Here is a 55,001-nt window from a genome sequence, read left to right on the forward strand (position 1 = left end):
GGGGGGAACTTCGTCCGCGCTCAAGCAGTGAGGCTCCGCGAGCCGAGCGATAGCGCAAAAGGAGAGAAGGTGGCGGCGCCGCGAGGACCGTGAGGAACTGTTCAATCCTCTCGACCTGGGTAGCCAGGTGGGCTCCGTGTGCCCGGGCCCTCGAGCCCAAACAGGGACAGATCCCTTCGAGTGAATTAAGGCCGGGAGGATATGTCGTCCTCGACGTGAGCCGCAGCATGACCCGCCGGGGATCAAGATAGTCGTTCGGCCGCCTCCGCGCCAGTGGTCCGGCGAGGATGGGCGCCGACGATGGCGCGAAGGGCGCCGTCGATGTCGGGATGGCGGAAGCGGAAGCCGGTCGCCAGCGCCCTCCCGGGCACGACCCTCTGGCCGCCCAGCAGCAGTTCGTCCGCGAAATCGCCCAGCGCGAGCCGCAGCGGCAGGGCCGGCGCGGCCAGCAGGGACGGCCGGTTCAGGGCGCGGCCCAGAGCCGAGCTGAACACCCGGCTGGTGACCGGCTCTGGCGCCGTGGCGTTCATCGGGCCGGAGACGCGCGGATCGTTCACGGCGTGCAGGATCAGGCGCACGCAGTCGTCCAGCGCGATCCACGACATCCACTGGCGGCCGGAGCCCATCGGGCCGCCGAGGCCGAACTCGAACAGCGTCAGCAGGCGGGACAGCATGCCGCCGTCGGCGCCCAGCACCAGACCGATACGCAAGGTGACGACGCGGACGCCGAGCGCCTGCGTCCGCAGTGCCGCCTGCTCCCACACATGGCACAGGCGATGGCTGAAACAGGGATTGGCCGGGCCTGTCTCGTTCAGGACCTCCTCGTCGTGCAGGCCGTACCAGCCGATGGCGGAGCCGCTGACCAGCACCTGCGGCCGCACCTCCAGCCGGGCGATCAGGCGACGGACGTCGCGGGTCATCTTCAGGCGGGAGCGCAGGATCCGGCGGCGCTTGGTCAGCGTCCAGAAGCCGTCGCTGATCGGCTCCCCGGCCAAGTTCACCACCGCGTCGATGCGCGAGTCGTCTGCGATCTGGTTCAGGTCGGTGACTATGCGGATCGGCATCGGCAGGTCGGCAGTCTTCGGGTTGCGGACCAGAGCCGTCACCTCGTGGCCTGCGCCGATCAGGGCCGCGATCAGGCGACGGCCGATGAAACCCGTGGCCCCGGTGACCAGCACGCGTCGGCGGCCGGCCAATTCGCGTCCCATCAGCGCCGGATCGGACTGGACCAGCCGTTCGGAGCGCGCGCTGGCCAGCAGGTCGCGGAAGCCGAAGACCGCGACACCGGCGGCCGCCACGGACGCGAGCAGGCTCCACCAGCCATGGGAGACCGCGACCAGCCCCGCCGGCTCGCCGGACCAGACCAGCAGCGAAGGCGTCAGCAGGGCGAGGATGGCGCCATAGTTCAGGGCCAGCAGGGTGTGGGTGACGCGCTCTGTCGCCGGGAGGCGGCGGGTGCGGTCCTCCTCCACAAAGTCGGTCAGGGTGATGACTACCTCGACCGCCAGCAGAACCAGAACCGCAATGGCCACCACACCACGCGGCTCGGCCCAGCCGATCATCAGGAAGAGGCCGGCATAGATCAGGTTGCGCACGCCGTGCAGACGCAACTCCGCCTTCTGGGACGGCTTCCACGCCAGACGCTCGGTCAGTTCGTGATGAAACAGGGTGTCGAAGGCGCCCATGGCGATCTGGAGCGCCAGCAGGATCCAGAGCAGGTCGGTCATCTCAGGCCTCCGCGGCCGGGGGATCGTGGAAGACGGCGTCCTGTGCGATCAGGCGGCCGAAGGCGGGATGGTCCAGCGCCAGGGTGAAGGCGAAACGACCCTCGCCGAGGTCGCGGTGAACGATGGTCAGATCGCCGGGCCGGGCCCAGCGCGGGAAACGCAGGCGGACCGGGCCGACATCGACAAAGTAGAAGGCGCTGCGGAAGACCAGCGCCTCGTCCTCGACCGTGACGGTCAGGGCCATGCCGACACCGGCGCCGACGTGTTCCTCAAGCCCTGTCGGGCCGGCGAAGCGCTTGGCGCTGTGAATGACCTGCGGAAAGCCGTCCTTGCTGACGTACATCCGGCTCCAGACCTGCCCCTGACCGACCGCGTCCTCGGTGACCGTGACCACGGCGGCGTCGGGGCGGAAGACCAGCGGCAGGGGCGCGCCGATCAGACGGGCGGCCTGGCTGAGCAGCCAGCCGAGGTGGTTGACGCGGATGTCGACGACCTCGCCCCGGTAGACGACGGTCGCCCCGCCCTTCATCCGCTTGGAGAAACGGCGGCGGACGGCGGCCGGAAGGCTGGCCCAGTCCGCAGCGGGGAGCAGGGCCCGAAAGCGAAGGTCGGCCAGTTCGCCCTGCGGCGGAACCCGGTCTTCCCTGATCGCGGCGGCGGCCTGCATTCTCCCCTCCCCTTCCTCTATCGCCCGCCGGGTATGAGCGTCGCGATGCGCGCGCCCAGTTTCAGCAGGGCCATCAGCTTGGGCCGGGCCACCGTGGTGATCTGGCCGTACCAACGGTCGATGGTCTCGGTGAACTCCAGCATTTCCTTCAGCCGCTTCAGCGCGACCGGATGCACGTTCGGATCATTTTCCGCCTCGGCGACGCATTGGCGCAGGGTTTCGAGGGCGGGATCGATCTCCTTGGCCTTGCGACCGGCGGCGATCCGGGAGGCGACCTCCCAGACGTCGGTCTCGGCCTCGAAGTGATCGCGACGGTCGCCCCGGATCGGCACCCGACGGATCAGGTTCCAGTTCAGCAGCTCCTTCAGGGAGTTGGAGACATTGGACCGCGCCATCTCCAGCGCCGTGGCGATGTCCTCGGCCGTCATCGGGCGCTCGGCCGTCATCAGGAAGGCGTGGATCTGGGCAACTGAACGATTGACGCCCCAGAAGCCGCCCATCTCGCCCCAATGCAGGACGAAGCGTTCGACCGATCCGGGAAGTTTTGTTGTTTCTGTCATGACAGAAATATCAGACAGAACGAGACGCACGTCAAGCGGCGGCCTGTCGCAGGGCTTGTTCAGGCGTCAGAGGCCTTGAGCGATTTTTTCGAGTCGGGCGGCGACGGCGTTCAGGGCTTCCGCCACGCCGTCGGTGGACGCCGCTGCCTGTGCAGCCGGAGCCGCGGGGGCCCCATTGCCGCGACGGGCCTCGGTCAGTTCGTCGGCCAGCATCAGGCCGGCCATCAGGAACAGGCGCAGGTCGCCGACATGGCCGACGTCGCCCGCGACCTGACGGACGTGGGAGTCGAACTCGTTGGCCAGCTGACGCACGCGGTCTTCCTGACCATCAGCGCAGCCGACGGCGTAGGGGCGTCCGTTGATCTCTACGGTGACCGTCGCCATCAGCGCGTCTCCTGCTCGGAGAGGGTCTCGCGAATCGCCTCGGCGGCGCGGGACAGGGCCTCGGCGGCGTCGCGACCGGCGGCTTCCAGCTCGTGGATGCGGGCGCGGTCGGTCTCGCTGGAGGGCTGGGGCGCGAACAGATCGTCGTCGGGCACGCGGCTGGACCCCGCGGCCCGGCTCTTCAGGTCGAGCAGGCGGCGTTCGAGCAGGGCCAGCGCCCTGTCGACACGATCCTTTGCGGCCGTTGCAGCATCCATCCGGTCAGAACCTCCAGAATCCGTATAGAACCCGCGCGCGCGTCGGGGTAAAGCGGCGCGCCTCCCTTTTTCCGCACTCCGACGAAAGGTCCTCCCCGTGACCGACGCCAAAGCCGTATCCGAGAAGGCCACCCCGAAGCAGATGGCGGATGCGATCCGCGTACTGGCGATGGATGGCGTAGAAAAGGCGAAGAGCGGTCACCCGGGCATGCCGATGGGCATGGCGGACGTGGCGACCGTGCTGTTCTCGAAATTCCTGAAGTTCGACGCGAGCCGCCCCGACTGGGCCGACCGCGACCGCTTCATCCTGTCGGCCGGCCACGGCTCGATGCTGATCTACGCCCTGCTGCACCTGACCGGATACAAGGCGGCGACCAAGGAAGAGCTGTCGAACTTCCGCCAGTGGGGCTCCAAGACCGCCGGCCACCCCGAGTACGGTCATATGCCGGGCGTCGAGGTCACCACCGGTCCTCTGGGTCAGGGCCTGGCCACCTCGGTCGGCTTTGCACTCGCTGAACGCCACCTCGCGGCCAAATACGGTGACGATCTGGTGGATCACCGCACCTGGGTCGTCGCCGGCGACGGCTGCCTGATGGAAGGCGTGTCGCAGGAGGCCATCGCTCTGGCCGGCCGTCTGAAGCTGAACAAGCTGCACGTCCTGTGGGACGACAACGACATCACCATCGACGGCAAGGTCGCCCTGTCGGACGCCACCGACCAGAAAGCGCGCTTCAAGGCCGCCGGGTGGGCCGTGAAGTCGGTCGACGGCCACGACATGAAGGCCATCAAGTCGGCGCTCGCCTGGGCGACCAAGCAGGACAAGCCGACGCTGATCGCGTGCAAGACGAAGATCGGCAAGGGCGCCGCCACCATGGAAGGCAGCCACAAGACGCACGGCGCGGCGCTGGGCGCAGCCGAGATCGCGGCCACCCGTCTGGGGCTGGCCTGGGATCACGACCCGTTCGAGATGCCGGAGACCATCCTGTCGGCCTGGCGCAAGGTCGGTCGTCGCGGCGCCAAGGCCCGCAAGGCCTGGGAAGCCCGCCTGAAGGACTCTTCGCAGGCCGCCGACTTCACCCGCGCGATGAAGGGCGAGCTGCCCGAAGCCGCCTTCGCCAAGCTGGACGCCAAGATCGCCGAACTGGTCGAGACGAAGCCGGCGCAGGCCACGCGCCAGTCGTCGGGCGCGGCCCTGGACGAGCTGTTCGCCGCGGTGCCGGAGCTGGTCGGCGGTTCGGCCGACCTGACCGGCTCGAACAACACCTTCGTCAAGGACACCCCGATCCTCGACGCTCCGACCTACGAAGGTCGCTACATCAACTACGGCATCCGCGAGTTCGGCATGGCAGCGGCGATGAACGGTCTGGCCCTGCACGGCGGCGTCATCCCGTACGGCGGCACCTTCATGGTGTTCTCGGACTACAGCCGTCCGGCCATCCGCCTCGGCGCCCTGATGGGCGTGCGCGCGATCCACGTCTTGACGCACGACTCTATCGGTCTGGGCGAGGACGGCCCGACGCACCAGCCGGTCGAGCATCTCGCCGCCTTGCGCGCCATTCCCAACCTGCTGGTCTTCCGCCCGGCGGACACGGTCGAGGCGATGGAAGCGTGGAAGCTGGCCCTGCAGCACAAGGACAAGCCGTCGGCGCTGGCCCTGTCGCGCCAGAAGACGGCCGCGGTCCGCACCGCCGCCTCGTCGGAGAACCTGACGGCCAAGGGCGCCTATGAGCTGCGCGCTGCCAATGGCGAGGCCAAGGTCACCCTGTTCGCCACCGGCACCGAGGTTCCGCTGGCGCTGGAGGCCGCCGACCGCCTGCAGGCCAACAACATCCCGACCCGCGTGGTCTCGGTCCCCTGCTTCGAGCTCTTCTTCCAGCAGCCCAAGGCCTATCAGGACAACGTCATCGGCCGCGGCACCGTCCGCATCGCCGTCGAGGCCGCAATCCAGCAGGGCTGGGAGCGCTTCATCGGCGAGGACGGCGGCTTCGTCGGCATGACCGGCTTCGGCGCCTCGGCCCCGGCGGAAGTGCTGTACGAGAAGTTCGGCATCACGGTTGAGGCCGTGGTCGCGGCCGCCAAGGCGCGGCTCTGAGCCATGAGCCGCATCGGCGCCGTCAGCCTGCTGGTTCGGGACTATGACGAGGCCATTGCCTTCTATGTCGGGACGCTTGGCTTCGAGCTGACCAGCGACCTCGACATGGGCGGCGGCAAGCGCTGGGTGACGGTGACGCCCAAGGGCGGGCAGACGGCCCTGCTGTTGGCGAAGGCGACGACGCCGGAGCAGGTGGCGCGCATCGGCGATCAGGCCGGCGGCCGGGTCTGGCTGTTCCTCGAGACCGACGACTTCGCGCGGGATCATGCCGCATGGACGGCGGCGGGCGTCACCTTCCGCGAGGCGCCGCGGCACGAGCCCTATGGCGTGGTGGCGGTGTTCGAGGACCTGTACGGCAACGCATGGGATCTGATCCAGCCGGCGGGGGGCCTGTGATGCTGCGTCTGTTCTTCGCTCTGGTCGGCCTGATGGCATTCGCGGCCCCCGCTGCGGCGCAAACGCCCGAGCCGAAGCCGATCGTCATCGGCCAGTCCTTCGCCCTGCCCTCGACCATCTATGGCGGGACGCGCGAGATGAATGTCTGGCTGCCGCCGGGCTATGAGCAGTCGGGCCAGACCTATCCGGTGCTGTATCTGCTGGACGGCGGACAGGCGCAGGACTTTCACCACATCTCGGGCATCGCCCAGTTGGGCACGATCGTCGGGACGACGCGCGATGTGATCGTGGTCGGCGTGGCGTCGGTGGATCGCCGAAACGAGCTGGCCCTGCCGACTGAGAACACCGAACTGATCGCCCGCTATCCGACGCAGGGCCAGTCGGTCCGCTTCCGCCAGTTCCTCGCCGACGAAGTCCTGCCCTTCGTCGAGGCGCGCTATCGCACCAATGGCGAAACGGCCCTGATGGGCGAGTCGCTTGCCGGCCTGTTCGTGGTGGAGACCTTCCTGAAGGAGCCGCAGATGTTCGACAGTTATGTCGCCGTCAGCCCCAGCCTGTGGTGGGATGGTGGACGGCTGGCGCGACAGGCCGGCGCCCATCTGCGTGACCACTCCAACGATCCGCGCACCCTGGTCCTGACCATCGGCGACGAGGGCGGGGAGATGCAGGAGGCGATGGACGTTCTGGTCGGCAACCTGCGCGACTTCGCCATGCCGGGCGTGAGCTGGACCTACGAGCCGCGGCCGACCGAGAGCCACGCGACCATCTATCACGGCGCGGCGCTGGACGCCTTCCGCCGCCTGTACGCCCTGCCCGCCCCAGAGTGACCCCGGAGACGACGATGAAGCTCGGCACCCCGCTTTCCGACACCGCCGTGCGCGTGATGCTGCTGGGCTCGGGCGAGCTGGGCAAGGAGGTCGCGATCGAGCTGCAGCGGCTCGGCGCCGAGGTGATCGCGGTGGACCGCTATCCCAACGCCCCGGCCATGCAGGTCGCGCATCGCAGCCACGTCATCCCCATGACCGATCCGCAGGTGCTGAACGGCGTCATCATGGCCGAGGCGCCGCACATCATCGTGCCGGAGATCGAGGCCATCGCTACGGATGTGCTGGCGGGCGTCGAAGCGGCCGGCATGGCCACTGTCATTCCGACCGCGCGGGCGACCCAGCTGACCATGAACCGCGAGGGCATCCGTCGTCTGGCCGCCGAGGAGCTGGGCCTGCCGACCAGCCCCTATGCCTTCGCGACCTCGGCCGACGAACTGGCCGCGGCCGCCGGCGAGATCGGCCTGCCGGTGTTCGTGAAGCCGGTCATGTCGTCGTCGGGCAAGGGCCAGTCCTATGTCGAGCACATCGACCAGATCGCCGAGGCCTGGGCCTATGCCCAGTCGGGCGGGCGGGTCGAGACGGCGACGGTGATCGTCGAGGGCCGCATCAATTTCGACTTCGAGATCACCCTGCTGACCGTCCGCTCGCGAGAGGCCGACGGCACGGTGCGCACCGACTTCTGCGCGCCCATCGGGCACCGTCAGGTGAAGGGCGACTATGTCGAGAGCTGGCAGCCGCAGGCCATGACGGCCGCCGCGCTGGCCTCGGCGCAGGACATCGCCGGCAAGGTGACGGGCGCACTGGGCGGGCTGGGCGTGTTCGGCGTCGAGCTGTTCGTGAAGGGCGACGAGGTCTGGTTCTCGGAGGTCAGCCCGCGTCCGCATGACACCGGACTGGTGACCCTGGCCACCCAGACCATGAGCGAGTTCGCCCTGCACGCCCGCGCCATCCTGGGCCTGCCGGTCGACGCCAGCCAGCGCGAGATCGGCGCCAGCGCGGTGATCTACGGCGGCATGGACGCGCAAGGCGTGGCGTTCGAGGGCGTGGCCGAGGCGTTGCGCGTGCCGACCGCCGATCTGCGCCTGTTCGGCAAGCCCGAGGCCTTCGAGCGTCGCCGCATGGGCGTGGCTCTGGCGCGCGGCGCGGACACCGATCAGGCCCGCGCACGGGCGCGCGAGGCCGCCGGCAAGGTGCGAGTCGTCACCGGCTAGCGGCTGAGGATATCCGCCGCGGCGCGCTCCAGCGCCGGATCGCGACCGGCGCGGAGTTCTGACAGCGGCGGTTCGACGACGATGTCCGGCGTGACGCCGACGCCCTCCAGCTCGCGCCGTTCGATGGGCGTCAAGACCATGTACAGACTGAGGTTCATCTCTCCCCCGTCCGGCAGGTTGACCTGGCGTGAAGCGATGACCGAGCCCGCGCTGGTTTCCCCCACGACCTGCCCCCGATCCGTTTCCTGAAGCAGGGCGGCGAAGACCTCGGACGCGCTGCCCGAGCCGGGACCGATCATGATGCTGACCGGGCCGTCCCACACGCTGTCGGCTCGCACCGACTTCAGCCTCATGTCGATGATCCGGCCCTTCATGACCATGAAGACTTGGGGGTCGCGATAGAGGCGCGCGCTCATGTCGCCCAGCACGCCGGCGAGACCGCCGCCGTTGTCGCGCACGTCGATGATGATGCCCCGGGGCGGATCGGCGATGGCGGCATCCATCTGCTCCTGGAACCACTCATGGGTCAGGCGGTCGAACTCCTCGAAGCGCAGAACCAGAACGCCATCCTCGCGGCGGGTCGCATCGCGCCGTTCGCGGGCAGGCAGGACGACTGCGGTGATTGAAACGCGCTGTTCGACCCCGTTCTCGTCCTCGAACACATAGTCGTCCGTGCGCCCGGCCTCGAGCTGGAAGGCGATAGGGCTGGTTTCGCCGTTGATGCTGATCAGTCGCCATCCGATCTGGACGCCGGCGACGGCGGCGGGGCCGTCGGGACGAAGGCGAGACACGAAGAAACGGTCGCCACGCCGGACAGCGGCCAGACCGGTCCCGACCCCGGACTGGCCGAGGCGAACCGCCTCCGCCAACGCCCGGTTGGTGGGCGATGTCACCGAGGTGTGGCGGTCGTCCAACTGGTCGACGACGGCGGCGAGCCGGCCGTAGAAGCTCGCCTCGGTCGGCTGGGCGATCGCCTCTGCGCGCCCGGCGCGTCGGATCGCGGGCCAGTCATGACCATCGAAGTCCCGGTCATAGTAGTGCCGCTCGATCCAGCCGGTGGCGGCGTCGTAGACCTTCTCGTTCAGGGCGATGCGTTCCGCCGATCCGTCGGCGACCACGACGGGCGGCGGCAGTTCGCCTTCGCGCGCGAACGGCAGGCTCTGGCAGGCGGCGAGCGCCCAGACGAGGCCAAAGAGGAGGAGCCCCCGAACCGCCCTCACGGAGCCTGCACGCCCACGATGGCGATGTCGCGGCTTGAGCGCTCGCCCAATGCGGCGATCGCGGCGTCGAGGGCGGGGTCGCGGCCGGCACGCCGGTCCTCGCGGGTCACGGCCGCGGGCAGATCGGGCGTCACGCCATGCTTCTCCAGCCGGACGCCGCCGCTGGTGACGAAGTCGGCGCGGCTGAGCGTCAGCCGCCCGCCGTCCGGCAGTCGGCTCTCCTGCGAGATGAGGACCGCCCCCGCCGTCGGCTCGCCGACCACCACCGCCCGACCCGCCTCCTGAAGGGCCGCCGGCGTCAGTTCCGCCGCGCTGCGGCTGGAGCCGTCCACGAGGATGGCGAGGTCATTGGCCACCGGCTGTTGAAGGTCACCGCAACCACCGGCCGTGCGCATCACGATCCGGCGGCCGGAACGCGAGGTCCGGGTGGCCCAGGCCTGATCGTTGGGCAGGAAGCAGCTCAGGACGGCATCGGCTTCGAGAAGGCGCCCGCCGGGATTGCCGCGCATATCGATGACGACGTCGGTGTCCGGATCCAGCTCCGCCAGTTGATCGCCCATCCAGCGCCCGAGCCCCGGCTCGAAGCCCTCGATCCGGAACACCATGACGCCGGGCCGCAGGTTGTCGGCGACGAAGGCCGGGCGCGGCTCCATGACCACCGGCGTGATCGCCAGCGGATGGGCGGCGCCCTCCTCATCGGTGAAGGTCAGATGCAGGGTCCGTCCCTCGACCACATCCTGCTCGGGGCTCCAGCCATCGTCGCCCAGAACCAGACGCCAGCCCTCGGCGACGCCGGCCGCGGCGGCGGGCGAACCGGTGCGGACCGACTCGACGGTGTATTCGCCTCGATGCTCGGGATCGGGGCGCAAGGTCACGCCGATGGCGGCGCGGCGTTCGCGAAGCTGGTCCTGACGGCGAGCAACGGCCGGTGGGGCGACGCCCGCGTGATCGTCATTCAGCAGGCGCAGCATCTCGCCCAGGGCGCCGTACAGGGCCCGGTCATCCGGAGCGGCGAGCGCGCGGGGACGGAAGGTCCGCCGCGCCTCGTTCCAGTCCACCCCGTGAAGCTGGGGATCGTAGTACTGGCTGCGCACCTCGCCCCAGACCTGATCGAAAACCCGCTGGTTCATGCGCGCGCGATCCCGGTCAGGGCGCGCAACAGCCACCGTGACCGCGTCGTTTTTCTCGGCCGCAAACGTCGGCGTCGCGCCGGCCGCAAGGGCCAGCGCGGCTGACAGCGTCAGTCGAAGGAACAGGCGACGGAGAGGCATCGCCTTACGTTAGGACGACATCCTCGTGTCGTCCTAATCACGAAATCGCCGAACGCGGATCACTCCGCGCCTTCGCGCCGTTCGATGCGGTGGGTGAAGACCTGCACCTCGCCCTCGCCGCGCTCGCCCTCCTCGATGAAGCCCGAGCCGTCCTTGTCCGCACGGGCGAAGGCCTCGCGCAGCGGTGCAAGGAACTCGGCCTCGCTGACCTTGCCGTCCCCATCGGTGTCCAGCCGGGCATTGCCCGCGCCGCCCGCACGAAACGCCTCGATGCGGCCGCTGGCCGGCATGCCTTCGTGACGTTCGAAAGTCATTGTTCCGGGCTCGCCGCTGCGACGGATGGTGACGCGCCGCTCGCCCGGCTCACCGTCGGACAGGATGATGGTGCGGTCGCCCTCGCGCCGGAACTCGACCTCCGGCCCGCCCGGCGCGCCGGGACGACGCATCTCGAAGCGACGCGCTCCCGGCCCCCGCAGGACGGTGATGTCTTCGTCCCCGCCCATCATCCGGGGCAGTTCGTCTCCGGTCAGCCGGCCATCGCCGTTACGGTCCATCCGGGCGAACGCGTCGTTGAGCGGCGCCGTGAACTCCTCGCGGGTCACCTCGCCGTCGCCATCCGCGTCCAGACGCCCCGGTCCATCTCCGCCCATGGTCGAGAACACGAACCGGGTCTCGCGTTCAGGCGGAGGCGGCGGCGCGGGCGGGTCCTGAAGCAACACGGCGGACAGGGCGATGAGGGTCAGCATGGCGTTCTCCCGAAGTTTGCACCCTTCATGCTCGCGCTTGCCTTCCCACGTGTTTCAGCTGGCGGAGCAATTGTTGCAGCGCTGAAATGACGGCGGCGCTTCGCTCGGTCAGAATGTCGCGATGCAGCCTGACGTCTCCCGCATTCTCGTCGTCGATGACGATCCCGGCATCCGCGAGGTGCTGTGCGACTATCTGGTCCAGCACGGCTATGACGCGCGTGGCGCCGCTTCCGCCGCCGAGATGGATCGCGAGATCGCCGCCCGGGCGCCGGACCTGATCGTGCTGGATCTGATGATGCCGGGCGAGGACGGACTGTCGGTGTGCCGCCGCATGGCCGGCAAGGGGCCGCCGATCGTCATGCTCAGCGCCATGGGCGAGGACACCGACCGGATTATCGGGCTGGAGCTCGGGGCTGACGACTACCTCGCCAAGCCGTGCAATCCGAGAGAACTGCTGGCCCGTGTCCGCGCCGTCCTGCGCCGTCCCCGCGAGGAAGCCGCCAGCGAAGGTCCAGCCCTCACGTTCGCTGGCTGGAGGCTGGATTTGCTTCGGCGGGAGTTGACCCGGCCGGATGGACAGCTGGTCGCCCTGTCGGCGGGCGAGTTCGCCCTGCTGCGCGCCTTCGCCGAACGACCCGGTCGGGTCATGACCCGCGACCAGTTGCTGGAGCGCGCCCGGGGCTCCGACGCCGACGTCTTCGACCGCGCGATGGATGTGCAGATCAGCCGGTTGAGGAAGAAGCTGGATGACGGCTCGGGGCTGGAGCTGATCCAGACCCTGCGTGGCGAGGGCTACATGTTCGACGTAAAGGTCGAGCGGCAAAGGGGCGTCGGTTGAAGCGTCCGACGTCTCTCCCCGTCCTGTTCCAGGTCGCCGCCCTCGCCGCGGCGGCCGTGATCATGTCGCAGGCCGTGGCGTTCGGAGTCATCGTGCTGGCGCCGGAGCCGCGCCCGGCCGGGTTCAGCATCGATGCGGCCGCGCGCGCCCTCAAGGGCGAGCCTGCGGAGACCAATGACGGCCGGCCGCTGCGTCGGCGCATCACGGACAGGCCGCCGGTCGGGAGCGACGGCGACATACGGGACCCCATCACCCTCGCCCTGACCGGCGCACTCGCCGAGAAACTCGGCGGCACATCCAAGGTCTTCGTGTCGATCCACCGGCCCGAAGGCCGCCGCGCCGGTGGGCCTCGCCCCCCTCCGGGCCCGTCACAGGGCTTCGTCTTTTTCCGCCCAGACATTGAAACGGGGACACGACCGGATCAGGCCGCGCCCCGCGTTACCGTGATGCGCGAGGGCGTCACAGAGTTCCGCATGCAGCGGCGCGACGGCTCGGGCGCCAGTACCAACCGTTCAGTTCAGCAGTTCACCATTCGCGCCGACCGCCTGACCTTCGCGCCGTTCACGGCCTCGGTCGAACTTCCCGACGGCCGCTGGGCCGTGGTCGAGCCGCCGCGCAGCCTGCTGTCGCCGTGGCAGAAGAATATGCTGATCGCCCTGGCGATTTCAGCCCTGCTGCTGGCGCCGCTGGTATGGTGGATGGCAAGGCGGCTGACGCGCCCGATCCGGGTGTTCGCCGACGCGGCCCAGCGGCTGGGCGCAAACCCCGAGGCCGATCCGCTGGCGCCGTCCGGTCCGCGCGAGGTGCGCACGGCCATCGACGCCTTCAACGACATGCAGTCCTCTCTGCGCAATCACATGCGCCAGCGGACCCAGACCGTGGCGGCGATCGCCCACGACCTGCGCACGCCCCTGACCCGCCTGCGGTTCCGCGCCGAACAGGCGCCGGACGCAGTGCGGGATCGGATGGTCTCGGACATCGAGGAAATGGACGCCCTGATCGCTCAGGCCATGGCCTTCGTTCGGGGCGAAGCCACGCCGGAACGTCGCGAACCTCTGGATCTCGATGCTCTGGCCGCCGACTGCGCCGCCGGCTTCGTCGAGACCGACGCGCCTGTCAGCTTCGACGGAGGCGGCGAGTTGCCGGTGATGTCCGACCCGGCCGCCCTGCGCCGGGCTCTCGCCAATCTGATCGGCAACGCGATCCAGTACGGCGGCGTCGCGCGGGTGAAGGCGTTCGCCTCGGACGGAAAAGCTGTCGTCACCGTCGAGGACGACGGCCCCGGACTGCCGGACGAGGAGTTGGAAGCCGTGTTCGAGCCCTTCCACCGCGCCGAGCGATCGCGCAATCGGGAGACGGGCGGCGCAGGCCTCGGCCTGACCATCGCCCGACAGGCGGCCCGGGCGCACGGCGGCGACGTCACCCTGTCGCGTCGCTCCGAGGGCGGATTGATCGCGAGGCTTCACCTGCCGTTGGATCGCGGCTGAACGCCACAGCGTTACAGTTCATCACGGCTTGTTACAGCCACGGGGTTGAATCCCCGCGCGCCCGGTTCCATTGAAGCGCCGACAATCAACATCGCGCTTCTTGGGAGCCGCCTCATGACCATCCGCGTCGCCATCAATGGCTTTGGCCGCATCGGCCGCCTTGTCCTCCGTTCGATCGTCGAGCATGGCCGTCGCGATATCGAGGTGGTGGCGATCAACGACCTCGGTCCGGTGTCCACCAACGCCCACCTGCTGAAGTACGACTCGGTCCACGGCCGCTTCCCCGGCACGGTCGAGCACGGCGACGACTGGATCGACGTCGGCATGGGCAAGATCAAGGTGACCGCCGAGCGCGATCCGGCGAACCTCCCGCACAAGGACCTGAACGTGGACATCGCGTTCGAGTGCACCGGCATCTTCACCGCCCGTGACAAGGCCGAGGCCCACCTGAAGGCCGGCGCCAAGCGCGTCCTGATCTCGGCTCCGGGCGAGAACGCCGACAAGACCATCGTCTTCAAGGTCAACCACGAGACCCTGACCGCCGACGACATCATCGTCTCGAACGGCTCGTGCACCACCAACGCCCTGGCCCCGGTCGCCAAGGTGCTGAACGACCTGTTCGGCATCGAGCGCGGCTACATGACCACCATCCACGCCTACACCGGCGACCAGCCGACGCTGGATACGATGCACAAGGACCTGTACCGCGGCCGCGCCGCCGCCCTGTCGATGATCCCGACCTCGACCGGCGCCGCCAAGGCTCTGGGCCTGGTGCTGCCGGAACTGAAGGGCAAGCTGGACGGCTCTTCGATCCGCGTCCCGACCCCGAACGTCTCGGTCGTCGACCTGAAGGTCGTCGCCGGTCGTGAAGTGACGGCCGAAGAGATCAACGCCGCCCTGCAGGCCGCCGCGGATGGCCCGATGAAGGGCGTGCTGTTCACGACGACCGACCCGGTGGTCTCGTCGGACCTGAACCACATCGCCGCCTCGTCGACCGCCGCCCTGCCCCAGACCCAGGTCGTCGACGGCAAGCTGGCCCGCGTGCTGAGCTGGTACGACAACGAGTGGGGCTTCGCGACGCGGATGTCCGACACGGCGCTGCAGATGGCCAAGTTCCTCTGATGACGCCTCCCTCTCCCGATGGGAGAGGGCTTGAGCGCACGACGGCTCGCCGTCGTTATCGCGCGAAAGGGTGAGGGTCGTTCCAGCGAAGTCGTTCGCCAGCCGACCCTCATCCGACGGGGCTCCGCCCCGCCACCTTCTCCCATCGGGAGAAGGAAACTGGAGAGCGACCCATGACCTTCCGCACCCTCGACGACGCCACCGACCTCGCCGGCAAGACCGCTCTGGTCCGGGTGGACTTCAACGTCCCGATGGAGGGCGGCAAGGTCACGGACGACACCCGCCTGCGCGTCGCCCTGCCGACGATCACGAAGCTGCGGAACGCGGGCGCCAAGGTCGCCCTGCTGGCCCACTTCGACCGTCCGAAAGGACAGCGCGTCCCGTCGATGAGCCTGAAGCCCGTCGTCGATGATCTGGAGCAACTGGTCGGCGCGCCCGTCCGCTTCGCCGACGATTGCGTCGGCGACGAGGCCAAGGCCGTGCTGGCCGACCTCGACGCCGGCGGCGTGGTCCTGCTGGAGAACGTCCGCTTCCACGCCGGCGAGGAGAAGAACGACCCGGCATTCGCGAAGCAACTGGCGGAACTGGGCGACCTCTACGTCAACGACGCCTTCTCGGCCGCGCACCGCGCCCACGCCTCGACCGAAGGTCTGGCCCGCCTGCTGCCCGCCTATGCCGGCGAGTCCATGCGTCGCGAGCTGGAAGCGCTGGATGCGGCGCTCGGCAATCCGGTGAAGCCGGTGCTGGGCATCGTCGGCGGCGCCAAGGTCTCGACCAAGCTGGACCTGCTGCAGAACCTGGTCGGCAAGCTGGATCGCCTCGCCATCGGCGGCGGCATGGCCAACACCTTCCTGTATGCACAGGGCGTGGACATCGGCGGCTCGCTGGCCGAGCGCGACATGGCCGACACCGCCCGCGCCATCCTGGCCGAGGCCGAGGCGAAGGGCTGCGAGATTCTGCTGCCGATCGACGTGGTCGTGGCCACCGAGGTGAAGCCGGGCGCCGAGACCCGCACCGTCCTCGCTCGCGAGCCCATCGGCGATGAGGAGAAGATCCTCGACGCCGGTCCGCTGACGGCCGAGAAGCTGATCAAGGCCATGGCCCTGTCGAAGACCCTGATCTGGAACGGCCCGCTGGGCGTGTTCGAGGTGCCCCCGTTCGACGCCGCCACCGTCAAGGCAGCCAGGGCGGCCGGCGAACTGGCGAAGGCTGGCGCCCTGACGGCCGTGGCCGGCGGTGGCGACACCGTCGCCGCCATGCACCATGCCGGCGTGGTCGACGACATGACCTTCGTGTCGACCGCGGGCGGCGCCTTCCTGGAATGGATGGAAGGCAAACCGTTGCCGGGGGTCGAGGCGCTCAAGGCCTGATATCCGGAGCCAGCCGTACGCTGATGGCCAGCGAAGACGCCCAAGCCGCGGTCGCGGCCTTCATGGTGAGGCAGGCAACCGTCTTCCGCGGCCGTTAAGCCTGTAACAATGCGTGACTTTGTGGTGCGCCGACGCTAAAGTTTCGCGTAAACACACAGGGCTTGGGAGATACCTGATGGCGCGCATCACGCTGCGGCAACTGCTCGATCACGCGGCCGAGGAAGGCTACGGCCTGCCCGCGTACAACATCAACAACATGGAGCAGGGCCTGGCCATCATGGAGGCCGCGCACGAGGTCAATGCGCCGGTCATCATCCAGGCCTCGCGCGGCGCCCGCAGCTACGCGAACGACATCGTTCTGGCCAAGCTGATCGACGCCCTCGCCGAGCTCTATCCGCACATTCCGGTCTGCATGCACCAGGACCACGGCAACGGCCCGGCGACCTGCGCCACCGCCATCCAGTACGGCTTCACCTCGGTGATGATGGACGGCTCGCTGGAAGAGGACGCCAAGACCCCGGCCAGCTACGAGTACAACGTCGACGTCACCCGTCGCGTCACCCAGATGGCCCACTCGTGCGGCGTCTCGGTCGAGGGTGAGCTGGGCGTGCTGGGCTCGCTGGAGACCGGCATGGGCGAGGCCGAGGACGGCCATGGCTTCGAGGGCAAGCTGGATCACTCGGCCCTGCTGACCGATCCGGATCAGGCCGTCGATTTCGTCCGCGCCACGAAGGTCGACGCCTTGGCGATCGCCATGGGCACCAGCCACGGCGCCTACAAGTTCAGCCGCAAGCCGGACGGCGAAGTGCTGGCCATGAATGTGATCGAGGAGATCCACCGCCGCCTGCCGGACACCCATCTGGTCATGCACGGCTCCTCGTCGGTGCCGCAGGACCTGCAGGACGTCATCAACCAGTACGGCGGCCAGATGCCCCAGACCTGGGGCGTGCCGGTCGAGGAAATCCAGCGCGGGATCAAGCACGGCGTGCGCAAGATCAACATCGACACCGACAACCGGATGGCTATCACCGGCGCCATCCGCAAGGTGCTGGCCGAAAAGCCGGGCGAGTTCGACCCGCGCGCATATCTGAAGCCGGCCAAGGAAGCCATGCGCAAGCTGTGCATCGAGCGCTACCAGCAGTTCGGCTGTGAGGGTCAGGCCTCCAAGATCAAGCCGCTGTCGACCGCCCAGATGGCCAAGCGCTACGCCGCCGGCGAACTGGACCCGCACTTCGGCGGCGCCGCGGCCAACGCCGCCTGATCACAGATTGAGGCTACGGCGGCTCACCAGCCGCCGTAGATCCTTTCGAAGCGGCGACGCACGGCTCGCGCCTCGCGCTCCGCCTCGTCCAGCGCGTCCTGCGCCCGCCGCCAGTCGCGCTCCTCATTCTCACGCTCCTGCCGGATTTCCCGGATGCGGTTGCGAACAACGTCCCGCTGCTCGTCCGTCAGCCCCTCGGCACGCAACTCGCGCTGCTTGGCCTCCAGCTTGTCGTCCAGCTCCTCCAGCCGCGAGCCGTGGCTGTCGACGGTGCTGCGAGCGCTCTCGGCGGCGGATTCGGCCGCATACATCACGCGCCCGTCTTCCCATGCCGGCACGAACCGCGCCGCCAGATCGGCCGGGCAGACGCCGGCGTAGCCATTGCCCTCGCGCCCTTCGGCGAAACCGCGTTCCGGCGTGCAGTAGGTGACGACACCCTGAGACCAGCCGCTCCGATAGGATGCATCATCCGGGACCACGCCGTGCTTTGCGCACGCCTCGGCATGCTCACCCAGCCGGCTCGGAGCCGCACCAGCTGCGCCATCGGCGTAGCCCCGACCGGTCCAGTCGCCGGCCAGGCATTCTTCCTTGCTCATGCTCGCGCAGCTGCCCAGCGCACACAGCGCCCCTGCGGCCAGACCTGCGATCAGAAATGTGCGCATTGCGCCCTCCCCCGAAGACAGTCGACCGTGCCTGATATTCCGGCAACGGCCAAGGTTGTGGTTTGACGGCGTCGGCTTTCGTCATGCAAGACGAGCGGCAGTGTCGGACGAACCCCTTCATCCCGAGGACGAAGACCTCACCGTGCTCGAGGCGCGGATCGAGGTCGGAGGCGTGCGCCTGGACAAGGCGCTTGCTGGAGCCTTCCCGACCCTGTCGCGCGCCCGTCTTCAGGCCCTGCTCGCAGAGAATGCCGTCACGCGCGACGGTCAGCCTGTCTCAAGCGGTTCGGCCAAGGCCTCGCCGGGCCTCTACGCCATAGCCCTGCCTCCGGTAGCGCCCGCCGATCCTCAGCCCGAGGCGATCCCCCTGACCGTGCTCTACGAGGACGCGGACCTGATCGTCATCGACAAGCCCGCCGGAATGGCCGCCCACCCGGCTCCCGGCAGCGAGACCGGCACCCTGGTCAACGCCCTGCTGGCCCACTGCGGCGACAGCCTGTCCGGCATCGGCGGCGTGGCCCGGCCCGGCATCGTCCACCGGCTCGACAAGGACACCTCCGGCGTCATGGTCGCCGCCAAGACGGATCGCGCCCACGCCGGCTTGTCCGCCCAGTTCGCGGCCCACGACATCGAACGCACCTACATCGCCCTGACCCGCGGCGCGCCCTCGCCCGCGAAAGGCCGAATAGAGACGCAGATCGGCCGCTCGACCTCCGACCGCAAGAAAATGGCTGTGCTCAAGTCCGGCGGGCGCAACGCCATCACCGACTATGTCGTTCAGACCACCTTCGGAGAGCCCGCCCGCGCCGGCGGAGCCCCGCTGACGGCCCGCGTGGCCTGCACCCTGCACACCGGCCGCACTCACCAGATCCGCGTGCATCTCGCCTCAAAGGGCGCCCCCATCCTCGGCGATCCCGTCTACGGTTCGGGAAGCCCCGCCGCGCCCGTCCGCGCCGCCATCGCCGAAGCCGGCTTGGCGCGGCAGGCCCTCCACGCCGCCGTTCTCGGTTTCGTTCACCCGGTGACGGGTGAACAGCTCCGCTTCGAGACCTCGCCCCCGGAAGATATGCTCGCGCTGGAAGCCCTCCTCTCCGCCCTCTGACCCCGAAGGACCATCAATGACCGACGCCCTCGACCCCGAGATCCACGACAACGCCGAGGCCAAGCGGTACGAGCTCAAGGTCGGAAACGAGGTGGCCGTGGTTACCTACAACCTGTCCGAACCCAATCTGATGATCACCGAGACGCTGGTGCCCATCCCACTGGAAGGTCAGGGCCTCGCCAGCCGTCTGGCGAAGCACGTCATCGCCGACGCCCGCGCGCGCAAACTGCTGATCCTCCCGGTCTGCCCGTTCTTCTCGGCGTATTTCCAGAAACATCCCGAGCACGCCGACGTCGTGCACCCGACCTACCGGCAGATTCTCGGGCTCCAATAGTCAGTCTTGATTAAGAACTGACTATCCGCTATATACCCCTCCATTCGGTGCAGTGGCGCCGGGGCAACGGTCACGCTTTCGTGTGACGATCCGCCTCTGACAAAGACGGAAACCCGACCCTATCTCATCGGTTGAGGGGTGAGGCGATGGCGCACATTCGGTGGCCATTACCGTTGGACCCGCTCGTTGAATACGGTCGGAGGGACCAGACTGATGGCAAATAGCACGCTCGCGGTGATGTCGCCTGAACAGGGGCTTTCGCGATACCTGACTGAAATCCGCAAGTTTCCGATGCTGGCGAAGGACGAGGAGTTCATGCTCGCCAAGCGCTGGACGGAACACCAGGACCCCGAGGCCGCGCATCGTCTCGTGACCTCTCACCTGCGCCTCGTGGCCAAGATCGCCATGGGTTATCGCGGCTACGGCCTGCCGATCGGCGAGGTGATCTCCGAGGGCAATGTGGGCCTGATGCAGGCGGTCAAGAAATTCGATCCGGACAAGGGCTTCCGCCTGGCGACCTACGCCATGTGGTGGATCCGCGCGTCCATCCAGGAATACATCCTGCGCAGCTGGTCGCTCGTGAAGATGGGCACCACCGCCGCGCAGAAAAAGCTGTTCTTCAACCTGCGTAAGGCCAAGAGCCAGATCTCGGCATTTGAGGAAGGCGACCTGCACCCCGCGCACGTCGAGGCCATCGCCACCAAGCTGGGCGTGACCAACGAGGACGTCATCAGCATGAACCGTCGCCTCGGCGGCGACGCCTCGCTGAACGCCCCGCTGCGCGCCGATGGCGAGAGCGAGTGGCAGGACTGGCTGGCCGACGACAACGCGATCTCGCAGGAGACCGCGCTGGCCGAAAGCGAGGAAAAGTCGCTTCGCATGGGCCTGCTTCAGGAAGCCATGGAAGAGCTTACCGATCGCGAGAAGCACATCCTGACCGAACGTCGCCTCAAGGACGACCCGGTTACGCTTGAAGAGCTCGCCGGTCAGTACGGCGTGTCGCGCGAGCGCGTCCGCCAGATCGAGGTCCGCGCCTTCGAGAAGCTTCAGAAAGCCATGCGCGCCGCCGCCGAGGAACGGAACCTCGTCGACGCATAAAGTTTCGACCAGCTTGCGAGCCTCGCGCTCAACCAGCGAGCGACCGCGTCGCTCGCGTTAGCGCACTAGAATGACGAAGGCGGGCTTCTAGCCCGCCTTTTTCACAGGCGCCGCCGCCTGATGCATGGCCAGCAGCCCCCCGATCGGCGCCGACAGCGTCTCCTTGGTCGCCTGACCGGACGCCAGACTGACTTCCAGCGCACCGACCGCCACGGCCAGACGCGAGTCTGACGCCTTCATCGCCACAGCTTTCAGCGCCGAGGCCTGTTCGCGGATCGAGCGCACGGCCTGCATCGGGTCAGCATCGAACTGGTCCAGCGATGCCGCGAGGATCCGCATCGCCTGATCCCTGGCCTCATCGACAGCCGCCGCTCCCGTCGCCGCCTTGTCAGTGCGGCGTTTGGTGGGGCCGGAGTACTCACCTGAGTTGAAGCGCCGACGATCAGGGCCGACATAGCCGACCGCCTCGATCCAGTTGCGCGGCTTCAACGCGACGTTCTCGACCCGCTTCAGCAGATCGCCGCCGGTGAAAGGCTTACGCAGGAACTCGTGCACGCCGGCGTCCCGAGCGCCCAGAATGGTGGTCGCAGTAGCCTCGGTCGTAATCATGATGATCGGCGCGCGGCGGCACTCGAGATCCGAGCGACGCAGACGACGCGCAAGGCTCTCGCCGTCCAGCGCGGGGCCTGAACGTTCAGTGAAGATGATGCCGGGCTCCAGCGCCGCTGCGGCCTTCATCGCCATCGACTCATCGGTCGCCGTGACCACATCGCGCGCACCCAGCGCCTTGACGATGTCGTACAGCAGGCGCGCGGCGTGGGGGTTCGGATCAACGATCAGCGCCCGCGCCACCACGGGCTCGAGCTTGGTCAGCAGTCGACGATCAATGGCGAACAAGGAGGCCCCTCCGATGGAACCTCCATCCTGGCGGTTGTTAGTTAAAACCGCTTGAACGCTATGGTTTTGCTGGACTACCCGAGGAAGGGGTCGCGCATCAGGATCGTGTCGTCCCGCTGTGGGCTGGTCGACAGCAGGGCCACCGGCGCGCCGATCAGTTCCTCGATGCGGCGCACATACTTGATGGCGTTGGCGTTCAGGTCCTTGAAACTGCGCACGCCGCCGGTGCTCTCGCTCCAGCCTTCCAGCTCCTCGAACACCGGCTCGGCCGCCGCCTGTTCCTTCAGGCTGGACGGCAGATAGTCCAGCACCTCGCCGTTCACGCGATAGCCGACGCAGATCTTCAGCGTCTCCAGCCCGTCCAGAACATCCAGCTTCGTCAGGGCGATGCCGTCGATGCCGTTGATCGCCACCGACTGGCGCACCAGCACCGCGTCGAACCAGCCGCAACGGCGGGCCCGGCCCGTGTTCACGCCGACTTCCCGGCCCACGGTCGCCAGATGCTCGCCGACCTCGTCGTGCAGTTCGCAGGCGAACGGCCCCTCGCCCACGCGGGTCGTGTAGGCCTTCACGATGCCAAGCACGTAGCCGACGCCGCGCGGTCCGATACCCGAACCCGCCGCGGCCTGACCGGCGACGGTGTTGGAGCTGGTCACATAGGGATAGGTCCCGTGGTCCACGTCCAGGAACGCGCCCTGCGCGCCCTCGAACAGCACTCGCTTGCCGCTCTTCTGCATGCCGTCCAGCACGCGCCATGCCGGCTTCACATAGGGCAGGATCTTCGGCGCGATCTCCAGAAGTTGCGCCAGCAGCGCCTCCGGATCGATCGGCTCCAGCCCCAGACCGGCGCGCAGCGGGTCATGGTGCGAACGCAGGCGCTCGATCTTGACCTTCAGGTCGTCCTCGTTGGCCAGGTCGCAGACGCGGATCGCGCGCCGGCCGACCTTGTCCTCATAGGCCGGGCCGATGCCGCGGCCCGTGGTGCCGATCTTCGCGCCCGGCGCGCTGGCGGCCGCCTCGCGCGCCACGTCCAGCGCCGGGTGGATCGGCAGGATCAGGCTGGCGTTGTCGGCGACGGTAAGGATCTCGGGGCTGATGTCGACGCCCTGCGCCTTGATGCCCTCGATCTCCTTCACCAGGTGCCAAGGATCGACGACGACGCCGTTGCCGATGATCGACGGCTTGCCCTGCACCACGCCCGACGGCAGCAGCGCCAGCTTGTAGACCTGATTTCCGACGACCAGCGTATGACCGGCGTTGTGCCCGCCCTGGAAGCGGACCACCGCATCCGCGCGGTTCGACAGCCAGTCGACGATCTTGCCCTTGCCCTCGTCGCCCCACTGGGCGCCGACCACCGCGACGTTCGCCAAGGTTCACTCTCCGCTGACCGATTTTCGGAATGCGGGCGCAGCCTATAGCGGGGGAATCGCCGGGTGTCGCGCCGAAGACGGATTATTCCGCGATCGCCGTCTCGAACGCCCAATCCATCCAGGGCGTCAATGCCTCGATATCCGCGGTCTCGACCGTGCAGCCGCACCAGACGCGCAGCCCGGCCGGGGCGTTTCGGTGCCCCTCGATGTCGAACGCCGCGCCCTCGTCCTCGACCAGCGCCTTCATGCGGGTGACCAGCGCGCGGCGCGTATCGTCATTCATCGCCTCGACGCGCGGATCCACGACCTTCAGGCAGACCGAGGTCGTCGAGCGGATGTCCGGCGTCTCCGCCAGATACTCGACCCACGGCGTCCGCTGCACCCACGCATCCAGAGCGGCGGCATTGGCGTCGGTGCGGGCGATCAACGCCGCCAGCCCTCCGGCGGCCAGCGCCCACTCAACCGCGTCAATCCAGTCTTCCAGCGTCCAGACCGAGAAGGTGTTGATCATCGACCCGGTCGCCAGCGTCCGGTCGAACCCCTTGTCATCGCGCAGGCGCAGCACCTTGGGCACGCTGCGCGGCGCCGCATAGCGATCCAAACGCTCCACCGCTCGTGGCGACAGCGCCGCGACGCCCAGCCCGGCCTCACCGCCCAGCGCCTTCTGGAAGCTGAACGTCACCACATCCAGCTTCGGCCACGGCAGAGGCATGGCGAAGGCCGCCGAGGTGGCGTCACAGATCACGAGGCCTTCGCGCTCGTCGGAAATCCAGTCCGCGCCCGGCGCCTTCACGCCCGAGGTCGTGCCGTTCCACGGGAAGACCAGATCCTTCTTCGGATCGACCTTGGACACGTCCGGGAACCGGCCCCAGGGCGCTTCCAGCACCTCCGGCTCCAGCTTCAGATGGGACTTCGCGTCGGTCGCCCAGACCTTGCCGAAATTCTCATAGGCCAGCACCTGGACCGGTCGCTCGCCCAGCATCGACCACATGGCGGCCTCGACCGCCCCGGTGTCCGAGCCGGGCACATAGACCAGCACCCAGTCGGCCGGGACCTGCAGCAGTTCGCGGGTCAGCTTCAGTCCGTGCGCGAACCGCGCCACCACCTCCGGCGCGCGGATGCCACGGCCCAGCAGCTCATGCGACAGCGCCTGACTGGACCAACCCGGCCGCTTGGCCGTCGGTCCGGACGAGAACCATGGGCGGGCGGGTTTCAGGTTCGGCTTGCCGCTCATCGTCTCAGTCCCTGAACGGCCGGATCGGACCGGCGTCCCGGACCTTCTGCGCCAGCTTGTCCAGCGCCTCGTCGTTCTCGGGCAGGACGATCATCAGCCTGGCCAGCAGGTCGCCGCGCTTGCCGTTGGCGAAGGCTCCGCGCCCCTTCAGGCGCATGACCTTGCCCGAGTTCGAGCCTTTCGGAATGGTCAGGCTGACTGTGCCCTCCGGCGTCCGCACCGGCACCTTGCCGCCCAGCACCGCGTCGTACAGCGGCACCGGCTGGTCCATCGTCAGGTCCGCGCCGTCGCGCGTGAAGACCGGGTGCGGCGTCACCTTCAGCTCGATCAGCGCGTCGCCGTTCTCGCCGCCGCGACCGGGCGCGCCCTGGCCCTTCAGCCGGATCGTCTGTCCGTCGCCCGCGCCCTTGGGAATAGCAACATCCAGCGTCCGCCCATCCGAGAACTGGATCCGCCGCGTCGCGCCCGAGATCGAGTCCTCCAGACTGATCTCCAGCGTCGCCCGCAGGTCCTGTCCCTTGGGCGAGAAGCCGCCGCCACGCGCGGCACCGGCCGCCCGACCACCACCGCCGAACATGCCGAACAGCTCGTCCAGATCGATATTCTCAAAGCCCGCGCCGCGCTGTCCGCCACCCTGACCGAAGGGATTGCCCCCCTGCCCGAACGGACGACCGCCGCCTCCACCGCCACCGAAGCCGCGGAACTGCTCGCGGCCGTCCGCGTCGATCTCGCCGCGATCGAACTTCGCACGCTTCTCGGCATCGCCCAGCAAATCGAAGGCGGCGGTGATCCGCTTGAAGCGATCCTCCGCGGCCTTGTCGCCGGGGTTCTTGTCGGGGTGCAGATCCTTGGCGAGCTTGCGGAACGCCTTCTTGATCTCGTCCTGGCTCGCGCCCCGGGCCACGCCCAATTCCTTGTAGGGATCGCCCGCCACGTCGAATGCTGCTCCGCAGAAAAATGGAGCCCGACAGTTAGGCCATCGCCGGGATTCCGCAAACCGCAGCCGCGCCTTTTCCTTCAGATCAACGCGATCGAGGCCTCCGCGCCCCAGCCGTACCCCTCGCCCCATTGCGCGACCGCCAGCCGCGCGCCCTCGGGCAGACCGTCCGGAAAGTCCGCCGTCAGCTCATCAGTCCGGTAAACCGTCGACGCCCCCTCGATCTCCCACGACCGCACCACGGCCTCACCATCCAGAACCCGCACCCGGAACCGCATCGGATCGGAAGACGCCACCTCCCCGTCCCAGCGATCCCCGTCGATCCGGCTCCGCGTGATCCACGACAGATCCCGTCCGCCATCCGCCCGCATCTTCATCTTCAGATGAGCCGGGCTCCACGGCCGCCCGTGCACGCCCGTCGCCGCCCAGGTCACCTCGCTGACGCCCGCCCCGCCCGCCGGAGCCCCCATCGGTGCGACCCGCCAGATCAGCGGCAGCCCGCGCTCGCCGCCTGCCAGCTCGACCCTCGGCATCTGCGCGTCCAGCACCACGACCAGAGCTCCAGCCGGCGCTCCGACCCGCATGGCCTCGTCGGTCCCCTGCTGCGCCCTCAATAGTCCCGACAGCCGCCAGACATCGCCGCCGACGAGTGTCGCCGTCCGGAACTGCACGATCTCCCAACCCGCCGCCGTCTCGATCGCCACCGCATTCGCCCCTGCCAGCACCGCCGTCACGCTCCGGCTCTCCGGCGACCACCCCTCGATCCGCACCAGCAGGCTGTTCCGCCCATCGACCCGGTTGCGCAAGCCCGGCCCCAGCGGCTCGACCAACGTCCCCACCGTCGCCGGCGCCGCGACCTCGCCACGCGCCGTCAGCGCGTCCACGGCCAGCCCCGCCCAGACCGTCATCGGCCGCCACGGATCGCCCGCGACCACCGCCAGTGGCAGCCCGTCCACTTCACTCCCGATCAGCGGCGGCAGTTCGATCATCCGGAAGAACGGCGCGCCCGGCCTCGCCGGCGGCTCCGGCGGCCTGACAGCGTCACCGAAATCCCCGGCTGCCGCCACCCGCACCACCGGCTCCAGCACCGCCGTCGGCGTCTCGTCCAGATCCAGCCGCGCCACGCGCCAGTCGCCCTCGCGTCCCTCGACCGCCACCACATCGCCCGGCTCCAGCGCCAACAGTTCCAGCGGCCCCGGCCGCACTGTCAGCCGCTCGCCGCCCGCCGTCGCCAGCGCCCGCTCCGCCACCGCCCGCCCGGTCGCCGCCGTGCACACCGCCGACAGGGCCAGGTCGACCCCGCCGCCCTCGCCTGCCTGCCGCGCCGTCGCTGAGCCGGTCTGATAGTCCGCCCCGCCATCGATGAAGCGCACCCGCGCCTCCCGCGGCTGCCGCTCAAGCACCCGCTCCGCCTTCACCGCCACACCTTCGTCGTCGAGCGCAAGCGCATCCAGCTCCAACACTCGGGGCACCGCCTCATCCCCGGAGATCGAAACACACCCGCCGCGCTCCGCCGCCGTCAGCCCCAGCGCCGACAACAGCGGTTCCAGCGCGTCACGCGTGCGCATCGGCCGGTCGATCACATACCCGTCAATACCATCACCGACCGCCGCGACCTCGAATGCCGTCGGCTCAAGCCCGCCCCGCGTCAGGATCGCCGCGATCAGGTCCCGCGTCTCGCCGCCCAATCGCCCGTTCAGCCAGTGCCCCGTCCGCCATGCCCCCGCATCGGCCCAGACATCCGCTCGTCCCGGAAACGCCGGCCACGGCCGCGCATCCCAGCACCAAGCGTCCATCGCCTCAACCATCGCGCTGCCGGCATGGTGGTTCAGCAGCGCCTCCATCGCCCGGCGCTGCATCCTGTCGTCCCGCGCGCCGGTCGAGTGCGGCGGTAGGGCGTTCTCGGTGCTCTTCGGGTCCTGAAACAGGTTCGGCGCATTGCCGCCCCGGTCGACCGCCGCGCAGCCGAACTCCGTCAGCCGGATCGGCTTCATCCCCGGCATCCACGCGGTCGGCGCCGCCTGCCGCACGCCCGCGATCCGGTCGTGGTGTGCATGGCTCCACCAACCGGCCAAGTCCTTCACCCGATACAGCCAGTGCTCGCCGTGCGCCGTGTCCACGATGGGCGTGCGCACCTGCGCGGCACGGTCCGCGTCCGACGTGTAGAACCAGTCGAACCCCTCGCCCCCCGCGACCTGAGCCGCCAGATAGCCCGCATCGTCCGGCCCGGCCCAGGTCGCCCCGTCGACGCCGCCGTCCCCCGCTCGCCAGTCGCCCAGCGGCGGGTACCAGTCGATGCCGATGTAATCGATCGCTGGATCGGCCCACAGCGGATCGAGATGAAACCGGGCCTCGTCCCCCGCGCGCAGCCCCGCATACTCCGACCAGTCCGCCGCATAGCTCAGTTTCACGCCCGGCCCGACCACCGTCCGGCACTCCGCCGCCAACGTCCGGAACGCCTCAACCGCCGGGAAGCCGCCGTCTGCATCCCGTGTCAGCGTCAGCCCGCGCATCTCCGAGCCGATCAGCAGCCCGTCCGCGCCCGTTTCCGCCGCGAGCTCTGCATAGTGCAGCGCCATCCGACGCAGGCCCCAGCCATCCGCCGCGCCAAACATCGCCGCCACATCCACGCCGGCTTGCGCGCCATCCCGCCCCGCCACACGCCCGCGCCACGGATAGCCGGGCGCGTCCATGAAGACGAAGGGATACAGCGTCACTTCCAGCCCCCGCGCCTTCAGCTCCGCCACCGCCTGCCGCACGCTCCCGTCCGACGGTGTTCCGCCATAGGCCGGAGCATCCGATCCCGCCGCCCGGCTGATCAGATGCGCCTCATGTCGCTCAAGCCCGGCCACCGACCAGGCGAAAGGCTCCGTCGGCTTGTCCCGCCGCTCCACGCCCGGCCGCACCCGGCACTCCGCCGCGCGCACATCCGTCCCGAACCAGCCGATTACCAGACTGACCCGCTTCAGATTCGGGCACTGGGCCTGCAGCTGATCCAGCGACACCAGCAAGTCCACCCGCCCATCTCCGCCATGCAGGTTCTCCGCCGCCGTCCGCGTCAGCCCCTCGCGCCGCATGACCACGTCCGTCGCCAACACGAACTCCCCCGCCCCGGGGATAAGGCACACGCCCTCCAGCCGGTCCTCCAGCCTCGGCTTGCTCCCGCGCGGTCGGTTGAATACCTCGAACGCCAGCTGCGGCACGCGATTGCCGAACGGCCCCAGCGGCAGGTCCTCGAACACCACATAGGCGACCCCACGATAGGCGGAGGCCTCGCCCTCGACAGCTTCGATGAGAGGATCAGGCGCCTGATCCACGCCGCCGCGATGCAGCCGCATCGCCACCCCGGTCAGGTCCATCGCCTGTCCGTCAGCCCAGACGCGCCCGACGCCATCGATCTCGCCTTCGCACAGGGCCACGGCGAAGCTCAGTAAATAGCCGTATTCCGTCGTCCGCGGCCCGCCCTTGCCGCCCCGGCGCGTCGTCCGACTCTCGCGAAAGCGCGCCGCCCAGATCACCTGCCCGGTCACCCGCGCCCGCCCGAACACACAGGCCAGCGGCGCCCCCTCCGCCGTGCCCTGCACCTTCAGCGCCTCCAGACGAGGGCCGCGCTGCCGCGCTGGCTCCAGCCCCGCGATCGCCCACTGATCGACGCTCCGTCCCAGCAGTCCGCCGATCGCCGCGCCCGATGGCCCGCCCACGGCCCCGCCGACCGCGCCAAGGATAACTTGCGCCATTTATGCCTCCGCCGTTGATGGGAAGCGGAACACTGCTGCCAGCCGCTTCCACCACCAGTCGCCCAGCCAGGTCTCGATCACTGCTCGACCCCAATAGGCGTGGATCATCCGCCCCTGCCCGTCCTGCGAACTCAGGATCGCGCAGTGCTTCGCCGCGCACCCCGGCGCCATGCGGAACAGCAGGACATCGCCCGGCCTCGCCTCGCCGACCGGGATTTCCACCAGCCACCGCCGCGCCGCCTCCAGCAGGGTCTCCGCCCCGCCGACCTCGGCCCAGTCCCAGCTGTAGGGCGGCAACGCCTCCGGCTCCGCCCCGATCAGCTCCCGCCAGACCCCGCGCACCAGCCCCAGGCAATCCGCCCCCTCGCCCTTCAGGCTCGCCTGATGCTCGTAGCGCGTCCCGATCCAGCCCCGCGCGATCTCGACAGCACGCGCGCTCATCGCCGGCTCCCGCCATCATTGCGCCCGCCCTCGACCGGCGTCGCCATCAGGAAATCGTCGCCGGGAATGTCCGGAAAGCCCTGGAAGTTGACGCCATTGCCGAACGTCCCGACGCAGGTCGCCCACCGCCGATCACAGCTCAGCCCCGGAAATTCGCTCACATCCACCCGGCACCGTGCGTCGCCCAGCGTCGCATCGCAGTCCCGCCCGCAGGTTCGCCCGACCACCCGCTCCAGCGCCGCCATCGGCCCTTCCAGATCGGCGACGAAGGCCCCGCCCTCGCGCCGGATCCGCGCCATTCGCCCGGCCCACAGGCGCACCTTCAGGTCCGGCCGCGCCCAGTCCACGCGCCACAGATCCACCGACGCCCCATCGAACAGGCCGTTCGCAATGTCCGCCTCGGTGACGCCGTCGTCATCCAGTCCGCCGGCCGCGGAGGCGCTGCCCGCCGCCAGCCCCGCGCCGCCCTCGACGGCGCCCGCCGTCCAGCCGCTTCCCGCCCGACAGGTCACGTCCTCAATGACCAGATCCCGGTCGTGATCGGTGAAACCCATCTCCACGCCGTCGCCGCACCTGACGATCCAGACATGGCACAGCGTCGCCGCCCCGCTCTCGATGCGGGCGGTCAGTTCCTCCGGAATGTCGCGCATGGTCCTAGGTCCTGACCTCGATCAGAGGTACGGCGGCCATCCGCCCGGCCTCGAAGCTCTCCAGCGTCACCTCGATCCGGTCGGCGTCGAACCGCACCGGCGTGTCGAACTCGAACCCCGCCGTCACCGTCGCCCCCTCCGCCGGCGCGACCGCCAGTGTCACCAGCCCGGTCATCGTCTCGACCTCGAAATCCTCGACCTCGGCGCCGTCCACGGCGACCCGCACCGTCCCCTCTACCGGCTTGGCGATCGTCCGCACCCAACCGTCGTCACCCTCGCCGTAGCGTTTCACCAGGATGAACGTCGTCCGGCTCCCGTCGCCCTCGCCCAGCACCTGATCCAGAGCCCCGGGCGTCGCCCCCGGCGGACAGGAGCGGAAGTCGGCGAAGTCCCGGAACCGGAACCCGTACAGCCGCCCCCGCCGTGCCTCGAAGAAGTCCGTCAGCGCCGCCACGTCGTCCAGCGACCTCAGGTTCGCCCCGATCAGATAACGTCGCCGCCCCGCAGCCCACGGCGTCGACCGCCGCTCGTACCCGGACGCCAGCGTCACCACCTCCGTTCGCCGCTCGACGCCGCCGGTCGACCCGAACGCCAATCGCGCCGGCAATCTCGCTTCATGGAAGTTCATCACAGCCTCCGCGCGCCGAGGCTGACCGCGCGAGCCAGCGTCTGGGCGATCTGGGCTTCCGAGCGCAGCAGCCCCTGTGCGCCGCCGTCCACCCGTACATTGACCGTCACGCCGCCTCCACCAACCGGCTCGATCGTCCCCGCGCCCGTCGGCCGGAACACCTCCGGCCCACGCTCGCCGACCAGATAGGCGCCGCCGCCCTGCACCGGCCCGCCGTCGGCCCGACTGCCCGAGAACAGCCCGCCCACGGCCCGGGCGATCGCCTCGGACAATCCACCGCCCTTCACGCCCCCCGCCGCATTTACCGCCGACAGCACCGCCTTGGCCAGCTCGGCCAAGCTCACCTCGCCATCGGCCGCCGCCCGCGCCAGCGACCGGCTCAGACTGTCGCCCGCCCGCGCGAAGGCCCAGTCGATCGCATCCGCCGCCCGCTCCGCCGGCTCGCGCAAGGCGTCCAGCGCCGCCGCGGCCTCCGCCGCCCTGCGCGGCACATCATCCCCCTCGAACGTCTCGTTCATCGGGCCACGCCTCCGTCAGTCGTTTCAGTTCATCCCACCTCATCGGCCGCACACCCTCCGGCGCCGCCGTCAGCCATCGCCACTCGCGCAACGACAGCCGCCAGAAGGCCTCCGGCCCGACGCCCAGCATCGCCGCCGTCCGCATCATCGCGGGCCAGGGCGTCATCCCGCCGCGGCCGCGAACGCCCGCGCCACGGCCTCGGCCGCTGCCTTCGGATCGACAGCCGTCTCACCCAGTCCGTCAGCCAGCTCCCCCTCGCCGCCCCCGCGCAGCAAGGCGGCCAGCACCACGGCCAGATCCCGCGCCGACAGCTTGCGCATCCGCTCCGCGAGCGCTCCCAGACCCTCGACGCCCAGCGCCGTCTCGATCTCCGCCAGCGCCCCCAGCGTCAGGCACAGCCGGCGAGCCGCCCCCGCCAGCATCGCCTCGATCTCACCCCTCGCCCCGTTCATCAGAGCGCCTCGAAGGTGATCTCGCCGGCGCTGGCCAGGCTGATCGCGAACGTCGCCTCGCCCTCGTGCTCGCCGGCGTACTCCAGCGCCGAGACCAGGAATCGCCCTTCCAGCTGGCCGAAGTCCGGCACGATAAGCCGCCACGTCTGCGCCGCCTGCGAGAAGAAGGCCTCGCGGATCAGGGCGTCGGCTTCCGCGTCCCGGAAGATGCCCTGCCCGCTGACCGCCGCCGACTTCACTCCCGCCCCGGCCAGCAGCTCGCGCCATCGCCCGGCGCTGTCGCCGTCGGTCGCGTCCACCGTTCGGGCGTTCAGCGCGATCGTTCGCGCCCTCAGTCCGGCCACGGTGACAAAGCCGCCGCCCGCGCCCGCGATCTTCAGCAGGATGTCCCTGCCCTTCTGCACCGCCATCTCACGCCTCCTCTGTCACGGCGCGCACGCGCAGCACCGCATGGGTTCTGTGTCCGTCGGGCGAGGTCCGGACGTCGGCGAACCGCACGCCCAGGCTTGCCGTCCTGATTCCGTCTGCCTCCAGCGTCGTGTCCGACAGCGCCAGCCGCACCGCCGCCATCGCCGCCTTGGCCTCCTCGGTTCCGCGAAAGTCGGAGGTGATCGTCAGGGTCAGCATCTGCTCAACGTCACCGCCCTCCGCCCGCAGCGGCCGGCTCTCGCACCGCCCGATCTGCAGATGCGGCACGGGCGTCCCGTCCGACGGACCGTCCACGATCCGCGCGCCCAGGATCGCGGCCACACCGTCATCCGCCTTCAGATGCGCGATCAGGGCCTTCTGCAGGGCCAGTTCGTGGCTCATCGCATCCGCTCCAGAGTCAGGATGGCGCGCCCGCCCACGCTCTCGACGGTCTTGATCCGCCAATCGGTCCCGCCGAAGCGCAGCACGCGCCCGACGGTCAGCCTCGGATCGGATCGGGTCTCCGCCGTCACCGTCTCGACGCCGCGCGTCACCCCGGCCTCGGTCCGCTCGCGCCGCCTCCGTGCGCCCAGCTTCAGCCAGGCCGAGCCGACCGGCTCATAGGTCACGCTGCGGCCGCCATACGGCGTCTCGGCCTCGATGGCCTCGAACAGTCCTGCCAGCGCCCTCACAGCCGCACCACCCGGTACGGCGCGATCCACGCCTCCACCGGCCCGGTCGTCATCTCGCTCCCCTCCCGCTCATAGGCGCGCAGGGTCAGCATCAGGATCGCCAGCCTCAGCGGCGCCGGCGAGGTCGATGTCAGGCTCAGCCCCACCTCCCCCTCCACCCGCGCCCGCGCCGCATCGATCAGCGTCTGGATCAGCCCGTCCTCCGCGCCATGCTCGACGCGCAGGAACAGCTTCGCCTCGGTGAGGCTCACCGGTGCGGTCATTGGAAACCTCGATTGTCTGGAGGAAAGCGAAGCGGCCGACGGTCGAACCGCCGGCCGTCCGAACGTCAGCTCGCGCTGAACTTCATCACCTTGATCGCGTCGAAGTCCTGCACCCCGCCGCCCACGCGCCGCGTGGTGTAGAACAGGACGTAGGGCTTGGCCGAATACGGGTCGCGCAGCACCCGCACGCCCGCGCGGTCGACGATCAGATAGCCGCGGCGGAAGTCGCCGAAGGCGATGGCCGTAGCGTTGGCCGCCACGTCCGGCATCGTCTCGATCTCGGTCAGCGGATAGCCCAGCAGGCTGGCCGTCTCGCCCGCGCGCTGCGCCGGTTGCCAGATGTAGTTGCCGTCCGCGTCCTTGAACTTGCGCACCGCCGAGACCGTACGCCGGTTCATCACGAAGCGCGCGTTCGGCCGGTATTGGGCCTTGGGCGCGTAGACCAGGTCGATCAGGCGGTCTGTCGGGCTGGTGGTGGCGAAGCCGCCCGCCGCGCCCGAGGCGACATAGCCGATCTCGCCCCATTCCTGCTCGGCGTCGGCGACGACGTCATAGTCCAGGAAGCCGCGCGGCTTGTTCGCGCCGTCGCCGTTGACGAAGGCCTCGGTCTCCTGCGCGGCGAAGGCGTCCTCCACCTCGGCGGCCAACCATTCGTCCAGGTCGACCAAGGCGTCGTCCAGCAGGGTCTGGGTCGCCGCCGGGCACGCGTAGAGATCGGCCGACGGGAACTCCAGCAAAGCCAGCGTCGCCGGGTCCGTCTGCGGACGCGCGGCCGTTTCAGCCACCCAGCCCGAACCCACGCCGGCGATCGACACCGGCTTGCGGAACACGCCCGCGGCCACCGTGCGCACGGTCGCGATCTCGCGCATCGGCGAGCCCGCCATCAGCCGGCGCTCGATCGCCCGTTCGGTTTGCTCCGGCACGACGTAACCGCCTGAGGTCGGCGCCGTCGACAGCCCCGCCTTCACCTCCAGCATCGCCCCGGCGCGCATATAGCCGTCGAATGCGGATTTCTCCTCCCCATGGAATGGGGAGGGGGACCGCGCAGCGGTGGAGGGGTCTCCCAGCTCCGGACGCCGCCCCTCGCTGACGATCCGATCCAGCCGCGCCTGCGCCCCGGCCACCGCCTGATCGATCCGCGCGACCTTCTCCTCCAGCAGCGTATCGGCCGAGGCCTTGCGCTCGATCTCGTCCAGCCGCGCATCGTTGGCGCCTTTGAACGCCTCGAACGCCGCCATCATTTCGTGCATGGCGGCGCGCGCCTCCGGCGTGGCCGGGGCCTGTTTGATCTCTTTCATTGTGTCTCCGGTGGTTGAACAACCGCAGATCGCGGTTAGGGTCCGGGGGTGACCAGCACCGCCCGAAAATTCTCGAACTCACACGACGCCGGGCGCTACACCCGCCTCGAGACCGCAGTCATGTCGGCCCTGGCGCAGGATCTGCGCGGTCAAGTCCCGGACATTGCGGCGCAATTCTCGCGAAGCAAGGCGACCATCCGGCGCAACTCCGGCTTCGGCCAGTTCACCGAGATGCTGATCGATGCGCACCGGCCCGCACCCGGCGGCCCGACCGGCGACCTCGGCACGGTCCATGTCGTCATCACCGGTCTGCGCCACCCGGTCGCCTTCCGCGCTCGCGTCCGCGACGGCCGCCTGCTGGGCCTGCTGGCCGACAGCTATGGCGAGGACACCCGCGCCATCGACTTCGCGACCGTTCCGTTCGACCAAATCTTCACCATCGAGGCCAGCGGCGCCCCGGTCCATTTCGCCGGCACGCATCGCCCGGAGACCGCCGCCAACCAGGCGAAGTCGCGCACCGAGGCCCGGCAGGAAGCCAGCCGTCCCCAGCCGGTGCGTCAGGCCCCGACCCAGTCCGTACCGACTTCCGCGCCTCCGCCCCGGGTGCAGGCCCGGACCCAGTCGGTGTCGGTTCCCGTCACGCGACAGACCCCGCCCACGCCGCGCCAGCCTCAGCCGGCGGCAGTCCAGCCCGATCCCGACGTCATCACCGATGAGGACATCACGACGATGCGCATTGGCCTTTGGGCCATGATCGGCGTGATCGGCATGCTCCTTTTCGTCGTCTTCGGCGTCCCCCTGCCCTTCGTGCTCGTCGGCGGCTTCATCATCGGTCGCTACTTCCAGACCGAGAAAGGCCTTATCGCCCTGCGCCGCATCCAGCAGTCGTTGAAGTCCGCGCAGGATGCAGCCCAGTCTCGCCAGACAGGCTGAACCGCGCCCCCGGCAGCATCGGGAAGGTCACGAGCGAGACCTCCCACAGATCGACCTCGACCAGCACCCGCGCCGCGCCCTCGCGCCGCGCCCGCACGGCCCTGAAGCCGATGGACAGCCCGTCCATCGCCCCGGCCCTAGCCAGCGCCTGGGCGAACCGCGCCTCGGCCGACCAGTCCATGATCCGTCCGCGCAGGAACAGGCCACGCTCGTCCTCGACCGCCTCATCCCAGACCCCGACCACCGCCCGGCTCTCGTGCTGGTGCAGCATCCGCACACCGCCCGCGCCGACCCGCCCCAGACTGTCCGCGAACGCCCCCTTCGCCACCACATCCCGGTTCAGATCCGCCACGCCCCACAACGACGCATAGCCCTCGACAAGGACCATTCCTCCCCCACCGGGGGAGCGGGACCGCAAAGCGGTGGAGGGGCGCTCGACACACACGCCGCCGCCCATCAGAATTCCTCCAGCCGTCGCTCGATCCGCTCCACCGCCGCTCTTGTGCTCTCCGACTGGGTCTCCAGTCGCGCCAGCCGCTCGGCCACCTGCTGATGCTCGGCCACCCGTTCCTCCAGCGTCGCGATCCGCGCCGCCGCCCCGCCCGCCCAGATCAGTCCGCCGATCGCCTGGACCGCCAGCGCGGTCAGCAGCCCGACCGGTATCCTTCGACCATCCATCGCTCACTCTCCCACCCCGGCCATCCGCCGCCGTTCCGCGTCGGTCAGGAAGCTGGCCGCATTCAATCTCGCCCACAGGGCCTCGCGCTCGGGCTGCAGCGCCGGCACGGCCTCCAGGTCCGCCTCGATCCGCGCGCCCGGGAACCGCGCGCCCAGCCATCCGGTCAGCGCCCCGGCCGCCTTGCGCGCCAGCGGCGCGACCGTCCCGCGCCAGAAGGCGGCGTTGGCCTCTCGATAGTTGGCGTAGGTCGCATCGCCGGGAATCCCCAGCAGCTGCGGCGGCACGCCGAACGCCAGCGCGATCTCCCGCGCCGCCGCGTGCTTGCCGGCGATGAAGTCCATGTCGGCGGGCGTCCAGCTCATCGGCTTCCAGTCCAGCCCGCCTTCCAGCACCAACGGACGTCCGGCGTTCATCGCCCCGGCGTGCGCCTCGTCCATCTGCGCCCTCAGCGCCTCGAACTGCTCACCGGTCAGCCGCTCGCCGTCCCGCCCGTTGAACACCAGCGCGCCGGACGGCCGCGCCGAATTGTCCAGCAGCGCCTTGTTCCAGGCGCCCGAGGCGTTGTGCACATCGATCGCGAAGGCCGCGGCCTCCAGCGGCGAGAAGCCGTAGTGATCGTCCGTCGGGTGAAACAGCTTCAGATGCAGTACCGGCATCCATCCGTCCGCCGCCCGACCGATCCGCACCGACCGCCCGTCCACCGCATACTCATAGGCTTCAGGCCAGCCGCCTCGCCCCGGCACGACCTTCATCCGGTCGGGCCGCAGCGACCACAGCTCCTCCGGCGCGCCGTCTCCGGTCGCCTCCGCATAGGCGTTCCCCGCCGTCTGCAGCGCGCCGTACAGTCCCTCCAGCCACTCCGCGCCCGACTGCTCCGGGTTGGGCCGGGCCAGCAGCTTCGCCAGCGGATGGTCGTCCGTCCGCACCCCGTCGGCGAACACCACCAGCGGCGTCGCGGCTGCCGCCTCGGCGATCATCCGCACGCAGCGATAGGCCACCGGGTTCTTGCCGAACCCCTCGCTGGCCAGGCTGGCGTAGTCCCGCGGCGTCCACCGCGCCCGCCCGCCGCCGGCATATGCGATCAACGCCCCCGCCCGACTGTCCTTCACCTCAGGCGCGCCTTCGCGCCGCCGACCCGCCAGGGGCCACCGCCAGTTCCGCATGGGCTTTCTCCAGAGTTTTTCCTTCTCCCGATGGGAGAAGGTGGCGGGGCGGAGCCCCGTCGGATGAGGGTCGGGTGTGTCAGTCGGCGAACAGCCGACCCTCACCCTTTCGCCTTGCCGATCGCTTCGCTCCCGGAGGCTCAAGCCCTCTCCCATCGGGAGAGAGTCGAATCCTCACAACACCCTCACACTCGGCAGCCGCACCGAGTTCAGCAGCAGGTGGCTCACCGCCCAGATCAGCGCGTCGGCCCGATCCGGGCTATGCCGGCCCGTCCCCGCGCCCAGTCCTTCCAGCTCATCCTCCAGCGGCCCGAACGACCGCGTGTGGATGACCCGGTTCTGGTCGTAGAGCATGGCCACCGGCTCCGCCCGCGCCCGCTTGGATGTCCGCGCGAACACCGGCTTCACCACCGCGCCGCACTGCGCCAGCTTCAGCATCTCGACGATCATCTCGCCACCCTGGTTCACCTCGGCGACCACCCTGTCGACGTCGTACCGCGCGACGACCTCCGCCACCCGCGCGGCCCATTTCGACGGGGCCAATCCGCTGACGCTTTCGTCCGCCAGCACATAGGCCGTGCCATGCGCCCGCCCGACCACCACGATCCCGCAGGCATCGCCGCCCGAGGTCACCGGCGGATCCAGCCCGACCACGATCATGTCGAACCGGTCCGGCGCCCGGCCGCGACAGCGCTCGAACATCGCCGGCGTCCACAACCCCTCGCCTTCGTCCAGCATCAGGCCATCCAGCTCCTGCGCCGCCAGCCGCGTCCCGCCGTACAGTTGCTCCAGCCCGCGCAGAAAGCCCCGCGCCAGGTTTCGCGTATTCATCTGCGTCGGCGCGTGGGTGAAGGCCGTCGTCGGCTCCTCCAGCAAGGCCCGCAGCGCCGCCATCGGCCGGGGCGTGGTCGTCACCGCCAGCCGCGGATCCTCCCCCAGCCTCAGCCCCATCCGCAGCATCGGCAGGACATCGCCCGGCCGCTTCCACGCACAGAACTCGTCAGCCCACGCCGCATGAAATTGCGGCCCGCGCAACCGTTCGGGCTCGGCGGCCGAGAAGGCCATCGCCTCCGCGCCATTGGGCCAGACCAGCCGTCGACGCGCCGGCTCATAGACCGGCCGACGCCAGGGCGGTGCGATGGCCCGCAGGCCCGACGGCCCCTCGATCATCACCTCGCGCACGTCGTGCAGCGTCGGCCCCACCAGCGCCAGCCGCGCCCCCGAAACCGCCTGCTCCGTCAACCACTCGGCCCCGGCCCGGGTCTTGCCCGCCCCGCGTCCGCCGAGAAACAGCCAGGTCATCCATGGTTCGTCCGGCGGATGCTGCGGGCTGTGCCGCCAACCGATCCAGTCATGGTCGATCAAATCGCGGTCGAAGGGCGTCAGGATACTCGCGACCTCTAGCTTCAGCCACTTGGGCAGCGAACGCATCCAGTCGGCGCAGGAGTTGTTCACGCAGCTTCTCCTCTGCGGCCAGATCGATGGGCAGGGCAGCCGCCGCGACCTTCGCGTCGAACTCACGCTTGATCGCCAGCGCCTTCAGCAGGTCCGATGTGGCCCTCGACTTCCGGCTCACGGTCTGCGGGTCCTGATCGCCGATGATCGCCATCATGCTCTGGAATTCAGCCAGCAACGGATGGCCTTCCTCCGACTCTTCGGCCGGCGGGTTCGGATCGCTTTTTCGGGTCATGGCAAAAGTATGCGGCGCCGGCGTACCTCGCCGACAATAAGCCGATTGTTTTCGACAAGCCGCTGATCGCGCGCGATCTTTTCCGCTGAAGTCCGCCGTCCATCCGCGGATTGTCAGCAGACTAGCGTCCGCGTTCGTCCCGCCATTCGGGGGCCTCGAAGTCCAGCGCGTCCTCGGGGTCCTTCAGCGCCAGCTCCGACACCGTCTGACCACGCACCGAAACGCCCGCTTCGTGCACCGTCTCGCGACTGCCGGACACCAGATGGTGCCAGTTCGCCAGCGGCCGACCCTCGTGCAGACGGCGATAGGCGCAGGACTTCGGCATCCACTCCAGCGCCTCGATATTCCACGGCGTCAGCTTGATGCAGTCCGGCACATACTGCTTGCGGTTGGCATAGTCCGAGCAGGTGCAGCGCACCGGGTCGAACAGCTTGCAGTGCACCCGCGTCGGGATCACCTCACCGGTGTCTTCGTCCTCGAACCGCACCAGGCAGCACAGGCCGCACCCGTCGCACAGGCTCTCCCACTCCTCGCGGGTCATCTGCTCCAGGCGCTTGGTTTGCCAGAAGGGGGCGGTCATCGGGCGGCTTCTACGCCTTCCGGGCCTCCCTGTCCTCAACCGACTGAATTCAGTGGCTGACCGCCTTCGAGAAGACGTTGATCACGAACACCCCGCCCACGATCATCGTCAGGCCCAGGATCGCCGCCAGATCCAGCTTCTGCCGGAACAGAAACACGCCGATCAGCGAGATCGCCACCACGCCCAGTCCGCTCCAGACCGCATAGGCGATCCCGACCGGCATCTGCCGCAGCGCCAGGCTCAACAGGTAGAAGGCCGTCAGATAGCAGGCCGCCAGCCCCAGCGTTGGCCACAGTCGGGTGAACTGCTCCGACTTCTGCAGCAGGGTCGTCCCCACTACCTCGAAGGTGATGGCGCCAAGCAGAGCCGCCCACGTCGTCGGGTTCATCAGGCGGCTTCCATCAGGATATGGCCGGGCGTCAGCAGCGAGAGCAGCGCCTGTCGCTGCGCGGGCGACACATCGTGCACCCCGAACAGATCCGACATCCACAGACCATCGGCCACCAGCCTCAGCAGCAGGGCGTCGTCCGCGCCGACCGGGTCGGTCGGGTCCTCGGCCTTGACCTTCTTGATTCCGTCCGACCAGCGGGTCCGCAGTGAAGGCTCGATCGCACAGGCGACCAGCATCGCCCGGCCGATGGAGACGTCGCAGGCCGTCACCGCATCATTGATCGTGACCCTCAGATAGGCCCGCGCCTGCCGGCCGTACGGCTGCGGATCGCGCGCCGCCTCGGTCAGCACCGCTTCGCAGAACATGTCCGCCAAGTGGTCCGTCAGCCCCTCGAGCAGAGCCAGCTTGGTCGGGAAATGATGCAGCAGCGCGCCCTTGCTGACCGACGTCCGGGCAGCGACGGCGTCCAGCGTGAAGCCCATCGCGCCGACCTCGGCGGCGACCTCGAGGGCCTTCTCGATGATCTCTGCGCGGGTGGTTTCCGGGGCGCGGCGGCGTGTCAGCGTATCCATTCGCGTTACATACCAGCCGGACGGTAAGGATCAACTCAAGTCTGCCGTGGCGAGCTGTCGCCCCCTCCTCTATATGGCGCCCCATGGCTGCCCGTCCCCCTCTCGTCGCCCTCAAGGATGTCCGTCTTCAGGACGGTCAACGCCCCCTGTTCGACGGTGTCGACATGGCCATCGAGCCGCGCACCCGCGCCGCCCTCGTCGGTCGCAATGGGGCCGGCAAGTCGACCCTGATGAAGACAGTGATGGGCCTGATAGAGCCCGACGCCGGCGATCGATCGGTGCAGGCCGGCACCCGTTTCGCCTATGTCCCGCAGGAGCCGGACATCAAGGGCGACACCCTGCTGGACTACGCCGCCTCTGGCGACGCCGAGCGCTGGACCGCCGAAAGCTGGCTGACCACCTTCGGTCTGGATCCGAACAAGCCCGCCGTGAACCTGTCCGGCGGCGAGACCCGCCGCGCCGCCCTGGCCAAGGCCTTCGCCGAGGAGCCCGACCTGCTCCTGCTCGACGAGCCGACCAACCACCTCGACATCCTCGCCATCGAACTGCTGGAGAACGAGCTTCTCTCGGCCCGCTTCGCCGTTCTGGTCGTCAGCCACGACCGCGCCTTCCTGAACCGCGTCACCCAGTCGGTGCACTGGCTGGAGGGCCGCAAGGTCCGTACCCTCGACAAAGGCTTCGCCGCCTTCGACGAGTGGGCCGCCAAGGTCACGGAGGAAGAGGCCGAAAGCCTGCGCCGCCTGACGAAGAAGATCGAGGCCGAGACCTACACCTTCTACCGCTCCATCACCGCCCAGCGGACCCGCAACGAAGGCCGCGCCCGCGCCCTCATGGCCATGCGCGCCGACCGCGCCGAGCGGATGAAGGACCAGCCGCGGGAGCTGTACCTCGGCGTCGATTCCGGCGCGACCTCGGGCAAGCTGGTCGCCGATCTCAAGGGCGTGTCGAAGGCCTTCGGCGAGCGCACCATCTTCAAGGGCCTGACCACCCGCGTGATGCGCGGCGACCGCCTCGCCATCGTCGGCCCGAACGGCGCGGGCAAGACCACCCTGGTCAAGGTCCTGCTGGGCGAACTCGCCCCCGACGAGGGCACGGTCCGCCTCGGCGCCAATCTGGAGCCGGTCTATCTGGACCAGTCCCGCGAGGGGCTGAAGTCCGACATGACCCTCTGGGACGCCCTGACACCCGGCGGCGGCGACAGCATCCTCGTGCGCGGCCACTCCAAGCACGTCGCCGCCTACGCCAAGGACTTCCTGTTCCAGGAAGCCCAGCTCAAGCAGCCGATCTCGACCCTGTCGGGCGGCGAGCGCAACCGCCTCCTGCTGGCCCGCGCTCTCGCAAAGCCGGCCAACATGCTGGTCCTCGACGAGCCGACCAACGACCTCGACATGGACACCCTCGACAAGCTGGAAGAGCTGCTCGAGAGCTACGACGGCACCCTGATCCTGGTCAGCCACGACCGCGACTTCGTCGATCGCCTCGCCACCTCGACCATCGCCATGAATGGCCGTGGCCAGATCGTCGAAACCCCCGGCGGCTGGACCGACTTCATCCGCCAGAACCCGGGCTTCCTTACTCCTCCCCCCTCGGGGGAAGGGGACCGCGCGCAGCGCGGCGCAGGGGGCGAAACGCGCGCCGCCGCTGCCCCCGCGCCCGCTTCGCCCAAGAAGTCCGCCAAACTCTCTTTCAAGGACACGCATCGCCTGAAGGAACTCGAAGGCCTGCTCGAATCCCTCCCCGCCGTGATCGCGAAACACGACGCTGCCCTCGCCGATCCGGACCTCTACAGCCGCGACCCCAAGGCCTTCGACCGCGCCATGACCGCCGCCGCCCAGGCCCGCGAACAGCTCGAGAGCGCCGAACTCGAATGGCTGGAGCTCGAAGAGAAGAAGGCCGCCCTCGGAGCTTGACGCCGGCTGACAGCGTTCCGTCGGCATGACCGACGCCGTCGCCGAATTCCTTGAAGGCAAGGACACTCACGCCTCCGGCCTCCTGCGAGAGGTCCGCAAGCTGGCCCTCCACGCCGGCGACGACATCTCGGAGCGCGTGTCGAAATCTCTCATCGGCTGGTCTGGCAAGCGCAGCTTCGCCACAGCCTATGTGAAGGGCAAGTACCTCGAGCTCTCGATCGACCTCACCCGCAAGGTCGATCATCGGCGCCTCCGCGCCGCCTTCGCCACCACGAAGACCGTGACCACCCACCGCTTTACCTTTGGCCCTGACCACAAGGTCGATGCCCGGATCGGCGCCCTGCTCAAGGAGTCCCTCGAGACGGTTGCTCCGGGAGCCCGAAAATCGGTCGCGAATTCGTAATTCACCGCACTCGAAGCCGACGCTGTGCATAACGTCGCAAGAACTTCACAATGCAAAGAATTGTGCGCCGCAGAGAGCGCCCCATCCGCGTTTGAACATGATTTATCCGCCAAATCGTCCACAACCGGACGATCCGGACCGCTTGTCGAAATCCGGATTTGGAGCGAGCTTGATCAGGCCGAGGGACACGGCGGCGCGGAAAACCGGGGAGACCCGGGGATCAAGGCGAACCGGCCCGGCTCTCTGACCCGACGCTTCGGGTGGTCTTCGGACCAGACGCAGCGGAAGGCAGGATCAAGGCTCCCGAACGATGACGGCCCCGGCCGGACGCGTTCACGGAGAACCGGATCGGGATCGAAGGACGGCGCAGGCCAGACCTGCGGAACGCCGGAGACCAGGAGCGCGAGCGGATACAGCTGACCATCGTCGGGGTTCGCCCCGCTGATGCTGACGCCAAGGTCCAAAACCTCAAAGGCCAAGTCCAACCCGGACTTGGCGAGGGGACGAGGAAATCCGGTTCGCCGGGGCTCTTCGTCCCCTCGCTCAATTCCGGCTCCGGACAAGGTGGAGCCTCCCCTTTCCGAACCTTCGCCTTGGCCGTACATAAGGCCATGACCTCGCGCGGGAATCGTCAGCTTCAGCCCCACCGTCGCGCCCTCCTCGCGGGCGTCGGCGCGATCGCGGCCAGCTCGGCGCTCGCCGGCTGCGGCGACAGCCAGGTCGCGCCTGACGCCGATGGCCGTATCCGCCTGCGCTTCGCCACCGACTGGCGCGCCCAGGCCGAGCACGGCGGCTTCTACCAGGCCCTCGCCTCGGGCGCCTATGAACGCCGCGGCCTGAACGTCCAGATCATCCAGGGCGGCCCCGGCGTGAACGTGCCCCAGCTGCTGGCCTCCGGCGCCGTCGAGCTGGGCATGGGCTCCAACAGCTTCATCCCGATGAACCTCGTGGCGCAGGGCGCGCCGGTGAAGGCCGTCGCCGCCTTCTTCCAGAAGGACCCACAGGTCCTGATCGCCCACCCCGATCCGGCGTTGCGCTCCATCGCCGACCTCGCCGGCCGGCCGTTTCTTCTGGCCGACGCCTCGATCAACGCCTTCTGGGTCTGGCTCAAGGCCCGCTACGGCTTCACCGACGATCAGGTCCGCAAGTACAACTTCAACCCCGCCCCCTTCCTCGCCGACCCGCGCGCGGTCCAGCAGGGCTATCTGACCAGCGAGCCCTGGACGATCGAGACGGAGGCCGGCTTCGTCCCGCGCATCTTCCTGCTCGCCGACGAAGGTTACCCCTCCTACGCAACCATGGTGCTGGCCCCCAACGCCTTCGCCCGCGACAACGGCGAGGCCCTGCGCAGCTTTATCGCGGCCTCCGCCGAGGGCTGGCGCGACTACATCCAGGGCGACGGCCGCGCCGCCGATACCCTGATCCGCCGCGACAACCCGGAGATGACGCAGGCCATCCTCGATCAGGCGCGAGCCAAGCTGAAAGCCAATGGCATCGTCGACGGCGGTGACGCAGCCCTCTACGGCCTCGGCACCATGACCGAGGAACGCTGGCAGGCCTTCTTCGACGTCACCAGTCAGGCCGGGGTATATCCGAGCGACCTCGACTGGCGTCAGGCCTTTACGACCCAGTACCTGCCCGGCCGCGGACGTGGCGGACGATAGCCCCGTCGCCAGCCTGTCGGACGTCATCGTCCGGTATCCGGGCCGGGCGCCGCTGGGGCCACTGACCCTCTCGATCCAGCCCGGCGAGATCGTCGCCCTCGTCGGCGCGTCAGGCGCAGGCAAGTCCACCGCCCTTCGTCTGCTCGCCGGCCTTGAGGCGCCTTCCGAAGGCGTCGCCACGACCGCGCCCGCAGGCCGCACCGCCTTCGTCTTCCAGTCTCCGACCCTGATGCCCTGGGCCGACGCCCGCGCCAACGTCGCCCTGCCGCTCGAGCTCGCGGGCGCGCCGAAGGATCAGGCGCTCGACCGCGCCGCCGTCGCTCTCGCCGCCGTCGGTCTGGGCGAACGGCTCTCCGCCCGCCCTCTCCAGCTGTCCGGCGGCATGGCCATGCGCGTCTCCATCGCCCGCGCCCTCGTCACCGAGCCGGACCTGTTGCTGCTCGACGAGCCTTTCGCCGCGCTGGACAGCATCACCCGCCGCCATCTGATCGAGGATCTCCACCGCCTCTGGGCCGCGCGCGAGCGACCACCGGCGGTCGTCTTCGTCACTCATGATGTGGAAGAAGCCGTCTATCTGGCCGGTCGAACCATCGTGCTGGACGCCGTCTCCGGACAGGTCGCCATGGCCCGCCCCGCCCCCGGCGACCTGCCCCGACCGGCGAACTGGCGCGCCGCCCCGGACTACCGCGACGCCGTCGAGGCGCTCGCGGCCGCGCTTGCCCACGCCATGCCGGACCGGGTCGCATGAGCCGCATCCTGTCCCCGCTTCTGCTCATCGCCGTCCTGCTCGCGACCTGGGAGACCACCTGCCGGTTTCTCGACATCCCGATCTACTTCCTGCCGCCGCCCAGCGCGGTCGCGGCCTCCCTCATCGAGCGCGCGCCGGTGCTCGCCGCCTCGGCCTGGCAGACCTTCCGCATGGCGTTGCAGGCCCTCCTCGTCGCAGGCCTGATCGGCGGCGGGCTGGCCCTGATCGTCTCCATGAACCGCGCGGCCGAGAACGCGGTCCGCCCGCTTGCCGTCGCCCTGCAGGTCACGCCGGTCGTGGCCATCGCGCCTCTGGTCCTCATCTGGGCGGGGCTGGACCATCCGGACCGTGCGGTGATCGCCCTCGCCGCCGCCGTCGCCTTCTTCCCGATCTTCTCCGGCGTGCTGACCGGCCTGCATTCTGCGGATCGCGATCTGGAGCGTCTGTTCGATCTCTACGGCGCCACGCCCCTGCAGCGCCTTTGGCGTCTGCGCATCCCGTCGGCCCTGCCCTTCGCCCTTGAAGGACTCCGTGTCGCCTCTGGCCTGGCGGTCATCGGCGCCGTCGTAGCCGAGTTCGTCTCGGGCTCCGGCGCCTCGCAGGGGCTCGCCTGGCGCCTACTGGAAGCCGGCAATCGCCTGCGCACCGCCGACATGCTCGCCGCCCTCGTCTGGCTGATGGCGATGGGGCTGATCCTCAACGCCCTCGTCGGCTGGGCCGAGCGGCGCGCAAGAGCACGCCTCTCCTGAAACGTTAGGTCCGGATTAAGTCCCCGGCCGTTAACGTCACGCTCTGATCCTGCGACCGGAGCCTCCCCTTGCGCCGCGCCCGACACCTGCTCTTCGGCCTTTCGGTCACCGCTCTCGTCGCCGGCGCGAGCGTTTCCGCGCAAGCCCAGAACGCCCCGGCGGCACAAGATCATGGTCTCCGTTACCTCTCGTGGAACGGCCGCGAGACAAGCCCCCAGGCCGCGCCGACGGATGTTCGCCGCGATGTTCGCCGCGATCTTCGCCGTTCCAATCGTGTCATCCCGCATGGCGGCGCCGCGGAAGCGCTGGCCACGCCCCGCGCCGGCCTGACGCCGGCGCCCGGCGGCAATCGCTCGTCGCTGACGCCGGCATCGGCCTGGCTGGACCGCACGCCGGCGCCCGCCGCCGACGCCCCGCCGCCTCCGGCACGCCGCGTCGCCCCCGCCCCCGCCCCTGCCCCCGCGCGCACTCCGCCGCCCGCCCCGGTGGTTGCCGACGCGCCGCCGCCGCCCACGACCAATGGCCTGCCGGAGTATGTGGCCTCGCCGAACGGCGGCCAGCCGGTCCCCGCGGATGTCATCGCCAGCGACCCCATGGCTCCCCGGCGTGACGCGCCGATCTTCCATATGCAGGGAGCGCGAGCCGACGCCGCGCAAACGCCCGCTCCGCCGTCCCCGCGCGCCGAGGCCCGCGAGGCCGCCCGCACCGAGCCAGAGCCTCGTCCGCGAGCTGTGGCTCTGGTGGAGCACAACCCGTCGGACCGGCCCGCACCACAGGGCGCGCGCTACTACTCGGTCCATCGCCAGAACGGTCAGACCCCGGACGCCATCGCCATGCCGCAGTCGACGTACGTCGACGCGCTGACGATCACCAACATCCCCGAGACCACGGCAGGTCAGGATCTCGCCCAGCCGGTCGAGCCGCCCGCCATGATTCGTGACGCCCAGGGCCGGGTCCGCGTCCAGCCTGCGGCTCCGGAAGGGGACTATCAGTGAGCGACGCTCCATCGTCGCGCCTGCCTGATCTCATCGCTCTCGCCCAGGAAGACTCCAGCGAGAAACGACGCGCGCTCCTGCGCGAGCTGACAGGCCACTTTTTCGGGGTCAGCGAGCGCACCGACGCGGAACAGGCCCTGTATGGCGACGTCATCGGCCAACTGACCGCCGACATGGAGACCGCGGTGCGCGCCGAACTGGCCGAACGGTTCGCCAACGCACCCGATGCGCCGCATGGACTGATCCGCCGCCTCGCCAACGACGACGCAGCCGTGGCCACGGCGGTGCTGGCCCATTCGCCGGTGCTCACCGACGACGACCTTCTCGGCGTTGTCCGTAGTCACGGCCAGGATCATCTGCGCGCGGTCTCGGCGCGGCGATCCGTGCCGGAGGCCGTGTCGGACATCATCGTGGAACGCGGCGACGACGAGACCCTCGGCGCCCTGCTGCGGAACGATGGCGCGCGTCTGTCACGCGCCGCATCCGAGACGGCGGTCGAGCGCGCCAAGGCCAATCCGGCCCTGCATGAGGCCACGGTCGAGCGCGCCAACCTGCCGCCGGATCTGCTCAACGAGATGTATTTTCTCGTCGAGGCCCGCCTGCGGACCCGAATTCTCGAGCAGAACGCCAGCATGGACCCGGCCTTGCTCGAAGCCGCCCTCGCCGCCGGCCGCGCACGCGTCGCGACCGACGATGGAGCCCTGCCGGCCGACTACGCCGAATGCCTGGCCTATGTGGAGGAACTGGACGCCGCCGGGCAGCTGACACCCCAGATGCTCGCGCGTTTTCTCCGCTCCGGCGCCAACGGCCGAACCAGCTTCCTGATTGCCCTGTCCGAGCTGGCGGAGATCGACTTCCATACCGCCCGGCAGATCGTCGAGCGCCGTGAACTGGATGCGCTGGCTGTCGTCTGCAAGGCGGCCGACCTCGATCGCGCGCTCTTCCTCACCTATGCGGTCGTCCTGCTGAACGACGACGGCGACGCCATGGCCAAGGCCCACTCGTACGCCCGCATGTATGCGGAGCTGACGCGGGATGCTGCGCTCAGGACGCTCCGGTTCTGGCGCATGTTGCGCGGCGCGCAGGCAGCCTGACCTTCAGACAGCAAAACGCCCGCCCCCGAAAGAGGCGGGCGTTTGTTGATCAGCGCTGACTGATTACTTCTTGGCGCGCGGAGCGCGGGCCGGTTTGCGACCGCCCTGACCGAGACCCATCTGCTTGGCCAGATCCGAGCGCGCCTTGGCGTAGTTCGGCGCGACCATCGGATAGTCCTTCGCCAGGCCCCACTTGGCCCGGTATTCTTCAGGGCTCATGTTGTACTTGGTGCGCAGGTGACGCTTCAGCGACTTGAACTTGCGACCGTCTTCCAGACAGATCAGATAGTCCGGCGTGATCGACTTGCGCACCGGAACGGCCGGCTCGCGAACTTCCGGCTCGGGTTCGACGGCGCCGGTCGAAACCTGCGACAGGGCAGCGTGGATGCTGGCGATCAGGCCGGGGACTTCCGCCGCCTGAACACTGTTGTTACCGACGTACGCCGACACGATGTCGGCAGTCATTTCAAGCAACTGCGAGTTATCTTCCATCGGCGTTCTACCTGTTCGAATTTGCGGGTGGGACGGAGCCGTCAACATCACTGACATGCTGAATAGTGTTGTTCGGGAACCGTGGCAATGACATTATATTCATTGCGCAGATCAACCAGACCGTAATTTCTGTATCGCGCCGATGCTATCGGCCGAAGTTCTCCGCCAGCGCCAGCATCGCCGCCCGCTCCGGCGCCGAGTAATCGTCCAGCGCCTCTTCTTCGCCATCACGGATCGCACGCAACAGCGCTGGCGTCAGAGCCGAAGACAGAGACCAGTTCCAGTAACGCAAGACAGTTTGTGCGCGATCGACGGCCAGCATTTCGTAGGTGATCTGCACCCGCTCCCAGACCAAGTCCGGCGTACCGTCAGGTTGTAATTCGGGACGCCGCATCGAACGCCACAGGCCGGCCAGTTCGTTACGCGACAGCCCCGTCGCCTTGCACAGGATCGCCACCGGCTCCCCGCCCGGATCGCCCAGGATCTTGGCGCCGGTGATCGGCTTCACGCCGGACAGATAGGCGATCTCCGACGCCAGTTCGCGCGTCAGCCCCTCGGCCGCGGCGGCTTCGATGGCCTGCTCCAGCCCGCCCCAAGGGCTCTTCTCGATCGCCGCGCGGTTTCTCTGACGGCGCTCGATAAACTGGAGAGCCTTGCGGGACACCGGGTCCTGCCAGCCCTCCTTCGCGGCCATGGCGAAGACGTCCTCGGACACCTCCTGCATGACCTCGCGTGACACCGCGAAGCGCTGAAGGATGGTCTTGCGATCGTCCGGATCGCACCACCAGAACATCACATACGCACCTGACGGCCTCAGCTCCGGACGGCGCAGGATCGAGTGGCACAGGCTGCGCTCGGTGCGGCTCAGGCTGACCACGCCCTCCATCGCCACCTGGCTCAGCCGCGCCGTCTGATTGCGCAGCACCGCCTCGATCACCGGCGTCTCGCCGAACGAGAGCAGGGTTTCGCTGACGACCTCGGACAGTCCCCGACGGCTGGCCATAAGAAATCGGTGATCCATCGTCGCGTCGCGCGCGCAGGCGACCAGATCGGCGTCGGATAGCGACGCGCACTGCTCGATCAGCAGACCTGCGATCTCGGGGTCGTCACGCAGCAGCATCCGCGCCAGGGCGTTCGGCAACTCGGTCAACGGGGCCAGTCGCGCCGCGACGCGCTTGCGATCGTCGGCCGAGGCGAGGCGCAGCATCTCCACCAGCAGATCGCCCGTCACCGAGCGTTCGAAGGCGTTGATCCGGCTGGCCGGCAGGGAAACGACGTCGGCCAGCCGCTTCAGCAGCGCGTGCCGCGCACGGAACCCCGTGGCGGGCGCGTCGTCTTCAGGCGTGAGAGCGACGTCGGTCATCTTCCGATAACCTACTCGCGCGGCGGTTAACCGCCGGTGACGAAAGACTTACTGGTTAAAGTCCCTCGAACAGGGCCGTCGACAGATAGCGTTCGGCGAAGCTCGGGATGATGGCGACGATCGTCTTGCCCGCGTTCTCGTCCAGCGCAGCCAGCCGGAACGCCGCCGTCAGGGCCGCGCCCGAAGAAATGCCGACCGGGATACCCTCGACCCGCGCCGCCTTGCGGGCCATGTCGAACGCATCCTCGTTCGAGACTTGCTCCACGCCGTCGATGACGTCGCGATCCACGATCGTCGGAATAAAACCGGCTCCGATGCCCTGGATCTTGTGCGGACCGGGCTCGCCGCCCGACAGCACCGGGCTGGCGGTCGGCTCCACGGCGATCATCTTCACCGAGGCCTTCTTCGCCTTCAGCACCTGGCCCACACCCGTGATGGTGCCGCCGGTGCCGACGCCGGCGATGACGATGTCGACCGCCCCGTCCGTGTCCGCCCAGATCTCTTCGGCGGTCGTCGCGCGGTGGATGGCCGGGTTGGCGGGGTTGTCGAACTGGGCCGGGCTGACCGCGCCGGGCGTCCGCTCCAGCAGTTCCTGCGCCATGGCGATCGCGCCCTTCATCCCCTTCTCGGCCGGGGTCAGGACCAATTCGGCGCCCAGAAGGGCCAGCATCTTCCGGCGCTCGATCGACATGCTCTCGGGCATGACGAGGATCAGCTTGTAGCCCTTCGCCGCCGCCACGAACGCCAGGGCGATGCCGGTGTTGCCGCTGGTCGGCTCGATCAGCACGCTGCCCGGCCCGATCTTGCCGGCCTGCTCCAGCGCCTCGATCATCGCCACCCCGATCCGATCCTTCACCGAGGCGATCGGGTTGAAGAACTCCAGCTTGGCCAGCACCCGCGCCTTGGGCTTCAGCTCCGCCGAAAGGCGCGGCAGGCCGACCAGCGGCGTGTCGCCGATCGTGTCGATGATGGAGTCATAGACCTTGCCCCGACCGGACTTGCGGTGGCGGCTGGCGTCATAGGCGGCGTCGGACATGGGGAGGATCTCCGGCACTGATAAATCTTTGAATGCACATCGTGCACGAGGTGCACAACTAGCATCGTGCGATGGGTCATACCGGTTCGATCTAGGCATGAGACCATGCCGAAGCAACGGTTCCGACCGTAACGACTTGACGCGCCCCCCGGGTTGAAGCCTTTGCCGCACTTCTGCGTTGATGGGCGCGGGACCGTACAAGGCGACGGCGTCCGGGGGACCTGACTCTGAAAGATCGATCCGACACCGACGTCTCCGGCGAGGCGCTCTTCCCTCGCGGTACGGGCGAGATGGCGCGCGCCATTCGCGCCTTCGACTGGAGCTCGACCCCGCTCGGCCCGCTCGCCGGCTGGCCTGCCAGCCTCCGGACAGCAGTGGGCCTGCTGGTCAGCGCGCCCACCCCCATGGTGCTGCTCTGGGGCCGTGAGGGGACCCTGATCTACAACGACGGCTACGCCCGCTTCGCCGGCCGCCGCCACCCCGAATTGCTGGGCATGGGCGCGCGAGAAGGCTGGCCCGAGATCGCCGACTTCAACGACCTGAACATTCGCCGCGGCCTGGCCGGAGAGTCCTGGTCGCTCAGGGATCAACAGCTGGAGCTCGACCGGCAGGGCATCGTCGAACCGGTCTGGCTGGACCTCGATTACGCCCCCGTGCCCGACGATACGGGCGCGCCCGGCGGCGTGCTGGTTCTGGTCACCGAAACCACCGGGCGCCGCGATGCCGAGGAGAAGCGCAGGGTCGCGGCCGAGCGCCTCGACATGGCGCTGTCGGCCGGCAGCGGCATAGGCGCCTGGGACTGGGACGTCGTCTCCGACCGGGTGACGTCGGATGTCCGGTTCGCGCGCCTGTATGGCGTAGACCCGGCCAAGGCGATCGCCGGAGCGCCGATTGCGGAGTTCTTCGCCAGCATCCATCCGGACGATCTGCCCGGCGTTCAGGCCCGCATTCAGGATGCAATGGCGGAGGGCGGATCGTTCCAGGCCGAGTACCGCCTGATTGGCGCCGACGGCGCCGTCCGCTGGGTCGCCGCCGCAGGTCGTGTGTCCCTCGCCCAGGACGGCTCCGTCGCCCGCCTCCCTGGTGTATCCTTCGACATCACCGAAGGCCGGCGCATGACCGAGGCGCTGGCCCGGAGCGAGGAGCGCTACCGCACCCTTTTCGAAAAGACCGCTACCGGCTTCTGCATCGTCGAGATGAAGTTCGACGATCAGGACAGGGCGATCGACTACATGATCGTCGAGGGCAACGAGGCCTTCGAGGAAATGACCGGCCTCCGCAACGCGGCGGGGAAATGGGTCAGCGAGATCGCCCCCGGTCTGGAGCAGCACTGGTTCGACCTCTACGGCGGCGTCGCGTTGACCGGGGAACCCGCGCGGTTCGAGAATCCGGCTGATATCTTCGGCCGATGGTACGACGTTCAGGCCCTGCGCATCGGAGAGCCGGAAGCCCGTCGTGTCGCGATCCTGTTCAACAACATCACCGAGCGTAAGCGGACCGAGGAACGTCTGCGGTTCATGGACCGTCTCGCTACGGAGACCACGCGCCTGTGGAATGCTGACGAGGTGCTGTCCGTCACGACCCGCTTGACCGGCGAGTATCTGGGCGTCTCCATCTGCGCCTACGCGGACATGGACGAGGATCAGGACGGTTTCACGATCCGTGGCGACTGGTCGGCCGAAGGATCGGCCACGATCACCGGCCACTACAGTCTGGCCGATTTCGGCAGACTGGCGGTTCAGGAACTGGGCGCCGGCCGCCCGCTGATTATCAATGACAATCGTGCGGAACTGGCTCCGGAGGAGGCGGCGACCTTCCAGAACATCGGGATCTCCGCGACGATCTGCATGCCGCTGGTCAAGGATGGCCGCCTCACCGCGCTGATGGCGATCCATGACAGGCATCCGCGCGTCTGGACCGACGAAGAACTGGAGACCATCCGCGAGGTCACCGAGCGGTCGTGGGCCCACATCGAGCGCGTACGCGCTGAAGCCGATTTGCGGGAGAGCGAAAGCCGCTACCGCACCCTGTTCACCAGCATGGACGAGGGCTTCTGCATCATCGAATTCTTCGATGGGCCGCATGGGGAACTCAGCGACTATATCCACGTCGAGGCCAACGATGCCTATGCCGCCAACGCCGGCATCCCCGACGTCGTCGGCCAGAAGGTCCGCGAGATGGTCGGCGCCGAGGCCGACGAATGGGTCGAGCGCTATCGCGGCGTTCTGGTCACCGGCCGCCCGATCCGCTTCGAGAAGGAGCTGGAGGCCACCGGCCGCTGGCTCGAACTCGCCGCCTTCCGCGTCGAGCCGGCCAGTCGCAAACAGGTCGCCGTCCTGTTCAAGGATTTGACCGCCCGTAAGCAGGCTGAGAAAGCGCTTCAGGCCCTCAACGTCACGCTCGAGGAGCGTGTGGTCGAACGCACCGAGGAACTGACCCGCGCCCACGAGGCCCTGCGCCAGTCGCAGAAGATGGAGGCGGTCGGCCAGCTGACCGGCGGGATCGCCCACGACTTCAACAACCTGCTCGCCGGTATCTCGGGCAGTCTCGAACTGCTGTCCAAGCGCCTTCACGAAGGCCGTCTGAACGGCGTGGAGCGGTACATCGACGCGGCCCAGGGCGCCGCCCAGCGCGCCGCCTCCCTGACCCAGCGTCTGCTGGCCTTCTCGCGCCGTCAGACCCTCGATCCCAAGCCCACCGACGTGAACCGCCTGATCTCCGGCATGGAGGAGCTGATCCGCCGCAGCGTGGGGCCGGACGTGGAGGTCGAGGTGGTCGGCGCCGGCGGCCTGTGGGCTACACGCATCGACCAGTCGCAGCTGGAGAACGCGCTGCTGAACCTCTGCATCAATGCCCGCGACGCCATGGCCCCGGCCGGAGGGCGACTGACCATCGAGACCGCCAACAAATGGCTGGACGAGCGCCACGCCCGTCAGCGCGAGCTGACGCCGGGCCAGTACGTCTCGCTCTGCGTCACCGACACCGGCACAGGCATGAGCCCCGAAGTGCAGGCCCAGGCCTTCGATCCCTTCTTCACCACCAAGCCGCTCGGCCAGGGCACGGGCCTCGGCCTGTCCATGATCCATGGCTTCGTGCGTCAGTCGGGCGGCCAGGTCCGCATCTATTCCGAGCTAGGCAAGGGCACGACCATGTGCCTGTACCTGCCCCGCCATGCAGGCGACGCCGATGACGCCGACGACCTCGGCACGGCCGGGATCGCCCAAGGCGGTCATGGCGAGACCGTGCTGGTTATCGACGACGAGACCACCGTGCGCATGCTGGTCGCCGAGGTTCTGGGCGACGCCGGCTATCATGTGATCGAAGCGCCCGACGGTCCCTCGGGCCTCGAAATCCTGCGCTCCGACGCCCGCATCGACCTGCTGATCTCCGACGTCGGCCTCCCCGGCGGCATGAACGGCCGCCAGGTCGCGGACGCCGCTCGTGAGACCCGGCCTGATCTGAAGGTGCTCTTCATCACGGGTTATGCCGAGAACGCCGCCGTCGGCAACGGGCTGCTCGCCCCCGGCATGGAGGTGCTGACCAAGCCCTTCGTCATGGCCGATCTGGCGCTGAAGGTTCACGACATGATCGAGGCGCCCTAGCGCGCCAGCACCGCCCGCGCGGGGTCGAAGCCGACGATCTCGCGGATGGTGATCATGCTCTTGAAGGCGCGGACGTGGGCGTCGGTCGTCAGTTCGCGCTGACAGAAGGACTCGTACTCGGCCATCGAGCGGACCGCGACGGTCAGCAGGAAGTCCGTCTCGCCGGTCACGTCCCAGCAGCCCCGCACCTCCGGGCTGCGCACCATGGCGGCCTTGAAGGCGTCCGTGTGCGACCGGACCTGCGTCCCCATCTCGACCAGCACATGCAGCTCGATGCGCGGCTCGATCCGCGCGGGATCGACGATTGCGACGTCGGCGACGATCACCTTCTCGGCCCTCAACCGCCTCAGGCGGCGCAGCACCGCCGACTCGGAGAGGCCGACCGCATCCGCCGTCACCCGCGCGGGTTCCAGATTGTTCCGACGCACCCGCTCCAGCAGCTTGTGATCGAAGGCGTCCAGCGTGACGAATTCCGTCATGGATTGAACTTTCGTGACGATTTCAAGTGCAGCGGAGCCTGAAATCGCCGGGAAGCGCAAGGCGATCTTTCTTATGCTTTGCTTATGTCCTTCGCCGTCGCCCGCAGCACCCTGACCTCGCCCATGGCCCTTCGCCTGATGCCCTATCTCGCCCTTCTGGGCGGCATGGTCTCGCTGGCCGTCGGTACGTCCTTCGCCAAGGGGCTGTTCCCGATCGTGGGAGCCGAGGGCACCTCGGCGCTGCGCGTCGGTCTGTCGGCCCTCGTGCTCGTCGCGGTGTGGCGGCCGTGGCGGTTCGGG

At 68.9% G+C, this 55,001-nt stretch carries 59 protein-coding genes and 1 other RNA gene (1 of these 60 only partly in view); 22 read left to right on the forward strand and 38 right to left on the reverse strand.

The features are described from left to right. Positions 1-71: 71 nt before the first annotated feature. The 6 genes from ssrS to ABDZ95_RS00185 form a co-directional block, all read right to left on the reverse strand. A non-coding RNA gene (ssrS, locus tag ABDZ95_RS00160) (6S RNA) lies at positions 72-232 on the reverse strand. Between the two features lie 10 nt (positions 233-242). Then, positions 243-1,727 (reverse strand): TIGR01777 family oxidoreductase, encoded by a 1,485-nt coding sequence (locus tag ABDZ95_RS00165; RefSeq protein WP_343788502.1) that lies wholly within the window; start codon positions 1,725-1,727, stop codon positions 243-245. A gap of 1 nt (position 1,728) precedes the next feature. Then, positions 1,729-2,394 carry a DUF4166 domain-containing protein gene (locus ABDZ95_RS00170; protein ID WP_343788505.1) on the reverse strand — a complete coding sequence of 222 codons (666 nt, stop codon included), beginning with the start codon at positions 2,392-2,394 and terminating at the stop codon, positions 1,729-1,731. A 17-nt stretch (positions 2,395-2,411) separates the two neighbouring features. Then, complete coding sequence (locus ABDZ95_RS00175; RefSeq protein WP_343788508.1) at positions 2,412-2,954, reverse strand: GbsR/MarR family transcriptional regulator; 543 nt, start codon at positions 2,952-2,954, stop codon at positions 2,412-2,414. Positions 2,955-3,020: 66 nt separating this feature from the next. Continuing rightward, positions 3,021-3,338 (reverse strand): cell division protein ZapA, encoded by a 318-nt coding sequence (locus ABDZ95_RS00180; RefSeq protein ID WP_343788511.1) that lies wholly within the window; start codon positions 3,336-3,338, stop codon positions 3,021-3,023. Further along, positions 3,338-3,595, reverse strand: coding sequence for a hypothetical protein (locus ABDZ95_RS00185; RefSeq protein WP_343788514.1), 258 nt, complete (start codon positions 3,593-3,595; stop codon positions 3,338-3,340). Before ABDZ95_RS00185 ends, ABDZ95_RS00180 begins: the two co-directional genes overlap by 1 nt. Before the next feature lie 97 nt (positions 3,596-3,692). On the opposite strand from ABDZ95_RS00185, the gene tkt reads away from it, so the two are divergent. Genes tkt through purT form a run of 4 tightly spaced genes read left to right on the forward strand, consistent with a single transcriptional unit; the run spans position 3,693 to position 8,121 of the window. Continuing rightward, positions 3,693-5,687, forward strand: a complete 1,995-nt coding sequence (gene tkt / locus ABDZ95_RS00190; RefSeq protein WP_343788517.1) for a transketolase — start codon at positions 3,693-3,695, stop codon at positions 5,685-5,687. A 3-nt stretch (positions 5,688-5,690) separates the two neighbouring features. Continuing rightward, positions 5,691-6,083, forward strand: a complete 393-nt coding sequence (locus tag ABDZ95_RS00195; RefSeq protein WP_343788519.1) for a VOC family protein — start codon at positions 5,691-5,693, stop codon at positions 6,081-6,083. Then, positions 6,083-6,910, forward strand: a complete 828-nt coding sequence (locus tag ABDZ95_RS00200) for an alpha/beta hydrolase (protein ID WP_343788522.1) — start codon at positions 6,083-6,085, stop codon at positions 6,908-6,910. Before ABDZ95_RS00195 ends, ABDZ95_RS00200 begins: the two co-directional genes overlap by 1 nt. A 14-nt stretch (positions 6,911-6,924) precedes the next feature. Further along, positions 6,925-8,121 (forward strand): formate-dependent phosphoribosylglycinamide formyltransferase, encoded by a 1,197-nt coding sequence (gene purT / locus ABDZ95_RS00205; RefSeq protein ID WP_343788525.1) that lies wholly within the window; start codon positions 6,925-6,927, stop codon positions 8,119-8,121. Here purT and ABDZ95_RS00210 read toward each other — a convergent pair. From ABDZ95_RS00210 to ABDZ95_RS00220, 3 genes are all read right to left on the reverse strand, one after another. Beyond that, positions 8,118-9,341 (reverse strand): S41 family peptidase, encoded by a 1,224-nt coding sequence (locus tag ABDZ95_RS00210; RefSeq protein ID WP_343788528.1) that lies wholly within the window; start codon positions 9,339-9,341, stop codon positions 8,118-8,120. The genes purT and ABDZ95_RS00210 overlap by 4 nt on opposite strands. Continuing rightward, positions 9,338-10,471 carry a S41 family peptidase gene (locus ABDZ95_RS00215; RefSeq protein ID WP_343788531.1) on the reverse strand — a complete coding sequence of 378 codons (1,134 nt, stop codon included), beginning with the start codon at positions 10,469-10,471 and terminating at the stop codon, positions 9,338-9,340. The genes ABDZ95_RS00210 and ABDZ95_RS00215 overlap by 4 nt, the downstream gene beginning before the upstream one ends. Positions 10,472-10,671: 200 nt before the next feature. Then, entirely contained in the window at positions 10,672-11,358 is a 687-nt protein-coding gene (locus ABDZ95_RS00220; protein ID WP_343788534.1) for an EF-hand domain-containing protein, read from the reverse strand. A gap of 121 nt (positions 11,359-11,479) precedes the next feature. Here ABDZ95_RS00220 and ABDZ95_RS00225 point away from each other — a divergent pair, with 121 nt between their 5' ends. From ABDZ95_RS00225 to fba, 5 genes are all read left to right on the forward strand, one after another. Further along, complete coding sequence (locus tag ABDZ95_RS00225) at positions 11,480-12,196, forward strand: response regulator (protein ID WP_343788537.1); 717 nt, start codon at positions 11,480-11,482, stop codon at positions 12,194-12,196. Then, positions 12,193-13,683 carry an ATP-binding protein gene (locus tag ABDZ95_RS00230; RefSeq protein WP_343788540.1) on the forward strand — a complete coding sequence of 497 codons (1,491 nt, stop codon included), beginning with the start codon at positions 12,193-12,195 and terminating at the stop codon, positions 13,681-13,683. Before ABDZ95_RS00225 ends, ABDZ95_RS00230 begins: the two co-directional genes overlap by 4 nt. Before the next feature lie 114 nt (positions 13,684-13,797). Further along, a complete protein-coding gene (gene gap, locus ABDZ95_RS00235) occupies positions 13,798-14,805 on the forward strand; it encodes a type I glyceraldehyde-3-phosphate dehydrogenase (RefSeq protein ID WP_343788543.1) in 1,008 nt (335 codons plus the stop codon). A 173-nt stretch (positions 14,806-14,978) separates the two neighbouring features. Continuing rightward, positions 14,979-16,175: a phosphoglycerate kinase gene (locus ABDZ95_RS00240; RefSeq protein WP_343788546.1), complete on the forward strand. Its 1,197-nt coding sequence runs from the start codon at positions 14,979-14,981 to the stop codon at positions 16,173-16,175. Positions 16,176-16,350: 175 nt separating this feature from the next. Beyond that, complete coding sequence (fba, locus tag ABDZ95_RS00245) at positions 16,351-17,436, forward strand: class II fructose-bisphosphate aldolase (protein WP_343788549.1); 1,086 nt, start codon at positions 16,351-16,353, stop codon at positions 17,434-17,436. Between the two features lie 23 nt (positions 17,437-17,459). Here the strand turns inward: fba and ABDZ95_RS00250 are convergent, their stop codons facing one another. After that, positions 17,460-18,098: a DUF2799 domain-containing protein gene (locus ABDZ95_RS00250; protein ID WP_343788552.1), complete on the reverse strand. Its 639-nt coding sequence runs from the start codon at positions 18,096-18,098 to the stop codon at positions 17,460-17,462. Between the two features lie 100 nt (positions 18,099-18,198). Between ABDZ95_RS00250 and ABDZ95_RS00255 the strand changes: the two genes are divergently transcribed. The 3 genes from ABDZ95_RS00255 (at position 18,199) to rpoH (ending at position 20,632) form a co-directional block, all read left to right on the forward strand. After that, the gene (locus ABDZ95_RS00255; RefSeq protein ID WP_425542917.1) at positions 18,199-19,200 is read left to right on the forward strand and encodes an RluA family pseudouridine synthase; all 1,002 of its coding nucleotides are present in this window, start codon (positions 18,199-18,201) and stop codon (positions 19,198-19,200) included. 16 nt (positions 19,201-19,216) lie between these two features. Beyond that, positions 19,217-19,534, forward strand: a complete 318-nt coding sequence (locus ABDZ95_RS00260) for a GNAT family N-acetyltransferase (RefSeq protein WP_343788555.1) — start codon at positions 19,217-19,219, stop codon at positions 19,532-19,534. 213 nt (positions 19,535-19,747) lie between these two features. Then, positions 19,748-20,632: an RNA polymerase sigma factor RpoH gene (rpoH, locus tag ABDZ95_RS00265; protein ID WP_343788558.1), complete on the forward strand. Its 885-nt coding sequence runs from the start codon at positions 19,748-19,750 to the stop codon at positions 20,630-20,632. Between the two features lie 87 nt (positions 20,633-20,719). Here rpoH and ABDZ95_RS00270 read toward each other — a convergent pair whose 3' ends face one another. The 16 genes from ABDZ95_RS00270 to ABDZ95_RS00345 all read right to left on the reverse strand — a co-directional run bounded on the left by ABDZ95_RS00270 (position 20,720) and on the right by ABDZ95_RS00345 (position 34,158). Beyond that, positions 20,720-21,529, reverse strand: a complete 810-nt coding sequence (locus ABDZ95_RS00270; protein ID WP_343788561.1) for a response regulator — start codon at positions 21,527-21,529, stop codon at positions 20,720-20,722. Between the two features lie 74 nt (positions 21,530-21,603). Next, entirely contained in the window at positions 21,604-22,899 is a 1,296-nt protein-coding gene (locus tag ABDZ95_RS00275; RefSeq protein WP_343788564.1) for an adenylosuccinate synthase, read from the reverse strand. An 82-nt stretch (positions 22,900-22,981) separates the two neighbouring features. After that, a complete protein-coding gene (locus tag ABDZ95_RS00280) occupies positions 22,982-24,133 on the reverse strand; it encodes a phosphoserine transaminase (protein WP_343788567.1) in 1,152 nt (383 codons plus the stop codon). A 4-nt stretch (positions 24,134-24,137) separates the two neighbouring features. Next, positions 24,138-25,067 (reverse strand): DnaJ C-terminal domain-containing protein, encoded by a 930-nt coding sequence (locus ABDZ95_RS00285; RefSeq protein WP_343788570.1) that lies wholly within the window; start codon positions 25,065-25,067, stop codon positions 24,138-24,140. An 83-nt stretch (positions 25,068-25,150) separates the two neighbouring features. After that, on the reverse strand, positions 25,151-28,807 hold the full coding sequence (locus ABDZ95_RS00290) for a baseplate multidomain protein megatron (protein WP_343788573.1): 3,657 nt from the start codon (positions 28,805-28,807) through the stop codon (positions 25,151-25,153). Then, positions 28,808-29,248: an NlpC/P60 family protein gene (locus ABDZ95_RS00295; protein WP_343788577.1), complete on the reverse strand. Its 441-nt coding sequence runs from the start codon at positions 29,246-29,248 to the stop codon at positions 28,808-28,810. Continuing rightward, complete coding sequence (locus ABDZ95_RS00300) at positions 29,245-29,898, reverse strand: baseplate hub domain-containing protein (RefSeq protein WP_343788581.1); 654 nt, start codon at positions 29,896-29,898, stop codon at positions 29,245-29,247. Before ABDZ95_RS00300 ends, ABDZ95_RS00295 begins: the two co-directional genes overlap by 4 nt. A 4-nt stretch (positions 29,899-29,902) precedes the next feature. Next, complete coding sequence (locus ABDZ95_RS00305; protein ID WP_343788584.1) at positions 29,903-30,526, reverse strand: phage distal tail protein, Rcc01695 family; 624 nt, start codon at positions 30,524-30,526, stop codon at positions 29,903-29,905. Beyond that, positions 30,526-31,044, reverse strand: coding sequence for a phage tail tape measure protein (locus ABDZ95_RS00310; protein ID WP_343788587.1), 519 nt, complete (start codon positions 31,042-31,044; stop codon positions 30,526-30,528). Before ABDZ95_RS00310 ends, ABDZ95_RS00305 begins: the two co-directional genes overlap by 1 nt. Next, complete coding sequence (locus tag ABDZ95_RS00315) at positions 31,019-31,210, reverse strand: phage tail assembly chaperone (protein WP_343788590.1); 192 nt, start codon at positions 31,208-31,210, stop codon at positions 31,019-31,021. The genes ABDZ95_RS00310 and ABDZ95_RS00315 overlap by 26 nt, the downstream gene beginning before the upstream one ends. Beyond that, positions 31,207-31,497 carry a GTA-gp10 family protein gene (locus tag ABDZ95_RS00320; RefSeq protein WP_343788593.1) on the reverse strand — a complete coding sequence of 97 codons (291 nt, stop codon included), beginning with the start codon at positions 31,495-31,497 and terminating at the stop codon, positions 31,207-31,209. The genes ABDZ95_RS00315 and ABDZ95_RS00320 overlap by 4 nt, the downstream gene beginning before the upstream one ends. Further along, a complete protein-coding gene (locus ABDZ95_RS00325; RefSeq protein ID WP_343788596.1) occupies positions 31,497-31,907 on the reverse strand; it encodes a phage major tail protein, TP901-1 family in 411 nt (136 codons plus the stop codon). The genes ABDZ95_RS00320 and ABDZ95_RS00325 overlap by 1 nt, the downstream gene beginning before the upstream one ends. 1 nt (position 31,908) lies before the next feature. Then, on the reverse strand, positions 31,909-32,307 hold the full coding sequence (locus ABDZ95_RS00330) for a DUF3168 domain-containing protein (protein WP_343788599.1): 399 nt from the start codon (positions 32,305-32,307) through the stop codon (positions 31,909-31,911). Continuing rightward, positions 32,304-32,627, reverse strand: a complete 324-nt coding sequence (locus ABDZ95_RS00335) for a phage head completion protein (protein WP_343788602.1) — start codon at positions 32,625-32,627, stop codon at positions 32,304-32,306. The genes ABDZ95_RS00330 and ABDZ95_RS00335 overlap by 4 nt, the downstream gene beginning before the upstream one ends. Continuing rightward, positions 32,594-32,860: a head-tail connector protein gene (locus ABDZ95_RS00340; RefSeq protein ID WP_343788605.1), complete on the reverse strand. Its 267-nt coding sequence runs from the start codon at positions 32,858-32,860 to the stop codon at positions 32,594-32,596. The genes ABDZ95_RS00335 and ABDZ95_RS00340 overlap by 34 nt, the downstream gene beginning before the upstream one ends. A gap of 65 nt (positions 32,861-32,925) precedes the next feature. Then, a complete protein-coding gene (locus ABDZ95_RS00345) occupies positions 32,926-34,158 on the reverse strand; it encodes a phage major capsid protein (RefSeq protein ID WP_343788608.1) in 1,233 nt (410 codons plus the stop codon). A 48-nt stretch (positions 34,159-34,206) separates the two neighbouring features. Here ABDZ95_RS00345 and ABDZ95_RS00350 point away from each other — a divergent pair, with 48 nt between their 5' ends. Next, positions 34,207-35,091, forward strand: coding sequence for a hypothetical protein (locus ABDZ95_RS00350; protein ID WP_343788611.1), 885 nt, complete (start codon positions 34,207-34,209; stop codon positions 35,089-35,091). On the opposite strand, the gene ABDZ95_RS00355 is transcribed toward ABDZ95_RS00350, so the two are convergent. The 8 genes from ABDZ95_RS00355 to ABDZ95_RS00390 all read right to left on the reverse strand — a co-directional run bounded on the left by ABDZ95_RS00355 (position 35,018) and on the right by ABDZ95_RS00390 (position 40,166). Beyond that, on the reverse strand, positions 35,018-35,479 hold the full coding sequence (locus ABDZ95_RS00355) for an HK97 family phage prohead protease (RefSeq protein WP_343788614.1): 462 nt from the start codon (positions 35,477-35,479) through the stop codon (positions 35,018-35,020). The two genes, ABDZ95_RS00350 and ABDZ95_RS00355, sit on opposite strands and share 74 nt — an antisense overlap. Before the next feature lie 68 nt (positions 35,480-35,547). Next, the gene (locus ABDZ95_RS00360) at positions 35,548-35,769 is read right to left on the reverse strand and encodes a hypothetical protein (RefSeq protein ID WP_343788617.1); all 222 of its coding nucleotides are present in this window, start codon (positions 35,767-35,769) and stop codon (positions 35,548-35,550) included. A gap of 3 nt (positions 35,770-35,772) precedes the next feature. After that, entirely contained in the window at positions 35,773-36,933 is a 1,161-nt protein-coding gene (locus tag ABDZ95_RS00365) for a phage portal protein (protein WP_343788620.1), read from the reverse strand. Positions 36,934-37,107: 174 nt separating this feature from the next. Continuing rightward, the gene (locus ABDZ95_RS00370; protein ID WP_343788623.1) at positions 37,108-38,388 is read right to left on the reverse strand and encodes a DNA-packaging protein; all 1,281 of its coding nucleotides are present in this window, start codon (positions 38,386-38,388) and stop codon (positions 37,108-37,110) included. Further along, positions 38,285-38,623 (reverse strand): hypothetical protein, encoded by a 339-nt coding sequence (locus ABDZ95_RS00375; protein ID WP_343788626.1) that lies wholly within the window; start codon positions 38,621-38,623, stop codon positions 38,285-38,287. Before ABDZ95_RS00375 ends, ABDZ95_RS00370 begins: the two co-directional genes overlap by 104 nt. Before the next feature lie 121 nt (positions 38,624-38,744). Beyond that, positions 38,745-39,203: a YcgN family cysteine cluster protein gene (locus ABDZ95_RS00380; RefSeq protein ID WP_343788629.1), complete on the reverse strand. Its 459-nt coding sequence runs from the start codon at positions 39,201-39,203 to the stop codon at positions 38,745-38,747. A gap of 49 nt (positions 39,204-39,252) precedes the next feature. Further along, positions 39,253-39,591: a DMT family transporter gene (locus tag ABDZ95_RS00385; protein WP_343788632.1), complete on the reverse strand. Its 339-nt coding sequence runs from the start codon at positions 39,589-39,591 to the stop codon at positions 39,253-39,255. Beyond that, positions 39,591-40,166, reverse strand: a complete 576-nt coding sequence (locus ABDZ95_RS00390; RefSeq protein ID WP_343788635.1) for a TetR/AcrR family transcriptional regulator — start codon at positions 40,164-40,166, stop codon at positions 39,591-39,593. Before ABDZ95_RS00390 ends, ABDZ95_RS00385 begins: the two co-directional genes overlap by 1 nt. Before the next feature lie 83 nt (positions 40,167-40,249). Between ABDZ95_RS00390 and ABDZ95_RS00395 the strand changes: the two genes are divergently transcribed. From ABDZ95_RS00395 to ABDZ95_RS00425, 7 genes are all read left to right on the forward strand, one after another. Continuing rightward, the gene (locus ABDZ95_RS00395; protein WP_343788638.1) at positions 40,250-42,076 is read left to right on the forward strand and encodes an ABC-F family ATP-binding cassette domain-containing protein; all 1,827 of its coding nucleotides are present in this window, start codon (positions 40,250-40,252) and stop codon (positions 42,074-42,076) included. A gap of 25 nt (positions 42,077-42,101) precedes the next feature. Next, positions 42,102-42,479: a DUF5655 domain-containing protein gene (locus tag ABDZ95_RS00400; protein ID WP_343788641.1), complete on the forward strand. Its 378-nt coding sequence runs from the start codon at positions 42,102-42,104 to the stop codon at positions 42,477-42,479. 611 nt (positions 42,480-43,090) lie between these two features. Then, the gene (locus tag ABDZ95_RS00405) at positions 43,091-44,143 is read left to right on the forward strand and encodes an ABC transporter substrate-binding protein (RefSeq protein WP_343788644.1); all 1,053 of its coding nucleotides are present in this window, start codon (positions 43,091-43,093) and stop codon (positions 44,141-44,143) included. Next, positions 44,130-44,891, forward strand: a complete 762-nt coding sequence (locus ABDZ95_RS00410; protein WP_343788647.1) for an ABC transporter ATP-binding protein — start codon at positions 44,130-44,132, stop codon at positions 44,889-44,891. The genes ABDZ95_RS00405 and ABDZ95_RS00410 overlap by 14 nt, the downstream gene beginning before the upstream one ends. After that, the gene (locus ABDZ95_RS00415) at positions 44,888-45,640 is read left to right on the forward strand and encodes an ABC transporter permease (RefSeq protein ID WP_343788650.1); all 753 of its coding nucleotides are present in this window, start codon (positions 44,888-44,890) and stop codon (positions 45,638-45,640) included. Before ABDZ95_RS00410 ends, ABDZ95_RS00415 begins: the two co-directional genes overlap by 4 nt. Before the next feature lie 68 nt (positions 45,641-45,708). After that, positions 45,709-46,635 (forward strand): hypothetical protein, encoded by a 927-nt coding sequence (locus tag ABDZ95_RS00420; protein WP_343788653.1) that lies wholly within the window; start codon positions 45,709-45,711, stop codon positions 46,633-46,635. Then, positions 46,632-47,729, forward strand: a complete 1,098-nt coding sequence (locus tag ABDZ95_RS00425; RefSeq protein ID WP_343788656.1) for a DUF2336 domain-containing protein — start codon at positions 46,632-46,634, stop codon at positions 47,727-47,729. Before ABDZ95_RS00420 ends, ABDZ95_RS00425 begins: the two co-directional genes overlap by 4 nt. A gap of 63 nt (positions 47,730-47,792) precedes the next feature. Here ABDZ95_RS00425 and ABDZ95_RS00430 read toward each other — a convergent pair whose 3' ends face one another. The 3 genes from ABDZ95_RS00430 to cysK all read right to left on the reverse strand — a co-directional run bounded on the left by ABDZ95_RS00430 (position 47,793) and on the right by cysK (position 50,620). Next, positions 47,793-48,221: a Ros/MucR family transcriptional regulator gene (locus ABDZ95_RS00430; protein WP_343788659.1), complete on the reverse strand. Its 429-nt coding sequence runs from the start codon at positions 48,219-48,221 to the stop codon at positions 47,793-47,795. A 145-nt stretch (positions 48,222-48,366) separates the two neighbouring features. Further along, positions 48,367-49,584 (reverse strand): DUF2336 domain-containing protein, encoded by a 1,218-nt coding sequence (locus ABDZ95_RS00435; RefSeq protein ID WP_343788662.1) that lies wholly within the window; start codon positions 49,582-49,584, stop codon positions 48,367-48,369. 55 nt (positions 49,585-49,639) lie between these two features. Next, positions 49,640-50,620: a cysteine synthase A gene (gene cysK, locus ABDZ95_RS00440; protein ID WP_343788665.1), complete on the reverse strand. Its 981-nt coding sequence runs from the start codon at positions 50,618-50,620 to the stop codon at positions 49,640-49,642. 290 nt (positions 50,621-50,910) lie between these two features. Here cysK and ABDZ95_RS00445 point away from each other — a divergent pair, with 290 nt between their 5' ends. After that, positions 50,911-54,222 (forward strand): PAS domain S-box protein, encoded by a 3,312-nt coding sequence (locus tag ABDZ95_RS00445; RefSeq protein ID WP_343788668.1) that lies wholly within the window; start codon positions 50,911-50,913, stop codon positions 54,220-54,222. Here the strand turns inward: ABDZ95_RS00445 and ABDZ95_RS00450 are convergent. Continuing rightward, positions 54,219-54,701, reverse strand: a complete 483-nt coding sequence (locus ABDZ95_RS00450) for an Lrp/AsnC family transcriptional regulator (RefSeq protein WP_343788671.1) — start codon at positions 54,699-54,701, stop codon at positions 54,219-54,221. The two genes, ABDZ95_RS00445 and ABDZ95_RS00450, sit on opposite strands and share 4 nt — an antisense overlap. 84 nt (positions 54,702-54,785) lie before the next feature. On the opposite strand from ABDZ95_RS00450, the gene ABDZ95_RS00455 reads away from it, so the two are divergent. After that, on the forward strand, positions 54,786-55,001 hold the start of the coding sequence (locus ABDZ95_RS00455) for an EamA family transporter (protein WP_343788674.1). The gene runs 705 nt beyond the window's last position; 216 of the gene's 921 nt are visible here — the first part of the coding sequence; it begins with the start codon at positions 54,786-54,788; the stop codon falls past the right edge of the window.

This window comes from Brevundimonas kwangchunensis (assembly GCF_039523815.1).
GTDB lineage: Bacteria > Pseudomonadota > Alphaproteobacteria > Caulobacterales > Caulobacteraceae > Brevundimonas > Brevundimonas kwangchunensis.

Bases quoted from the DNA above. Each gene is read 5' to 3' on its own strand.
- ABDZ95_RS00165 (WP_343788502.1), bottom strand. From the start codon at position 1,727: ATGACCGACCTGCTCTGGATCCTGCTGGCGCTCCAGATCGCCATGGGC.
- ABDZ95_RS00170 (WP_343788505.1), bottom strand. From the start codon at position 2,394: ATGCAGGCCGCCGCCGCGATCAGGGAAGACCGGGTTCCGCCGCAGGGC.
- ABDZ95_RS00175 (WP_343788508.1), bottom strand. From the start codon at position 2,954: ATGACAGAAACAACAAAACTTCCCGGATCGGTCGAACGCTTCGTCCTG.
- ABDZ95_RS00180 (WP_343788511.1), bottom strand. From the start codon at position 3,338: ATGGCGACGGTCACCGTAGAGATCAACGGACGCCCCTACGCCGTCGGC.
- ABDZ95_RS00185 (WP_343788514.1), bottom strand. From the start codon at position 3,595: ATGGATGCTGCAACGGCCGCAAAGGATCGTGTCGACAGGGCGCTGGCC.
- ABDZ95_RS00195 (WP_343788519.1), top strand. From the start codon at position 5,691: ATGAGCCGCATCGGCGCCGTCAGCCTGCTGGTTCGGGACTATGACGAG.
- ABDZ95_RS00200 (WP_343788522.1), top strand. From the start codon at position 6,083: ATGCTGCGTCTGTTCTTCGCTCTGGTCGGCCTGATGGCATTCGCGGCC.
- purT (WP_343788525.1), top strand. From the start codon at position 6,925: ATGAAGCTCGGCACCCCGCTTTCCGACACCGCCGTGCGCGTGATGCTG.
- ABDZ95_RS00215 (WP_343788531.1), bottom strand. From the start codon at position 10,471: ATGAACCAGCGGGTTTTCGATCAGGTCTGGGGCGAGGTGCGCAGCCAG.
- ABDZ95_RS00220 (WP_343788534.1), bottom strand. From the start codon at position 11,358: ATGCTGACCCTCATCGCCCTGTCCGCCGTGTTGCTTCAGGACCCGCCC.
- ABDZ95_RS00225 (WP_343788537.1), top strand. From the start codon at position 11,480: ATGCAGCCTGACGTCTCCCGCATTCTCGTCGTCGATGACGATCCCGGC.
- gap (WP_343788543.1), top strand. From the start codon at position 13,798: ATGACCATCCGCGTCGCCATCAATGGCTTTGGCCGCATCGGCCGCCTT.
- ABDZ95_RS00240 (WP_343788546.1), top strand. From the start codon at position 14,979: ATGACCTTCCGCACCCTCGACGACGCCACCGACCTCGCCGGCAAGACC.
- fba (WP_343788549.1), top strand. From the start codon at position 16,351: ATGGCGCGCATCACGCTGCGGCAACTGCTCGATCACGCGGCCGAGGAA.
- ABDZ95_RS00250 (WP_343788552.1), bottom strand. From the start codon at position 18,098: ATGCGCACATTTCTGATCGCAGGTCTGGCCGCAGGGGCGCTGTGTGCG.
- ABDZ95_RS00260 (WP_343788555.1), top strand. From the start codon at position 19,217: ATGACCGACGCCCTCGACCCCGAGATCCACGACAACGCCGAGGCCAAG.
- rpoH (WP_343788558.1), top strand. From the start codon at position 19,748: ATGGCAAATAGCACGCTCGCGGTGATGTCGCCTGAACAGGGGCTTTCG.
- ABDZ95_RS00280 (WP_343788567.1), bottom strand. From the start codon at position 24,133: ATGAGCGGCAAGCCGAACCTGAAACCCGCCCGCCCATGGTTCTCGTCC.
- ABDZ95_RS00290 (WP_343788573.1), bottom strand. From the start codon at position 28,807: ATGGCGCAAGTTATCCTTGGCGCGGTCGGCGGGGCCGTGGGCGGGCCA.
- ABDZ95_RS00295 (WP_343788577.1), bottom strand. From the start codon at position 29,248: ATGAGCGCGCGTGCTGTCGAGATCGCGCGGGGCTGGATCGGGACGCGC.
- ABDZ95_RS00300 (WP_343788581.1), bottom strand. From the start codon at position 29,898: ATGCGCGACATTCCGGAGGAACTGACCGCCCGCATCGAGAGCGGGGCG.
- ABDZ95_RS00305 (WP_343788584.1), bottom strand. From the start codon at position 30,526: ATGAACTTCCATGAAGCGAGATTGCCGGCGCGATTGGCGTTCGGGTCG.
- ABDZ95_RS00310 (WP_343788587.1), bottom strand. From the start codon at position 31,044: ATGAACGAGACGTTCGAGGGGGATGATGTGCCGCGCAGGGCGGCGGAG.
- ABDZ95_RS00315 (WP_343788590.1), bottom strand. From the start codon at position 31,210: ATGACGCCCTGGCCCGCGATGATGCGGACGGCGGCGATGCTGGGCGTC.
- ABDZ95_RS00320 (WP_343788593.1), bottom strand. From the start codon at position 31,497: ATGAACGGGGCGAGGGGTGAGATCGAGGCGATGCTGGCGGGGGCGGCT.
- ABDZ95_RS00325 (WP_343788596.1), bottom strand. From the start codon at position 31,907: ATGGCGGTGCAGAAGGGCAGGGACATCCTGCTGAAGATCGCGGGCGCG.
- ABDZ95_RS00330 (WP_343788599.1), bottom strand. From the start codon at position 32,307: ATGAGCCACGAACTGGCCCTGCAGAAGGCCCTGATCGCGCATCTGAAG.
- ABDZ95_RS00340 (WP_343788605.1), bottom strand. From the start codon at position 32,860: ATGACCGCACCGGTGAGCCTCACCGAGGCGAAGCTGTTCCTGCGCGTC.
- ABDZ95_RS00345 (WP_343788608.1), bottom strand. From the start codon at position 34,158: ATGAAAGAGATCAAACAGGCCCCGGCCACGCCGGAGGCGCGCGCCGCC.
- ABDZ95_RS00355 (WP_343788614.1), bottom strand. From the start codon at position 35,479: ATGGTCCTTGTCGAGGGCTATGCGTCGTTGTGGGGCGTGGCGGATCTG.
- ABDZ95_RS00360 (WP_343788617.1), bottom strand. From the start codon at position 35,769: ATGGATGGTCGAAGGATACCGGTCGGGCTGCTGACCGCGCTGGCGGTC.
- ABDZ95_RS00365 (WP_343788620.1), bottom strand. From the start codon at position 36,933: ATGCGGAACTGGCGGTGGCCCCTGGCGGGTCGGCGGCGCGAAGGCGCG.
- ABDZ95_RS00375 (WP_343788626.1), bottom strand. From the start codon at position 38,623: ATGACCCGAAAAAGCGATCCGAACCCGCCGGCCGAAGAGTCGGAGGAA.
- ABDZ95_RS00380 (WP_343788629.1), bottom strand. From the start codon at position 39,203: ATGACCGCCCCCTTCTGGCAAACCAAGCGCCTGGAGCAGATGACCCGC.
- ABDZ95_RS00385 (WP_343788632.1), bottom strand. From the start codon at position 39,591: ATGAACCCGACGACGTGGGCGGCTCTGCTTGGCGCCATCACCTTCGAG.
- ABDZ95_RS00390 (WP_343788635.1), bottom strand. From the start codon at position 40,166: ATGGATACGCTGACACGCCGCCGCGCCCCGGAAACCACCCGCGCAGAG.
- ABDZ95_RS00395 (WP_343788638.1), top strand. From the start codon at position 40,250: ATGGCTGCCCGTCCCCCTCTCGTCGCCCTCAAGGATGTCCGTCTTCAG.
- ABDZ95_RS00400 (WP_343788641.1), top strand. From the start codon at position 42,102: ATGACCGACGCCGTCGCCGAATTCCTTGAAGGCAAGGACACTCACGCC.
- ABDZ95_RS00405 (WP_343788644.1), top strand. From the start codon at position 43,091: ATGACCTCGCGCGGGAATCGTCAGCTTCAGCCCCACCGTCGCGCCCTC.
- ABDZ95_RS00415 (WP_343788650.1), top strand. From the start codon at position 44,888: ATGAGCCGCATCCTGTCCCCGCTTCTGCTCATCGCCGTCCTGCTCGCG.
- ABDZ95_RS00430 (WP_343788659.1), bottom strand. From the start codon at position 48,221: ATGGAAGATAACTCGCAGTTGCTTGAAATGACTGCCGACATCGTGTCG.
- ABDZ95_RS00435 (WP_343788662.1), bottom strand. From the start codon at position 49,584: ATGACCGACGTCGCTCTCACGCCTGAAGACGACGCGCCCGCCACGGGG.
- cysK (WP_343788665.1), bottom strand. From the start codon at position 50,620: ATGTCCGACGCCGCCTATGACGCCAGCCGCCACCGCAAGTCCGGTCGG.
- ABDZ95_RS00445 (WP_343788668.1), top strand. From the start codon at position 50,911: ATGGCGCGCGCCATTCGCGCCTTCGACTGGAGCTCGACCCCGCTCGGC.
- ABDZ95_RS00450 (WP_343788671.1), bottom strand. From the start codon at position 54,701: ATGACGGAATTCGTCACGCTGGACGCCTTCGATCACAAGCTGCTGGAG.